This window comes from uncultured Aquimonas sp. (assembly GCF_937888285.1).
Classification (GTDB): domain Bacteria; phylum Pseudomonadota; class Gammaproteobacteria; order Xanthomonadales; family Xanthomonadaceae; genus Aquimonas.
In genome coordinates, this window is record NZ_CALART010000057.1 from 1 (window position 1) to 53,398 (window position 53,398).

Sequence of the window (53,398 nt, forward strand, 5' to 3'; positions counted from 1 at the left end):
TCCTCACAGAAGGAGAAGGCTCGCTTCGAACGGGAGTATTTCCGCATCCTGCTAGATTGAAGCTTCCTCAACCCACCCATGGAGCAAAGCGCATGAACACCGCACTGTCCCGCCTGGACCGCATCGAAAACCTCTTTCCCGACATGCTGCGCCGCTGGGCGCGGCCCCTGCAGCTGATCGACGAGGCCGAGCTGCCGGCCGACATCCGGCTCGACATCAACGAGAACGACAAGGAATACCTCGTCACCGCCGAGATCCCCGGCGCGAGGAAGGAGGACGTGCGCGTCTCCATCGACGGCAGCTACGTCTCCATCTCGGCCGAGATCAGGAAGGACGAGGAGAAGAAGCAGGGCCGCTCCATCGTCCGCGAGACCTATCGCGGCAACATGTCGCGCGGCTTCTCGCTGGCCAGCGAAGTCGACGACAAGACCGCCGTGGCGAAGCTCGAGGACGGCGTGCTGCACCTGACGCTGCCCAAGCGCGAAGGCTCGGCCCGTACCACGCTGAAGATCCAGTAGCCGTCACGCGACGGGCGCCGCCGGCAGCGGGCTCCCCGCGAGGGCCGCCCGGCTTTCGAAGAAGCAAGGAGCCCGCATGCTGAGCGCCTACATCACCCACGCAGACTGCGCGCGCCACGACATGGGCGCGGGCCATCCGGAAAGCCCCGAGCGGCTGTCCGCCATCCACGACCGTCTGCTGATCGCGGGCCTGCTCGACTACATGGCCCCGTACGACGCCCCGCTTGCCACGCAGGCCCAGCTGGCACGCGCGCACACGATGTCGCACGTGCGCGAGCTCATTGCGATGGCGCCTGCCGAGGGGCTCCGCTTCGTCGACCCAGACACCCGGATGAACCCGCACACCCTGCAGGCCGCGCTGCGCGCCGCCGGAGCCGCGGTGCTGGCCACCGACCTGGTGCTGGCCGGCGAGGCGCCCACCGCCTTCTGCAACGTGCGCCCGCCGGGCCATCACGCCACGCGCGATGCGGCCATGGGCTTCTGCTTCTTCAACAACGTGGCGGTGGGCATCCGCCACGCGCTGGACGTTCATGGTCTGAAGCGCGTGGCCCGGATCGACTTCGACGTGCACCACGGCAACGGCAGTGCGGACATCTTCCGCGACGACGGGCGCGTGCTCATGTGCTCCATCTTCGAGAAGGGCCTCTACCCCTTCGCGGGCGAGGACGACGACGGCCCGCGGATGGTGAACATCGGGCTGCCCTCGCGCTCGGGCGGCGATGCGTTCAGGGCGGCCGTCACGCACCACTGGCTGCCGGCGCTCGAAGCCTTCGCGCCGCAGCTCGTGTATGTCTCGGCCGGCTTCGACGGACACCGGGAGGACGACATGGGCAACCTCGGCCTGGTGGAGAACGACTACGCCTGGGTCACCCGGAAGCTCATGGACGTGGCGCTGCGCCATTGCGGCGGGCGCGTGATCTCGAGCCTCGAGGGCGGCTATGCGCTGAGCGCCCTCGCCCGCAGCGCCGCGGCGCATGTCAAGGTGCTGATCGGGGCCGACTGAGCGCCGCGGACGCGGGGCCGGGCGCCTTCGCGCCCCACGATGGCACGCTGGCTCAGTGCCCGATCGGGCCGTGCGCGCCGATACCGGTTTCCGAACGCACCTGCTGTGCCAGGAAGCCGCCCCGGTCGACCTGCGCACGCGCGCTGCGGTCGAGCACCGAGAACAGCCAGATGCCCACGAAGGCGATGCTCATCGAGAACAGGCACGGCGAGGTGTAGGGAAACAGCGAGGAGCCGGCCGGATGGCCGAGCGTGGCCTCCCAGACTGAGGGCGAGACCACCGTGAGCACCACCGAGGAAATCAGCCCGAGGAAGCCGCCGATCACAGCCCCGCGCGTGGTGCAGCCCTTCCAGAGCACCGACATGAAGAGCACCGGGAAGTTGGCCGAGGCCGCGATGGCGAAGGCCAGCGACACCATGAAGGCGATGTTCTGCTTCTCGAACACGATGCCCAGCAGCACCGCCAGCGCGCCGAGCGCCAGCGTGGTGATCCTGGACACGCGCAGCTCGGCCGCGCTGCCCGCGTCGCCCTTCCGGATGACGGTGGCGTACAGGTCGTGAGAGACGGCCGAAGCGCCGGAGAGCGTGAGGCCCGCCACCACGGCCAGGATGGTCGCGAAGGCCACCGCCGAGATGAAGCCGAGGAACACGTTGCCGCCCACGGCGTTCGCCAGGTGGATCGCCGCCATGTTGCCGCCGCCCTTGAGCAGGCCCTTGGCGTCGAGGAAGTCCGGATTCGTCAGCACGAAGGTGATGGCGCCGAAGCCGATGATGAAGGTCAGCAGGTAGAAGTAGCCGATCCATCCGGTCGCCCACATGACCGATTTGCGCGCCTCCTTGGCGCTGGGCACGGTGAAGAAGCGCATCAGGATGTGCGGCAGCCCGGCCGTGCCGAACATGAGCGCCATGCCGAAGGAGATGGCGGAGATCGGGTCCTTCACGAAATTGCCCGGCCCCATGATCGACTGGCCGATGCCCGCGGCCACCTCGGCCGTCTTGCCGTCCTTCAGCGCCAGGTCGGTCTTGACCTTGACCGCGCCCGCGAACATCGCCTCGGGGCTGAAGCCGAAGTGCCAGAGCACCGAGATCGCCATGAAGCTCGCGCCGCCCAGCAGCAGGCCGGCCTTGATGATCTGCACCCAGGTCGTGGCCGTCATGCCGCCGAAGAGCACGTACACCATCATGAGCGAGCCGACGATGACCACCGCGACCCAGTACTCGAGACCGAACAGCAGCTTGATCAGCTGCCCCGCGCCCACCATCTGCGCGATGAGATAGAAGGCCACCACCACCAGCGTGCCGGAGGCCGCGAAGATGCGCACCGGCGTCTGCCTGAAGCGGAAGGCCGCGACGTCGGCGAAGGTGAACTTGCCGAGGTTGCGCAGCCGCTCCGCCATCAGGAAGGTGATGACCGGCCACCCCACGAGGAAGCCGATGGAGTAGATCAGCCCGTCGTAGCCGGAGGCCATGACCGCGGCCGAGATGCCCAGGAACGACGCCGCCGACATGTAGTCGCCGGCGATGGCGAGCCCGTTCTGGAAACCCGTGATGCCGCCGCCGGCCGTGTAGAAGTCGGACGCCGAGCGGGTGCGCGCCGCGGCCCACTTGGTGATGAAGAGGGTCGCCACCACGAAGAGGCCGAACATGCCGATGGCGGTCCAGTTGGTGGCCTGCTTCTGCAGCTGGCCGAGGTCGGCACCGGCCGCGAGAGCCGCCGCGCCGAGGGCCGACAGTGCGCAGAAGACCGCCGCGGATCGCGCGCGCAGGATGGTCGAGGAACGCAGGCTCATGGCTTGTTCCCCTTCACGGCCTTGACCACCGCATCGGAGAGCGCATCGAACTCGGCGTTCGCACGGCGCACGTAGTAGGAGGTGATCGCCACGGTGAACACGATCACGCCGAAGCCCAGTGGCATGCCCAGGGTCATGACGCCGTCGCCGATGCGTCGCGCCAGGAATTCCTTGTCGAAGGCCACCAGCAGCACGAAGCCGTAGTACGCGGCGAGCATCAGCACTGCGAGGGTCCAGCCGAAGCGGTCGCGCCGGCGCTTGAGTTGCTGGTATTTCGGATGCGCGGCGATGCGCGCGGCCATGTCGTCTTCCATGGAGTCTCCTTGTTTGCGATGGGCGGATTAGGAACGCACGCAACGGCGCGAGGCTTGCGCTGGCGCAAGCCATTCCTCGTGTGCGCCGGCAAGATCTCGCAACCTTCAAAGGACACGAGACATGAACGCTCCCGATCTCCAGCCCCGCCTGCCCACCTATGCGCCACCGCAGGCGCTCGCCCGCACCGCCCACGTCGCAGGCCGCGCCGCCTACGACGCGCTGGTGGCCGAGGCGGAAGCCGACCACGAGGGCTACTGGGCCCGCCTGGCGCGCGAGTTCGTCGGCTGGAAGACGCCGTTCATCAGGACGCTGGACAGCAGCGACGCGCCGCACTACAGGTGGTTCGAGGATGGCACGCTCAACGTCTCATGGAACTGCCTGGACCGGCAGGTGGCCGCCGGCCGGGGCGACAAGGTGGCGATCGTCTTCGAGTCGGACGACGGGCAGGTCACCCGCACCACCTATGCGCAGCTGCTGGCGCAGACCTGCCGCATGGCCAATGCGCTGAAGTCGCTCGGCGTGCGCAAGGGCGACCGCGTGGTCATCTACATGCCGATGTCGGTCGAGGGCGTCGTGGCGATGCAGGCCTGCGCCCGGCTGGGCGCGGTGCATTCGGTGGTGTTCGGCGGCTTCTCGGCGCATGCGCTGCGCGACCGCGTCGCCGACACCGGCGCCACGGTGATCGTCACCGCCGCCCAGCAGGTCCGTGGGGGCAAGCGCCTGCCGCTGAAGGCGCTGGTCGACGAGGCGCTCGCGCTCGGCGGCTGCGAGGCGGTGCGCTCGGTCGTCGTCCATCGGCGCACGGGCGAGCCCATCGAGTGGACAGCGCGCGACGTGTGGATGCACGAGATCACGCAGGCCCAAGGCGACAGCTGCGAGCCCGAGTGGGTCGGCGCCGAGCACCCGCTGTTCCTGCTCTACACCTCGGGCTCGACCGGCAAGCCCAAGGGCGTGCAGCATTGCAGCGGCGGCTACCTGCTGCACGCGGCGCTCACCACCAAATGGACCTTCGACATGCACGACGACGACGTGTTCTGGTGCACGGCGGACATCGGCTGGGTCACTGGCCACACCTACATCGCCTATGGGCCGCTGGCCATCGGAGCGACGCAGGTGGTGTTCGAGGGCGTGCCCACCTATCCCGACGCGGGACGCTTCTGGCAGATGATCGAGCGGCACCGCGTCACGGTGTTCTACACGGCTCCCACCGCCATCCGGTCGCTCATCAAGGCGGCCGAGGGCAACCCGGCCGTGCACCCCGACCGCCATGACCTCGGCAGCCTGCGCGTGCTGGGCTCGGTCGGCGAGCCGATCAATCCGGCCGCCTGGGAGTGGTATCGCCAGCACGTGGGCGGCGGCCGCTGCCCGGTGCTCGACACCTGGTGGCAGACCGAGACCGGCGGCCACATGATCACGCCGCTGCCCGGTGCCACCGATCTCGTTCCGGGGTCGTGCACCCTGCCCTTTCCCGGCATCGCGGCGGCCATCGTTGACGAGACCGGCAACGACGTGCCCGACGGCGAGAGCGGCCTGCTGGTCATCAAGAAACCATGGCCGAGCATGATCCGCGCGGTGTGGGGCGACGACGCGCGCTACCGCTCGAGCTACTTTCCGCCGGAGCTGCGCGGCTGCTACCTCGCGGGCGATGGTGCCGCGCGAGACAGGCTCACGCGCTACTTCACGATCGGCGGGCGCATCGACGACGTGCTGAACGTCAGCGGCCACCGCATGGGCACGATGGAAATCGAGTCGGCGCTCGTGGCCTGCGCGGCGCTGGTGGCCGAGGCCGCGGTGGTGGGCCGCCCCGACGAGACCACGGGCGAGGCGATCAGCGCCTTCGTGGTGCTTAAGCAGCCGCGCCCCACCGGCAAGGAAGGAGACCGCCTGGCCGCCGAGCTGCGCGCATGGATCGGCAAGGAAATCGGCCCGATCGCCAAGCCCCGCGAGATCCGCTTCGCCGACAACCTGCCCAAGACGCGCAGCGGCAAGATCATGCGGCGCCTGCTGCGCTCCGTCGCCCGGGGCGAGGCGATCTCGCAGGACGTGTCGACGCTGGAGAACCCGGCGATCCTCGATCAGCTGACCGAGACGCACTGAGCCGGCTGGCTAACCGCCCGCCGGGCGCCGGTGAACGGGAAGCGCATCCACAGGGATGCGCAGGTACGCGACGCCGTTGTCGTCGGCAGGCGGAAGCCGGCCGCCGCGCACGTTCACCTGGATCGACGGAAGGATGAGCGTGGGCACGTCCAGCGTCGCGTCGCGCGCCGTGCGCATCGCCACGAATTCGTCCGCGCCGATGCCGTCGCGCACATGGATGTTGTGGGCGCGCTGTTGCGCCACGGTGGTCTGCCAACTGGCCTGCCTCGACGGCGGCGGATAGTCGTGGCAGACGTACATGGCCGTGTCGGGCGGCAGTTCGAGCAGCCTGCGCATCGAACCGTAGAGCTGGCGCGCGTCGCCGCCGGGGAAGTCGGCGCGTGCGCTGCCGAGGTCGGGCATGAAGAGCGTGTCGCCGACGAAGACCGCGCCGTCGATCAGGTAGGCCATGTCCGCGGGCGTGTGGCCCGGCACCAGCAAGGCGGTGGCTTCGACTTCACCAATGCCGAAGACTTCGCCGTCCCTGAACAGATGGTCGAACTGGCTTCCGTCGGGCAGGAAGGCGCGCTCGAAGTTGAAGAGCTTGCAGAAGGTCGACTGGACGACGCGGATGTTCTCGCCGATGGCGATCTTTCCGCCCGCCTGCTGCTGGACGTGGCGCGCGCCGGACAGGTGGTCCGCGTGCGCATGGGTCTCCAGGATCCAGTCGAGCCGCAGTTCATGTTCGCGCAGATAGTCCAGCAGCCTGTCGGCCGACACGGTGCCGGTGTGGCCCGACTTGAAGTCGTAGTCCAGCACCGGGTCGATGACCGCGGCATGCCTGCCCGCGTGTTCCCAGACGACATAGGACACCGTGCCCGTGACGGAATCGAAAAAGCCCTGGATCGTCGTGCGTGCGGTCATGGTTGCTCCGTGGATGGAAGTCCGGTCTTGCGACAAACAATATATATTTGAATATAATATCCAAATCGAAAACGTCAATCCGGCCCGATGAAGAATTCCACCCTTGCCATCGATCCCGAAGTGCTGCGCGGTGCCGCCGGCAAGGCGGTCGCGGCGCTCAAGCTGCTGGCCAACGAAGACCGCCTGCTGCTGCTGTGCCAGCTCTCGCAGGGCGAGATGTGCGTGAGCGACCTCGAGCAGGCGCTGGGCATCCATCAGCCCACGCTGTCGCAGCAACTGGGTGTACTTCGCAACGAGGGTGTGGTCAACACCCGCCGCGAGGGCAAGAGCATCTTCTACAGCGTGGCCGATCCCGCGATGCTGGAACTCCTCGGCGTTCTGTATCGCCTCTACTGTCCCCAGGAGAAATGATGTCCATCGACTGGAGCCACTTCACGCCGCTCGCCTCGCTGGCTGGCGGCGTGCTCATCGGCATCGCCGCCGCGATGTTCGTGCTGCTCAACGGGCGCATCGCGGGCATCAGCGGCGTGCTGGGAGGCCTGCTCAGGCCGTCGAGGGGCGACATCGGCTGGCGCGTCGCCTTCGTGCTCGGGCTCGTGGGCGCGCCGTCGCTCTACCTGCTCTTCACGGTGCTGCCCCGCCCGCAGATCGACGCCGGCTACGGCACGCTGGTGCTGGCCGGCCTGCTCGTCGGCCTGGGCACGCGCTACGGCTCCGGCTGCACCAGCGGCCACGGCGTCTGCGGCCTGTCCCGCCTGTCGCCGCGGTCGCTTGTGGCCACCCTCTCGTTCATGGGCGCGGGCTTCGCCACGGTGTTCGTGGCGCGCCATCTGCCCGGCATCTGAGGATGCGCGCCATGATCGCCCTCGCCTCGCTGCTCGCCGGCCTCGTCTTCGGACTCGGCCTCATCGTCTCGGGCATGGCCAACCCGGCCAAGGTGCTCGGCTTCCTGGACCTCGCCGGCCACTGGGACCCATCCCTGGCTTTCGTCATGGCGGGCGCCATCGCCGTCGGATCGGTCGCGTTCCTGGCCGCAAGGCGGCGCAGCAAGTCCCTGCTGGGCGCGGCGATGCGCCTGCCATCGGCGCGCGGGATCGACCGGCGCCTGGTCGTCGGCAGCGTCGTTTTCGGAGTTGGCTGGGGCATCGCGGGCTTCTGTCCCGGCCCGGGCCTCGTCGCCCTGGGCATGGGCGAAGCCAAGGCCCTCGTCTTCGTGCTCGCGATGCTCGCGGGCATGGGAATCTTCGAACTCATCGAGCACCGCGGGCGACAGCCCTGACGCTACCCGACGGCCGCCTGCTCGTCCGCCGTCGCATGCACCAGCAGCACGGGAACGCATGAGCCGCGCACGATCCGCTCCGTGCTGCTGCCGAGCAGCAGCTGTCCGAGGCCGCGCCGGCCTCGCGTGCCGGCAATGATCAGGTCGGCATGCCATTCCCGCGCCTCGTCTTCGACGAGGTTGGCCACGGTGCCGTCCGCTTCGCTGTAGAGCACGGTGTCGACCTCCACGCCCGCGGAACGCACGTGCTCGGCACTTCGGGCGAGCATGCGCGCGGCCTCCGCCCGAAGTTGCGACGACCCGTCACGCGCGTAGCCGGCGCGCGAAACCGAGAGATCGTCGATCGCGTGAAGCAGCCGCACCCGGCTTCTCATCGGTTTGGCGAGGCGAATCGCCTCCTCGATGCCCTGGGCCGATGCCGGGCTGCCGTCTACGGGAACGAGTATTCGTCGATACACGGATTGCTCCTTGCCGGGCCAGGCTGCATCCATGACCGCGATGCCAGCCCGCTCTTTGCGCATCGATTCTGCACATCCTCGCGGGCCTTTGGATTGACATGCATCAAGCATCAAGCGCGGATCATGCCCTCCACCACCCGGATGATGCGGTCGCGGCGTCCGACCGGTTCGGAGCTGCAAGGCGGAGAGAACCCCGGTACAGCGCTCGCGGTTCGTCCTTCTGAACACAGCGCCGGCGCCACTGTGACCAACCGCGCGCCGGTCTCGAACTCGGGAAGACATGGCGGCTTCCGTTCGCGAGGCGGCAGGACCGGGGCGATGTTGATGTGGCGCAAGCCCTCCCGCGGCAGGCAACGGAAGAATCTGCCTGCCCGTCGCGCCGGGGCCGGCGGCAGGTGCCTCTTGCAGGCGGCCCCGAGGAGAAGCCCATGTCCGTCTACAAGCACGTGCTCGTCCCGCTGGACGGCAGCCCCACGGCCGACTGTGGTCTGCAGGAAGCCATCCGTCTCGCTGGCGAACTCGGAAGCAGGCTGCGTCTGCTCAACGTGGTCGACGACTTTCCGATGCTGGTGGAGATATCGAGCACCTCCAGTTTCGAGGCCGGCCTGCAGAAGGCGCGCGAGCATGGCGAATCGGTCCTCTCGCACGCCCTGGCCCGGGCGACGGCCGCGGGAGTCGAGGCCGAGACCGTGCTGCGCGAAGTCACGCAGGAGCGCGTCGCCGAAGTCGTGACCGATGAGGCCGCGAAAGCAGCCTGCGACCTAATCGTGATGGGCACCCATGGCCGCCGCGGCCTCAGCCGGCTGGCGCTCGGCAGCGACGCCGACCGTGTGGCGCGAAGCAGCCCCGTGCCGGTGCTGCTGGTGCGTGCGGCAGCGACACCCGCTTGAATGCACATCCCCCCACGCCCTTTCAACCCAATGGAAAAGAACATGACATCCAACACACTTCGCAAGCTGATGGCATCCGCAGTCATCGCCGCCAGTGCCGGTGCATTTGCCGCCGACTACACCGCGCCCGGACAGCTCAGTCCGCCGGAGAGCGCAGCACAGAAAGCGGGTAACGCGACGCGCGTTGCGGCCGGCCGGGCCGCGCGCGATGCGGAAAAGGCCGCGCGGCGGGCCATGGACGCCACCAAGGCTGCTGCCGACAAGGGCAAGGCCACCACCGGCCAGGTCTCGAAGGCCCTGGCCGAAGGCATCCGCCAGGCCGCGCGAAAAGCGGCCCAGGCGGCCACCCGCCTGGAGGAAAAGGCTGCCATATCGACTGCCAAGGCGGTCGACGACGGCAAGGTCACCGCACAGGCCGCCCAGGAGGAAAGCCGGAAGGCGGCCCACGCCTCGAGGGAAGCCCTGGCCCGGGCGGAGGAATCGGTGGGCCGGTCCGCGCAGGCCGGCAAGGAGGAAGCCGAGAAGGCGGCGCAAGCCACGCGCGAAGCACTCGACAGGGCGGAAGAAGCCATGCGCTCGGCCGCCAGCGCAACCGCCGACGCCTCGGCACGCACGCTCGAAGCGGTGAAGCGCAAGACCCGTGCTGCGGCTTCCGACGGAAAGTGACGCCCGTGCCCGATCGCCGGAGGGAACGACCATGAACCCCGACATTCAACTCAGGCACGACGTCTTCGCGCAACTCAACTGGGACCCCGCCGTCAACGGCTGCGACATCGACGTGTGCGTCAAGGACGGCGTCGTGACACTGCGCGGCCAGGTGGCCGACGAGGAGCGGCGCGCCGCGGTGGAGCGCGCCGCACGCCGCACCGAGGGGCTGACGACGCTGCTGAACAGGCTCGTCGTCCGGCCTCCGGAATGAACTCGGCGAAGACCGGAGCGACCGGTTCGCTTCCGGATCCTTTCTCCGAGATCCCGTGGCCGATGCCGACAGCGGCACCCCGAGGCGAGCGCCCGCGGCGAACTCTTTGCAGGAGGCAATGACATGTACCAGCGCATCCTCGTTCCCTTCGACGGCAGCGCGACATCCCTGCGGGGGCTGCAGGAAGCGACGGCGGTGGCAAAGCTGTCGCACGGCTCGCTTCGCCTGCTGCACGTGATCGACGAGCTCTCGGTGGTGTATGCCGGCTGGGCACCAAACTGCATGCCGGCGTTGCGCAGCGAGGCGCTCCAGTTGCTGGAGACGGCCTGGCAGCGCGTCGAAGCCGAAGGTGTGAATGCCGACACCGTGCTGTACGACAACTTCGATGGCACCGTTCATGAATTGGTCGTCGCAGAGGCCGTGAAGTGGCCTGCCGAACTGATCGTGATCGGCACCCATGGCCGGCGCGGGTTTGATCGGCTGACCCTGGGCAGCAGCGCGGAAAACGTGCTGCGCCGCGCCACCGTCCCGGTGCTGCTGGTTCGCGGCTGCGAGCCTGCCTGACCTGCGGCCCCGAGCCTGCGGCTGCCCCACATGCAGGCTTGCGCTGCATCAAGCGTGGCCGCCGCAGCGGCCCATAACCTAAGTCCGTCGTCTTCGCAAGGATTCCCATGAACGCCTCCACTCCCCTCATCGCGCAAGATCCCGTCGTCGGCCTCGCAGCGGTCGGCGGCCCCTTCGGCATGGCCCTTGTGGCAGCCATGGAGGGCGCGTTCGTCTTTGGTGGATTGTCGACCCCGGCCGGTGCCGCGCGCTTCTGAGCCGCGGCCGCACGGAACGAGGACCCCAGCGCCATGAACACCCCAGACGCCACCCGGGGGCACGAGGCCATCTCCGCCTTCGGACTGACCAAGTACTTCGGCGAGAACGAGACCCGGGTCACGGCGGTCGACCATGTGGATTTCGTGGCGAACTTCGGCGAGATGGTGTTCCTCGTCGGCCCCTCGGGCAGCGGCAAGACCACCTTCCTCAGCATGGTCTCCGGCATCCTCCGCCCCGACGAGGGCACCGTGAACGTGAAGGGCGCCGACATCTGGTCGATGGACAAGGATGCGCTGGCCGACTTCCGGCTGAACACGATCGGCTTCGTGTTCCAGGACTACCACCTGTTTCCACGCCTGACCACGGCCGAGAACGTCGCGATTCCGCTGATCCTCAAACACCTCGACTGGGACGCATCGATCGCGCAGGCGAGGAAATACCTGGAGGTGGTGGGCCTCAGGGAGCGCGGCGACATCGTGCCCGTGAAACTCTCGGGCGGCGAGCAGCAGCGGGTGGCGATCGCGCGCGCCATCGTCGGCTCGCCGGAGATCCTGATCCTCGACGAGCCCACCGCCTCGCTGGACGGGGACACCGGCCGGATGATCCTCGCCTTCGTCAAGGACAGGATTCTCGATGCGGGACGCTGCATTCTCATCGTCACCCACGACGCGCGCATCAACGAGTACGCCGATCGCATCGTCCACATGGAGGACGGTCGCATCACCGGGCTGGACAAGGGCACGGAATGAGCAAGAAGCTGATCTTCGCGCTGGCGTTGACCGGCCTGCTGGCCGGACTGGTCGCTGCCTACGTCTTCGGCATCGAGCGCAAGGCACAACAGCCCGCGTACGCACCGGTCAGCAATCCCTACAGGACGGCGATCTACGCCAACGGCATCGTCGAGAGCGACCAGAGTTCGGGTGCCAACGTCAACATCTACCCCGAGGTCCCGGCCCTGATTGCGCAGGTGCTCGTGCACGACGGGCAGGCCGTCAAGGCCGGCACGCCGCTGGTGATGCTCGACGATTCGGTGCAGAAGGCCACGACCGAGCAATTGCGGCTGCAGGCCGAGGCGGCGCTCGCGCTGCTGAACGAACTCCAGGCCCAGCCGCGCAAGGAGGTACTGGCCATCGCCAAGGCACAGGTCGACCTCGCGCAGTCCAGTCTCAAGGTGGCGGACGATCAATTCGCAAAGCGGCGCGCCAGCTACAACATCGATCCGCACTCGATCAGCAAGGACGCCCTCGACACGGCCGACGATGCGGTGCGGCAAGCCGCGGCGGCGCTGGAAGTGGCCCGCCGGCAGTACGTGCTCGCGCATGCGGGGGCCTGGAGCTACGACATAGAGAACCAACGCAGGCAGTACGAGGCGCTTCAGCAGTCCTACAGGGCTTCCCAGGCATTGCTGCAGAAGTACGTCGTGACGGCCCGCATGGACGGCGTGGTGCTGGCCGTCAACGCCTCGGTCGGCAGCTACGTGTCCTCGCTCGGCGTGCTGGACAGCTACACGCAGACGCAGGCGCCCCTGGTCGTCATGAGCACGCCGCAGGACCATCTGGCTGTGCGTTGCTACGTCGACGAGATCCTGGCCTCTCGGCTGCCGCCGCCGGACCGGATCCAGGCCCAGATGTCGCTGCGTGGCACCGATGTGAAGGTTCCCCTGGAGTTCGTGCGGGTGCAGCCCTACGTGTCGCCGAAGATCGAACTCGCGAACCAGCGGCAGGAGAAAGTGGACCTGCGCGTGCTGCCCGTGATCTTCCGCTTCCGGATGCAAAGCCCCGCCATGGTGTATCCCGGCCAGCTGGTCGATGTGTTCATTGGACAGAAATGACAGGCACACCTGCTCCGGGCTGGAGGTGGCTGGCCGCGGTGCTTGCCCTGGCCGGCACGGGCCTGTCGGCGGGCTGCATGGTCGGCCCCGACTTCGTGCGCCCGGCGCCTGCGCAGGTGGACAGCTACACGCGCGGTGCCCTGCCTGCGACGACCGAAGCCGGCGACGGGCGATCGCAGCGCTTCGGCCCGGCAGCGGAGCTTCCCGCGGACTGGTGGCGTCTCTTCGGATCGCCCGCGCTGGACGAGGCCGTGCGGCAGGCGCTGCAGCACAACCCGACGCTTCAATCGGCCGAGGCCAGCCTTCGCCAGAGCCAGGACGAACTTCGCGCGGGCCACGGCATCTTCTACCCGCAGCTCGACGCCTCCTTCGGCGCCACCCGCGCCCGTACGGCACCGGTCCTGCAGGGCTCCTCCGCCGCCGGCACGATCTACCAGGTGGTCACGCTCAGCGGTGCCATCAGCTATCCGCTCGATGTCTTCGGCGGCGAACGCCGCACCGTCGAGGGCCTGGCCGCGCAGGCGGAGAACCAGCGTTTCGTGGCGATGGCAGCCTACCTGGCGCTGGAGGCGAATCTGGTCCAGACGTGCGTTGCACGCGCCGCCTACGTCGCGCAAAGGCGCACGACGGAAGAACTGATCGCCCTGGAGCGCGACCAGTTGCACAGCATCGAGGCCCAGGTGCATGCCGGCACCGTGCCCTATGCCAACCAGTTGAGCCAGCTGAGCCTGATCGCCTCCAACCGGGCGCAGCTCGCCGCGCTGGCGCAGAAGATCAGCCAGGCCGACCATCTGCTGGCCGCCCTGCAGGGCGACACGCCGGCCGAGGCTGCGCTCCCCGACGTCGACATCGGGGAGCTGACGCTGCCGAGGGACCTGCCGCTCAGCCTCCCGTCGGAACTGGTGCGGCAGCGCCCGGACATTCTCGCGGCCGAAGCGCAGCTGCATGCGGCCAGCGCGGCCATCGGCGTGGCAACCGCGGCCATGTTTCCGAGCTTCAGCCTGAGCGCCGGGTACGGTGCCGCCAGCCCGCAACTCGCCAGTCTGCTGGCCGGCGGCTCCCGCTACTGGAGCCTCGCGCCTGCCGTCGCGCTGCCACTCCTGCACGGCGGCACGCTGCGAGCCAGGCGCCAGGCCGCGATCGACGCCCACGCCGCCCGGGAAGCCGACTACCGTCAGACGGTGCTCTCCGCATTCGAGCAGGTTGCCGATGCGCTGCGGGCGCTCGAGCACGACGCGCAGGCACTTCAGGCGCAGGCCGAGGCGAGATCATCGGCCGCCGATGCGCTGGCCCTGCAGCAGGCCGGCTATCGCGCGGGACTCGTGGCCTATGTCGACCTGCAGAATGCGGACATCCAGTTCCACGCCGCAAGTCTTTCCTACCTTTCGGCATTGGCGCAGCGCCATCAGGACACCGTCGCCCTGTTCGCGGCGCTCGGCGGAGGCTGGTGGAATGCCCCGTCATCCGGTGCCGGCGCGCGCGCCGGGCAGCCATGAAATACGGCGGCATCCTGCGCATCGGCTTCAAGCTGCTGGTCAACGACCGGGCCAAGTTCTCGGCGCTGCTGATCGGCATCACGTTCGCCGTCTTCCTGATGATGCAGATGACGGCCATGTTCGCGGGCATTCTCAACCGCGCGTACTCCACGGTGACGAACGTCGGCGCCGCGATGTGGATCATGGACCCCGGCGTGAACACGCCGACCAGCGCCATCGCGCTGCCCGATTACCTGCTGGACAGCGTGCGGAGCATGGACGGCGTGAGCTACGCGGTGCCCATGTTCGTCGGCGGCGCCCTGGTCAGGCTCGACAGCGGCACCTACCAGTCCGTGACGGTGGTCGGACTGGACGATACGAGCCTGCTCGGGCGTCCCGAGATCGAACAGGGCCGGCTCGAAGACATCTACGCCGACAACTCGTTCTTCGTCGTCGACGATGCCGAGTTCCCCAAGCTCGAGAACCCGCACATCGGGAGCACCTTCGAGCTCAACGACAACCGCGGAGTGATCGTCGGCATCGCCAAGGTCGCCTCGAACGGTCTCAACGGAGTGCCGACGCTCTACACGACGTACAGCCGCGCGATCCAGTACCTGCCGACCACGCGCTTCACCATCTCGTACGTGCTGGTGCAACCCCGCGACGCCATGGCGGTCGCACGCATCAAGCGAGAAGTCGCCAGGCTCGGCTACGTGGCGCTGACCCGAAAGGAGTTCAACCAGGCCACCGCCGACTACTACACCTACAAGACGGGCATCGGGACCAACATCCTGATCATGACGGTGATCAGCTTCCTGGTGGGGCTCTCGATCTCGGGCCAGACCTTCTACAGCTTCATCCTGGAGAACCTCGAGAAGTTCGGCGCACTCAAGGCGATTGGCGCGAAAGGGACCGAGCTCATCTTCATGATCTTCTTCATGGCGACCTTCACGGCGCTGACCGGATTCGGGCTGGGCGTGGGCCTCGTGACGCTGATGATCACCGTCGCACGAACACAGCTTCCCAGCTATGCGGCCATCGTGACCTTCTGGAACCTGGGGCTGGCTTTCGCCATGGTTCTGGTGATCGCGGGCATCTCAAGCTACTTCGGCATCCGCCGGGTCCTGCGCATCGAGCCCTTCGACATCTTCAGGGGCTAGGGCCGGCAGGAACCGGGCGAATGCGGATGCACTCGCTCCGGCATTCATTCAGTCCCGCGCCCGAAGGCCCCCCGAGGCAGATGCTCCCGCCTCGCGGGTTGCCGTGTCGCATCGCGATCGGCGACACGCCGAAGGCGTGCCCTGCAAACAATGACAAACAGACAGGAGAAGAACGCACCGAGCGCGACGCCGAAGCCGATGTCCGCCGGGAAATGCAGGCCGACATAGATGCGCGCCCAGGCCGTGGCGACGGCAAGCAGACCGAGCAGCCAGCCGATGCGTCGAAGCGAGTCGCGGGCCATGAGGGAGAAGGCGATGAAGAACATGACGCTGGCGTGTGCGGACGGCATCGAACCATCGGCGCTGTGCAGGATGTAGCCCGGCGCCAGCCCCTGCACGAAAGGCCGTTGCACACCGATGCCCGCTGCGACGAGGTGCGAGATCACTGAAACCCCTACCGCAGTCGCCGCCACTGCGAGGATGTAGACCCGGTCCGACGACTTCGCGAATGCAGCCCAGCACAGCACGGCCGCGCACATGGTTCCCCCCCACTGGGCAATCAGGCAGCCCGCCAGAAGCATCCATGATCCCGGATCGTCGCCAGCGGCCATCCAGCGAAGGAGTTGAACGTTGATCTCATGCATGCGTCAGGTCCACAACGAAGATGCAGGGATGCAGCACTCCACGGCGAGCCATGACGAGCCTCCGGGACGGGCCGGAGCCCTTGAGAAGAAAGGCTACATTTCGCGGCTGCGGATCACCTGACTTCGGCATCAGGAATCCGGGAAATTTGTGAATGGGGTGTAAAGCCCGAAGAGACGGGCGGCCAAAGGGATCCCGGTGCCGGCCCGGCCTGAACGGCAATGCCGGCACGGGTGGCCAGGACGGCGAGCGACTTGATGCGGATCAAGCGCCGCGCGAAGCCGTATCGCAAGAATCGGCTCACGAACCACAACAAGCATCCGGCCCCGGACATGACCCCACTCCACCCGGCAACGCTGACGCGCGGCGCTCCGCAATGGCTTGCGAAATTCGAGGGCACGCACCCACGGAACATCGATCGGATTCCGAACGCCCCATGGCCTGCCTTCCTGGCCGGCCAGGCGGACAAGCCGGTCCGCGTGCTGCTGATCGACGAGGACGAAGGGTCCAGGCGCGCGGTCGTTCATGAACTGGTCTCGGACCCGCGTGTATGCGTCGTCGGCGAAGCCGGCAGCCTGCAGGAAGCCAGGCGCATGTTGTCGCAGCAGGAATTCGATGTGCTGATCCTCGACGTCCGGCTCGGCGGCGGCAAGGGGTTCGACCTGATCGGGACGGCCAAGGCCCATTGCAGCCGGGCCGAGGTCATCGTGCACTCCACGCTGGCCGACGAGGCCCATGTGCGCCGGGCCTTCGCGGCGGGCGCGTCGGGCGCGTCGGGCTATCTCGTCAAGAACTCCTGGTTTCAGGATTTCAGTCAATCCGTGCTGCAGGTCGTCAACGGCGGGGCGGCGGTCTCGCCCGACGTGGTACGGCACCTGCTCGTCCGGTGGGGCGCTTTCGCGCCCGCGCGGTCTTGCGACGATGCCGCTGCCCGCAAGATGCTCTCGGCCAGGGAGCGCGAGGTGCTGCGACTCGTGGCCGAGGGCAAGGTCACGCAGGAGATCGCTTGTCTCCTGTCGATCAGCGGACGCACGGTCTGCGCGCACATGAAGAGCATCCTGCACAAGCTGCAGGTGCGTACACGCGCGCATGCCGTGATCGCGGCCGTCGACCAGCGGCTGCTGTAGCTGGCGTCAATGCGCCATCAGCAACGGAACAGCCGCCTGCGCCAGCACTTCGCGGGTCACGCCGCCCAGCAGTTGCTCCCGTGCCCGGGCATGGCCATAGCCGCCCATCACGAGCAGGTCGCTGCCGAGCGCATCGGCGCGATCCATCAGCGCATCGGAGATGCGCAGCGACGTCGCGAGGCGCTCGACGCTGGCCTGAATGCCGTGCCGCAGCAGCCAGCCGCTCAGATCCTCGGGATCCGGTGCACGCCACGAGTTCGCAGCCGCCTCCCTGTGCAGGGCCAGCAGCGTGACATGCGTGGCACTGCGCAGCAGCGACATCGCGCCGAGCAGCGACATCGACGCTTCCCGGCTTCCATCCCACGCCACGAGAACCCTGTCCAGGCCCCAGGGAATGCGGTGACCCGTGGACGGGACGACGAGAACCGGCCGTCCCGCGTTCAGCAGGATCTCCTCGGGAAGCCGGCGTACCGCTTCGCACACGGCCGCGGCGCTGTCGGCCTGCCCCACCACGATCAGGTCGCTGGCCCGACCGAGATGGACGACTGCATGCAACGGGTCGCCGTCCATCAGCCGCGCCTCGCAGGAAAGCGCGGTCGGCTTCATCCGGCTGTGGAACACGTGCGCGACGGTTTCGGCCCGCCGGCGCAAGCAGAGGGACACTTCGGCGATCGCATGGTCGACGCGGTCCTCGCTGCCGGCAACGCGGGGCACGGGCCCGATGCCCGTCGAGGCCGGAACGCCCGTGGGCACGATGCCCATGAGGTGGCTCCCGTGCAGCATCGCGAGCCGCGCCGCCAGGCGAGTGCGGACCTCGCAGCACTCGGTGTGGTCGAGGTGCACCGAGATGGTCGAAAGCGTCATGCCCGCTGCCTCGCGGTGACCACCTTGCGGCCGGCATGCGTCCGGCCCCCGGAAGGCGCGGACGCCAGGGCGCCATGCAGCGTGCGCAGGGCCTCGTTCACCACGGCCTTTCGCGAAGGCTGCACCTGCGCGGCCGCCTGGGGCATCGCGGCAGGCCCAGGCGCGGGTCCGTCCTGTTCCTGCTGCCGCAATGCCTGCATCGGCGCCATGGCCAGCGCGTGCCAGTCCCCGGCGCGCATGACCGCGTCCATCTCGGCACGGGTCAGCGCGATGCAGTCCTGCAGCGTGCGCGATCCGATCGTCTCGAACATCGAGAGCGCGTGCAGCCAGATGCCGTATTGCGCCTTGCACAGCGCCAGCGGAAAGGTGAAGTCGGTGTTCGTCATGGCGTGTCCTCCAGCCCGAAGGGCTTCATCACGATGCTGAGGCAACACCGTCCTGCTCGGTTTGCGCGGGATCAAGGCAACACAAACCCGTGCCCCCTGTATCGGTTGTTACGGGTTTGAGCGGCATCAACCCGATGCGCGCCGGCGTGCCCATACTGGAGCGTCGATCCATTCCCCGGGAACTTCGACATGCCCTCCTCTTCCCCCGAATCAACAGTTCCGGACGACTTCACGCTGCTCGACGCCTGGTGGCGCGCCGCCAACTACCTGTCGGTGGGCCAGATCTACCTGATGGACAACCCGCTGCTGCGCGAGAAACTCGCGCTGCCGCACATCAAGCCGCGCCTGCTTGGACACTGGGGCACGACGCCAGGCCTCAACTTCATCTACGCACACATGAACCGCGCCATCAATGCGCGGGAACTCGATGCGATCTTCATCGCGGGCCCTGGCCACGGCGGCCCGGGCGTGGTCGCCAACACATGGCTCGAAGGCAGCTACAGCGAGGTCTATCCGGAAGTAGGACGGGACGCCGCGGGCCTGCGGCGTCTGTTCACCCGGTTCTCCTTTCCGGGCGGCATTCCGAGCCACGCGGCGCCCGAGACGCCGGGCTCCATCCACGAGGGCGGCGAGCTGGGGTATTCGCTGCTGCACGCGTACGGCGCCGTGTTCGACAACCCGTCGCTGATCGCCTGCTGCGTGGTGGGCGACGGCGAAGCCGAGACCGGCGCGCTGGCAGCGAGCTGGCACTCCAACAAGTTCCTGAACCCCGGGCGCGACGGTGCGGTACTGCCGGTGCTGCATCTCAACGGCTACAAGATCGCCGGCCCGACCGTGCTCGCGCGCATCGGCGAGGAGGAGCTGACGCAACTGCTGCGCGGCTACGGCCACGAACCGTACTTCGTGGTGGGCGACAAGCCCGCCGACATGCACAGGCAGATGGCGGCGGCGCTCGACACGGCGCTGGACGGCATCCGCGCCATCCAGGCCAACGCCCGCACCCACGGTTTCCGCGTGCGCCCCCGATGGCCGATGATCGTGCTGCGCTCCCCCAAGGGCTGGACCGGACCGCATTACGTGGACGGCGTGCAGATCGAAGGCACGTTCCGTTCGCACCAGGTGCCTCTCGCCGACTTCTCCGCCAGGCCGCAGCACATCGAGCTGCTGGAGCGGTGGCTGCGCAGCTATCGCCCGGAAGAGCTCTTCGACGCGGACGGCGCGCTTCGCCCCGAGATCGCCGCGATCGCGCCCAAAGGTGACCGCCGCATGAGCGCCAATCCGCACGCCAACGGCGGGCTCCTGCTCAGGGACCTGGCGCTGCCGCCCTTTCGCGCGCACGCGGTGCCCGTGGCGACTCCGGGAGCGACCGACGCCGAGGCCACGCGCGTGGCCGGCGGCTTCCTGCGCGAGGTCATGCGCGCGAACCTGCCGCATGCCAACTTCCGAGTGATGGGGCCGGACGAGACCGCGTCGAACCGGCTCTCGGCCCTGTTCGAGGTGACCGGGCGAACCACTACCGCCCAGGTATGGCCGGGCGACGAGAACCTCTCGCCCGAAGGCCGCGTCATGGAGGTGCTGAGCGAGCACCTTTGCCAAGGCTGGCTCGAGGGCTACCTGCTCACGGGGCGGCACGGCTTCTTCTCGTGCTACGAGGCCTTCATCCACATCGTCGACTCGATGTTCAACCAGCACGCCAAGTGGCTCAAGGTGACGCGCGGCATCGGCTGGCGCCGGCCGATCGCGTCGCTGAACTACCTGCTCACCAGCCACGTCTGGCGCCAGGACCACAACGGCTTCAGCCACCAGGACCCGGGCTTCCTCGACCATGTGGTCAGCAAGAAGGCCGAGGTGGTGCGCGTGTACCTGCCGCCGGACGCCAATACCCTGCTGTCGGTGGTCGACCACTGCCTGCGCAGCCGCGACTACGTGAACGTCATCGTGGCAGGCAAGCAGCCCGCGCCCCAGTGGCTGGACATGGAGTCGGCCGCCCGCCACTGCACCACCGGCCTGGGCATCTGGGAATGGGCCAGCAACGACGAAGGCAGTGCGCCCGACGTGGTGATGGCCTGTGCCGGCGACGTGCCGACGCTGGAGACGATGGCGGCCGTCGACCTGCTGCGCGAGAAGCTGCCGTCACTGAAGGTGCGCGTGGTGAACGTGGTCGACCTGATGGCGCTGCAGTCTCCGGACGCGCACCCGCACGGGCTGCCCGATGCGGACTTCGACGCCATCTTCACCACCGACAGGCCCGTGATCTTCGCGTTCCACGGATACCCGGCGCTGATTCACCGGCTGATCTACAAGCGGCGCAACCATCCCGGCTTCCACGTGCACGGCTACTGCGAGGAAGGCACCACCACCACGCCCTTCGACATGACGGTGCTCAACCGGCTGGACCGCTTCCACCTCGCCGCCGACGCGATCGCCCGCGTGCCGGGCCTGTGCGACAGCGCCGGCCACGTGCAGCAGCACCTGCGCGACAGGCTGCTGGAGCACAGGGCCTACATCACCCGTCACGGCAAGGACATGCCGGAGATCGAGGACTGGCGCTGGACGCGATAACCAACGCCGCCGATGTGGAGGTATTTCTGGTCGGGTGTGCGTGCTACGCTCAGGTCAGGCCAGTCATTTAAGCAATTCGTGCTCTATCTCCCCGCCAGCGCATGAAAACCACGCCCCACATCGTTGTTCTCGACGACGAGATCGATATTACGCAGCTGCTGGCCAACTATCTTCACGGCCACGGCTTCCGCGTCACCCAGGTGCACGACGGACGCGCGCTCATGGCGCTGATGGAAACCGACCCCGCCGATCTCGTGCTGCTCGACCTCGGCCTCCCTGGCGAAGACGGCTTCTCGATCGCGCGCCGCATGCGCGAACGCTGGCATTGCGGGCTCGTGATCGTCACGGGCCGGGGCGATGCAGTGGACAAGGTCGTGGGGCTGGAGGTAGGTGCGGACGACTACGTCACCAAGCCCTTCGATCTGCGCGAGCTGGTGGCTCGCGTGAAGGCCGTGTTGCGGCGGCTGGCTCCCGCCACGCCTGTGCCCCCGGCGTCGGCCGGGGCCTTCGCCGACAGGCTGCGCTTTGCCGGGTGGCAGCTCGATACCGCCGCGCGCAGCCTCCTGAACCCATCGGGCGAGCCGGTGACATTGACCGGCGGCGAATTCGACCTGCTGCAAGCCTTTGCGCGCCATCCCGGCCGCGTGCTTTCGCGCGACTTCCTGCTGGAGCAGACACGGGGGCGCGAGGCGGCCCCCTTCGACCGCACGATCGATGTGCAGGTGGGCCGGCTGCGCAAGAAGATCGAGGCGGACGCCGAAGATCCGCAGCTCATCAAGTCGGTGCGAGGCGCGGGCTACATCCTCGTTCCGCCTGTCTCCAATGGCTGACGCTGCCGGCGATCCGCTCCAGCTGCCCGGCGCGCCCGGCCAGGTACTGCCATCCGGCATCGACGAAGGCAGCGTCTTCCGCTCGCTCTTCGCCGCCTATCCCGATTCGCTGCTGGTGGTGGACCAGACCGGCCGCATCGTCCTGGCCAACCCCTCGGCGGCCACGCTGCTGGGCTATGCGCAGAACGAACTGGTCGGCCTGAACGTCGAGGCGCTGGTGCCGGACAGCATCCGTCCACGGCACGCCTCCTACCGCGAGGCCTATGGCCGTGCCCCGCGCCCTCGCCCCATGGGCACGCACATGGAGCTGGTCGCCAAGCGCAAGGACGGCAGCGAGGTCATGGTGGAGATCGCGCTGAGCCCGTTGCAGAACCACGGCCTGCCGTTCGTTGTCGCGGCCATCCGCGACATCGGGGCCTACCCTCGCGTAAAGCAGGCACTGCAACGCGCCCGATACAGCGAACATCTGGCCCAGTTGGGCCGCCTCGCGGTCGACACGCGCGACCTGCAGGCGGTGCTCGAACACGTGCCGGAGATCATCACCAAGGCCCTGGAAGTCGAAGTCGCGATGGTGTGGCTCCTCGACGCCAGCCGTGCCGAATTCCGCGTGGCCAGCGGCGTCGGCCTGGTCGCCGGCGAGGAGATCGGCGCGCGCATGGTCAACCGTCCGGACACGCCGCCGGGCTTCGTCCTCTCCCAGGGCCGGCCTGTCGTGGTGCAGGACTACGGCAAGGAGCTGCGGTTTTCAGTGCCGAAGGCTTATCTCGAGGCCGGGCTAGTGAGCGCCCTCGCGGTGCCGCTGTCCGACCGGGGCCGCGTAATCGGCATGCTCTCCGTTCGCTCCACGGAATCCAAGCGCTTCGGCGACGAGGAAGTGCGCTTTCTCGAGTCGCTGTCGAGCCTGCTCGCGACCAGCCTGCAGCGAACGCAGACGGAAGAAGCGCTCAACCATGCCCAGCGGCTCGAGAGCGTCGGCCAGCTCACCGGCGGCATTGCGCACGACTTCAACAACCTGCTCACGGTGATCCAGGGCAACCTCCAGGTCCTCGAAGAACTGCCGGCCCTCGCGCAGGACGGTTATGCCCAGCAACTGCTGGGGGCCGCCACACGCGCGTCGCGTCGCGGCGCGGAGCTCACGGGAAAGCTGCTGGCGTTCTCGCGCCGGCAGGTGCTGCAGCCGGTCGCCGTCGACACGCACGCGCTGCTGTACTCGCTGGCCGACATGCTGCGCCGGACCCTGGACCAGCGCATCGGCATCGAGATCGACACGGCCCCCGGTCGTCCGCTGGTGGTGGCGGACCCGGGACAGCTGGAATCCGCCTTGCTCAACATCGCGATCAATGCGCGCGATGCCATGCCCGAGGGCGGCACGCTCCACTTCCGCACGGCCATCTGCGGCGCGCTGCCAGCGATTCTGCGCAACCAGCGCAACGACCCGCAGGGCAGCGCCGCCGCGCACTTCGTCGCGATATCCATAGCCGACAGCGGCAGCGGCATGACCGATGACGTCAAGGAACGGGCGTTCGAGCCCTTCTTCACCACCAAGGAGGCCGGCCGTGGCACGGGGCTGGGACTCAGCACGGTATACGGCTTCGTCAATCAGTCCCGGGGCGCCGTCGCGATCGACAGCGAGATCGGGCAGGGAACCACGGTGACGCTCTACCTCCCGCAACAGGAGGAGGCCCGCGCGCCCGCCGCCGCGGAAGAACACGCGGGCGAAGCGCTTCCAGCCGGGCTGCGGGTGATGCTGGTCGAGGATGACGCGGAAGTCCGCAAGGTTGTCGAGAACTTCCTGTGCACGCTGGGCTGCGAAATCGTCATCGCGGCCTCTACCGCCGAGCAGGCCCTGGCCACCCTGGATACGGGCACCGAACCCTTCGACCTTCTGCTGAGCGACATCGCCCTGGGCGCCGGCATGCGCGGCACGCGGTTGGCCGCCGAGATCCGGCAGCGCTTTCCCCGCGTCGCGGTACTGCTGATGTCGGGCTTCTCGTCGGAACTCCTCGATGCCGACCGAGAGGTACCGCAAGGTTGGGAGCTGCTTCGCAAGCCTTACACGCGCTCCGAACTGGCCCGGGCCATGGCGAGGGTGCTGACCGGCAACGCCTGAGCGCCAGCGTCGACTGCGCTGCTACTGCAGCATCGCGGGTGCAGGCGCCAGGCAGCGCTGCACGAAGGCGGACAGGGCACCCACGTCCGGAATCTGCACATCGCGGCGTCCCTTGGTCGCGAACCCGATGACGTTGTCCCGCGCCAGCCGCGAGAGCGCGCGGCTCACGCTCTCGAGGGTCATGCCCAGGTAGTTGCCGATCTCGGCACGCGTCATGCGCAGCGTGATCTCGTCGGCACGCATCCCGCGCTCCGCCAGCGACTCGGCCCAGTAGCGCAGGAAATCCGCCACGCGGGCGTCAGCGGGCAAGGTGCAGACGGACATCAGCGAATCCCGGTCGTGCGCGATCTCGCGGCTCATGGCGGCATGCAGCACCTGCAGCAGATCGGGACGGGTGACGCAGGTCGCCAGCAAGGCCTCGTAGGACACCACCCAGATCTCGCCGGTATCCATGGCCACCGCGTCGCACGAATAGCGCCCGCTGGCGATGCCGTCGAAGCCGAGCCAGTCGCCTCGGAACTTGAGACCCACCACCTGCTCGCGTCCGTCCGCCGACAGATTCACGATCTTGAAGAAGCCCGAGTTCAGGATGTAGAGGTTTCCGAAACGCTCGCCCGCCTGGTAGATCGTGTCGCCCATGTGGACCACGCGGCGCTGCGGCCTGAGCTGCTCGCCGAGCAGCCTGAGCGTTTCGGCGGTGTTGCGATTCGCGCAATCCTGGCCAGGGACGGGCATGCCCAGGCCGGACGGGGAAGGAGCAGTCTTCGAGGGGGCGGCGGTGTCGGGCATATTGGTTCCTTGGTGGCCTTCGCGTATCGGTGAAGGAATGCTAGGAAGCCCTCGACAACGCAATGACAACGGCCGGAATCGGTGAGTAACGCTCGGTGAATGCAATGTGTCCGGCGTGTATCAACGACCTGCAATGTGCAGCAAGTCACGCTCGGGAGCCGCCACACCTTGACCTGTATCAAACACGAAGCCGACACCCCCCCTACCCTCGGAAGGTCACACACTGACCGTCGCCATGCCTCCTTCCAACATCGCCCGCAGTCCAGAGGCGGAACCGCAGCTCTCCCCGCTGAACGTGGCGAGCCTGCTGGCCCGCGCACGCATCCTGCAGCGCGCGGCGCTCGACGGAACCACCCGCCAATTGCTGCGAGGCAAGAACCTGGGGTTGCTCTACGAAGCGCCGCATGGCGAAGCACAGGCGCTGTTCCGCCGCGCTGCCGAGGAACTCGGTGCTCACGTGGCCGCCATGCGCTCGAGCCTGTCGCCGGCCAGTGCGCCTCAGGAAGTGCAGCACACGGCCCGCATGCTCGGCCGTCTCTATGAGGCCGTCGAATGCCAGGGGCTGGAGCCGGCTCTTGTGCAATGCATCGGGCAACACGCCGGCATCCCGGTCTTCGACGGCGCCGCAATGAGGGCGCATCCGGCCGACCGGCTCGCGGAACTCCTCGGGGACACGACATCGCTTTCCGACAATCGGCGGTTCGTGCTTCAGGCGATGCTGCTGGAGGCCATCGGCTGAGCCGCCGCGCGCGTCGCACGCGCCCTTGATCCAGCGCAACACGCTTTCGCCTCTGCCTTCCTACAGTGGATTCCACGGCCGCCACGGCTGCGCCAGGACGACCGGCTCCCATCCATCCACAGCAAGGAATCCTCCCATGAAGACCGATACCCAATTGCGCGACGACATCCAGGCCGAGCTGAACTGGGCCCCCGACGTCAAGTCCTCCGACATCGGCGTCACCGTCAAGGACGGCGTGGTCACTCTCAGCGGCCATCTCCCCAGCCATGCGGAGAAATACGCGGTCGAGCGCGCCGTCCAGCGCGTGTACGGCGTGAAGGCGCTGGCGATCGAGCTGACGGTGAAGCTGCCTTTCGACAACCAGCGCACCGACGCCGACATCGCCCTGGCGGCCGAGCGCGCGCTCCAATGGAACGTTCTGGTGCCCGACGGCAAGATCCGGCCCATGGTCGAGAAGGGCTGGCTCAGCCTGAACGGCGAAGTCGAATGGGACTACCAGCGCAGCGCCGCCGAAGTCGCCGTGCGCAACCTGATGGGCGTGACCGGCGTGTCGAACCTCGTGAAGGTCAAGCCCAGGGTGAGCCCCGCCGACGTCGAGAAGAAGATCCACGAGGCGCTCTCGCGCCAGGCCGATCTTGAAGCCCGCAAGCTCTCCATCTCGGTGGACGGCTCGCAGGTCACGCTGCGCGGCACCGTTCACTCCTGGACCGAGCGCGACGCGGTACAAGGCGCCGCCTGGGCCACGCCGGGGGTCTCGGTGGTGGTGAACGACCTGCTCGTGGACGCCTGAGATGCGCGTCGCGCTCGTCACCGGCGGGACCTCCGGGATCGGAGCCGCGACGGCCGAGGCGCTGCAGGCCGCGGGCTATCGCGTGGCCGTGACCTTCGCCAACCACGCGGAGCCCGCGCAGGCCTTCGCCGCACGCACCGGCATTCCGGCCTTCGGCTGGAATGTGGCGGATGCCGCCGCCTGCCAGGCCGGCGTCGCGCACGTGGAAACGGAGTTGGGCCCCGTCGACGTGCTGGTCAACAACGCGGGCATCACGCGGGACACGATGCTGCACAAGATGAGCGCGCAACAGTGGCGCGAGGTGCTCGACGTGAACCTGGGCGGCTGCTTCAACATGTGCCGCGCCGTCATCGGCGGCATGCGCGAACGTCGCTTCGGCCGCATCGTGAACATGGGCTCGGTCAACGGCCTGTCCGGACAGGCGGGACAGGCGAACTACGCGGCCACGAAAGCCGGACTCGCGGGCTTCACCAAGTCGCTCGCGCTCGAAGGCGCCTCGCGCAACATCACCGCCAACGTGGTTGCGCCCGGCTACACCGACACCCCCATGGTGGAGGCTGTCGCTCCCGAGGTGATGGCGCGGATCCTGTCGGACATTCCGGCGGGCCGCTTGGCCACGCCCGCCGAGATCGCGCGCGGCGTGGTCTTCCTCGTCGCCGATGAATCCGGCTTCATCAACGGCATCACGCTGTCGATCAATGGCGGCAAGTACATGGCCTGAGGCGGCGACGCCCTTGCCTTATTTTTTCCTGGCGAGTCCGCTATGAACACCACATCCCAGACAACCTCCTTCGATTCTGCCGTACGGCTTGAGCCGACCATGCGGGCAATGGTGCTGAACGCAGCGCTATTGCCGTTGGAGTTCGAGCGGCGAAACATTCCGCAGCCCGGCCCGGGAAAGCTGCTCCTGCGCGTGCTGGCATGCGCGGTCTGCCACACCGATCTTCACATCGTCGACGGAGAGTTGCCGCTACCGGTACTGCCCATCGTGCCAGGACACGAAATCGTGGGCATTGTCGAGGCGCTGGGAGCGGGCGTCGAGAATCATCGCGTCGGCGACCGCGTGGGCGTGCCTTGGCTAGCACACAGCTGCGGCTGCTGCACTTTCTGCGCTTCAGGTCACGAAAACCTCTGCGACGTACCGCGCTTCACGGGCTATCACCGCGACGGCGGATTCGCTAGTCACGCGATCGCCGAGGCGGCCTTCTGCCTGCCGCTTTCCATGCCCGAACCCGACGCCGCACGCATCGCACCCTTGCTCTGCGCGGGCTTGATAGGCTGGCGCAGCCTGAAGGCAGCTGGCGAGGAGGTGCGGCGGCTGGGTATATTCGGCTCCGGCGCCGCGGCGCACTTGATGACACAGGTGGCCACTTCCCAAGGGCGAGAAGTCCTCGCATTCACCCGACCTGGAGATACTGAGACGCAGCGCTTCGCGCGCAGCCTCGGAGCGAGATGGGCGGGCAGTTCCGGTGATAGACCGCCTGACCCGCTGGACGCGGCCATCATCTTTGCGCCAGCCGGCGAGTTGGTGCCGGCGGCGCTGCGCGTCGTGCGCAAAGGCGGCCGGGTGGTGTGCGGCGGCATCCACATGAGCGACATTCCCGCCTTTGCGTACCGGCTGCTGTGGGAGGAGCGCAGCGTGGTGTCGGTGGCGAACCTCACGCGCGCGGATGCCCGGGAGTTCCTCGATTTCGCGCAGACGCACCCGCTGCAGGTCCACGTCAGGACCTATCCGCTCGCGCAGGCCAACGAAGCGCTCGCCGACCTTCGCGCGGGCCGCATCGAGGGCGCGGCGGTGCTCGTGCCCTGACGGAACACCGCAGGCCGGACTTCAGAGCTCGCGCGACTCGCGGTACTCAGGCACGGTGCACGGCCAGTCGTGGCGTTCCTCGATGGCCAGGCGCAGCGCGTCGGCGGCCACCGGTTCCCCGTGGGTCACAAACACCCGGCGCGGCGCTTTCTGCCAGTCGAGCCAGGCAAGCAGTTCGTCGCGGTCGGCATGGGCCGAAAGGCTCTCCAGGTTCGCGATCTCCGCGCGCACGGGCACGTACGCGCCGTGAATTTTGACTGCATCGGCGCCCGCCATCATGGCCGCGCCGCGCGTGCCGGCCGCCTGGAAACCCGCGAACAGGATGGTGTTCCTCGCATCGGGCGCGTAGGCCTTCAGGTGGTGCAGCACCCGCCCACCGGTGGCCATGCCGCTGGCGGACACGATGATCGACGGGAAATCCAGGGCGTTCAATCGCCGGGATTCCTCGATCGTGTTGACGATGATGGTCTGCCCCTGCATCTCGGTGCATTGCCGGGCGCTCAAGCGGTGTTCGTCGGGATACCTTCGGTAGATGCGCGTGGCGTCCGCGGCCATGGGGCTGTTCAGGTACACGGGCATGTCGGGAATGCGGCGCGCCTGCCTGAGCAGCTGGATGCAATGCAACAGCGTCTGCGCCCGCCCGATGGCGAAGGCCGGGATCAGCACGATGCCGCCGCGCGCCGCCGTGCGGTTGATCACGCCCGCCAGTTCGGCGAGCGTGTCGGTCGCCGGATGCCCGCGGTCACCGTAGGTCGACTCCACCACCACGTAGTCCGCCGGATCGACGACCTCGGGCGGCCGCATCAGCAGGTCGCCGCTGCGTCCCAGGTCGCCCGAAAACAGGATGCTCGCCCCTTCCCAGCCCACGCGCAGGCTGCCGGCGCCCAGTATGTGGCCCGCCCTGCGCAGTTGCCAGGACCAGCCCGGCCATGGCGCGCACTCCTGGCCGAACGGAACCGGTTCGAAGCGTTCGAGCGCAGCGCGCGCCTCCTCCTCGGTGTACAGCGGCAGGGCCGGCTCGTGTTTCGAGTGGCCGTGCCGGTTGGCATAGGCGGCGTCCTCCTCCTGCAGGCGGCCCGAGTCGGGCAGGAGCAGTTCACAGAGTTCGCGGGTGGCGGCGCTGCAATGAACCTTGCCCCTGAAGCCGAGCCGGACCAAGCGGGGTATGAAGCCGCTGTGGTCCATGTGCGCGTGCGTCAGAAACACCGCGTCGATCGAGGACGGTTCGACCGGCAGCGCATCCCAGTTGCGCAGGCGCAGTTGCTTGAGCCCCTGGAAGAGCCCGCAATCGACCATCAGCCGCCGGCCCTCGTGCGTCAGCAGGTATTTGGAGCCGGTGACGGTGCCCGTGCCTCCGAGGAAGTCGATGCGCATGGAAGCCTCAATGCGACATCAGCACCGGCAAGGTCATCCACTGGAGCATGGACAGCGTGGCGCCGCCCATCACCCACTCGCGCGCCCTGCTGTGGCCGTAGCAGCCCATCACCAGCAGGTCGGAACTCAGGTCGGAGGCGAGCGACAGCAGCTTGTTGCCGACGTCGTCGTCCTTGTCCCCGCCGGGATGCAGGCGGATGTTGCCGACACCCTGCGCCCGCAGGTAGGCCTGCAGGCTCTGCAGCGATGCAGCCGCACCCTCGCCGTACGCGACGACGTCCACGCGGTCCGCCTTGCACAGCCACGGCAGGGCGGAACTCACGGCGCGCGCGGATTCGCGCGTTTCCTTCCAGGCCACCAGCACGTTGCGGCCGATGGGACCGATCGGCCCCGCGTAAGGCAGCACCAGCGCCGGCCGGCCGCTCTGCACCAGCACGCTTGGCAGGAAGTCGCCGGGCAGTTCTGCGTCCATCGGGTCGTTCCGGTCACGCTGGCCGAGGATCAGCAGGTCGGCATATAGGGCACGCCGGCCGAACCCCCAGGGCCCGTCGCTTTCGGCCTCGACCCAATGCAGGCGCGGCGAATCCGCGCTGTGCTGCATGAAGGTGGCGTGCATCCTGTCGCGCGCGTCCTTGTCGATCTCCTGCATGATCGCGACCGCTTCCGCGGCGGCCTCGATGGCGTAGGGGTAGCGCATCAGCGCCGACAGGGTGCACGGCTGGGCCGTCACCTCGGCATCGAAGGTCTCGGCGAGCTGGCGGGCCAGCTCGATGCGCTCCGCCGCGCGGGCCGTGCCGTCGAGGTGAAGCAGGATGGATTTCGGGGTCGGCATGGAGGCTCTCCTTGGGTTGGGTGGGCGACGGGATTCACCTTAGGCCCGCAGGCCCCGCACGGGCTTGCGCTGCGTCAACCAGCGGAAGGAAAGCGGCGACCCGCATCGAGGCTTGATCCATCTCAACACCCGCACCCGGTGCGGCGCGCAAGATGTTCTTCACCATTTCAATGGAGAAGTCGCATGCCTTTCCTGACGAAGAATGTCGGAGTCCTCGACCGCGCGCTGCGCATCGGCGCAGGCCTGCTGCTCATCGCCCTGGCGGTCAGGGGAACCATCGGGTTCTGGGGCTACATCGACGTGGTGCCGCTGCTGACGGGCGTGGTGGGCAACTGCCCGGGCTACACCCTGTTCGGCGTCAGCACCTGCCCGCGCGACGGACGCTGAGATCCGGATGCGTGTCCACCGAACCACGGAGGACCGGATGTCGATCCATCTTCTGCTGCTCATCGTGCTGTGCGCTGCACTGGGCGGCACCGTCCTGTGGCTCGTGTTCCAGCTGGTCATCAAGTGGCTCACGCTGGACTGAACTTTCTGGAAGCCATCCGATGTGCATGAACCTGCTGCGCAGGCTCGCCGGCGCGCGGCTGCCTTGCGTCGAAGCCGATCCCGCGATGATCGACAGGCTGCGCGTGCTCGAGGCCGCCGGCCAGATCGAGGTCCGGATTCCCCCTGCCTCTGCGGGCACCGACGACGGCCCGCGTCAGGACGTGGCCACCGTGACCAGCATCACGCCCCGGGGATGGAAGACACTTGCCGCCGATGCGCCTCCCGGCGAAGCGCTGAGCTTCACCGGCACCAGGCGTCGATCTGGCGAATGAGGTCCGACCACACCGCATGTGCGGCCGCCGCCGCCAGCAGCACGCCGGCCAGCCGCGCGCCCCAGGCCTGGCGGACACCGTCGCCGGCCAGGCGCAACCAGATCCATGGGCCGATCAGCAGCGAGGCACTGCTTCCGACTGCAAACAGCGCCATCAGCAGCCCGCCCTGCATGGGGCCGTTGCCGAGACTGGCGAGCATCAGCGCCGAATAGAGCATCCCGCACGGCAGCCCCACCCAGAGCAGCCCCGTGGCGAGCACGCCCAGCCAGGTGCCGCCGGCATGCGGACGCAGGCGTGATTCGAGCGCGCGGCCGATGCGCCGCGCCCACAGCGGCTGGCGCCCCGTGACGGCCAGCATCGCGCCCCAGGCGAACACGAAGACGTGCAGCAGCACCCACAGCGGCCGCAATGCGGAAACCTGCGTGCTGGCCAGCGCGAGGCTGTCGGCGCTGGCGGCCGCGACGGCACCCGCTGCCGCGTAGCTCGCGATGCGGCCGAGATGAAAGGCGCCGGGCGCGCCGAACCCCGCCACCGCGCCCCGCCCTGCGACCGGAAGCGGCACGATCCGTATCACCGCCGAAGAGGCGGCGCCGCACATCGCCGCGCAGTGCGGCCCGCCGGCCAGGCCCATGAGCAACGCGGCACCGGCGAGCGCGAGTTGCATGTTCAGACCACGCGGGAGAAGCGCGTGCGGTTGGAGCGGCAGTACCGGTCGAACACCATCGCGACCGCGCGCACGAGAAACCAGCCTTCCTCGGTCACCTCGAGGGCATGGTCGCTCAGGCGCACCAGGCCGTCGGCGACCAGCGTTCCGAGCGCCGCGAACTCGGTGGCGAAGTAGCGGCGGAAGTCGACCGCGAAGGCTTCGCCCGTGGCATCGAAGTCGACCCGGCCCCGGCACATCAGCGCCGTGATCACTTCCCGCCGCAGCAGGTCGTCGCGCGACAGCGCAAGGCCCCGCACCACCGGCAGGCGCCCCTGGTCGAGCAGGTCGCGGTATTCGTCCAGGCTCTTGGCGTTCTGGCTGTAGGTGGCGCCCACGCGTCCGATGCCCGATACGCCGAGCGCGATCAGGTCGCCCTCAGGCCGGGTGCCGTAGCCCTGGAAGTCGCGGTGCAGCCGCCCTTCCTTCTTCGCGACGGCGAGCGGATCGTCGGGCAGCGCGAAGTGGTCCATGCCGATGTAGACATAGCCTGCATCGGTGAGCTTCGCGATGGCGTCCGCGAGCATGCGCACGCGCGTCGAGGCGTCCGGCAGCTCGTCGGGGCAGATGCGCCGCTGCGGCTTGAAGCGCTCCGGCAGGTGGGCATAGGCGTAGAGCGCGATGCGGTCGGGCCGCAGCGCGCAGACCTGCGCGAGCGTGCGCCCGAAGGAGGCATCGTTCTGTCGCGGCAGGCCGTAGATCAGGTCCAAGTTGATCGACCCGAAGCCCAGCGAGCGCGCGTCGTCCATCAGCGCGAAGACCTGCGACGCGGGCTGGATGCGGTGCACGGCCTGCTGCACGGCCGGATCGAAGTCCTGCACGCCGAAGCTCAGGCGGTTGAAGCCCAGCGCCGCGAGGTTGGCAAGCCTGTGCCTGTCGACCGTGCGCGGATCGACTTCGATGGAACGCTCGCCGCCGGGCACGAAGGCGAAGGACCGTCGCAGCAACGCCATGAACTCGCCGAGCTCCGCGTCGTCGAGGAAAGTCGGAGAACCGCCGCCCAGGTGCAGCTGGGCCCCGGTGGCGCTGCGGCCGAGCTGCGCGACCTGCAGCTCCACTTCGCGCGCCAGGTAGGCCAGGTACTGCCGGCCCCATTCATGATGCCGGGTGACGATCTTGTTGCAGGCGCAGTAGTAGCACAGCGACTCGCAGAACGGGATGTGGACGTACAAGGACAGCTGCGACGCCGCGGGACCGGCCATGCGGCGATGCCGCAGGGCCTGCACGTAGTCGTCGGCGCCGAAGGCCTCGACGAAGCGATCGGCGGTGGGATACGAGGTGTAGCGCGGCCCGGGCACGTCGAACTGCCGCAACAGGTCGATGGGCAGCGGCGCCTGCACGGGCCCGGAAGCGAGAGCGATGGAAGTCATTGAGAGGGTGTACCCACGGGGGCGTCGGGTTGTCCGGACACGGCCGGCCCGGCCAGCAGCAGCGTGCATGCGCTCGACGCCGCCGCCATCAGCCAGAAGACGAAGAAGGCTCCGGTATAGATGCCCTGGCGCGACATGCGCAGCGCGTCGGCGCCGCAGAAGGTGTTGATGGGGTCGACGAGCGCGAACACCAGCACCTCCATGCCGCAGGCCACCAGGAAGGACGGCCAGAGAATGCCCGCGAACAGGCGACCCCCCTTCACGGCGCCGCCTGCCGGACCACCGGCGACATGTCCTCCGCCGGCGTCATCGCGTGGTCGCGGCCGGTCAGCGCGGGAAGGTGCTTCTTCACGGCCAGGGTCTTGTTGATCTCGAGGCCCTCGCGGTAGTAGTCCTCCGACACCAGCGCGTCGGGGCTGTGCCAGGCCAGCCAGAAGGTCACGAAGCTGGCGATCATCACGGCCGCGGGGCCGCCGATCACCATCCAGAGCAGCGGATGGCGCCACCAGGGTTTGTCCGCCTCGGCTGCGGGTGCGTTCATCGTCGAATCGGTTGCTGCGTTCATTCCAGACCTTTCAGCGCGGCACCAGGAAGGCCGCCTTTTCGGAAACCTGCGCCCCGCTGCCCTCCTCGCGGATGCTGAAGTGCACCGTGTGCGAGCCGGGCGGCGCGGAGCCATACGGCACCTGAAGCCGCACGGCGACCCAGCGCGACTGCGCGGCCTCGACGCCCACCGGCTGGTCGGGCGACACGCTCAGGCCATCCAGCCCGCTGGCCGCGATGAGGTACTGCTGCGGCTGCTCGGTGGCGTTCATGATCTGGAGCCGGTAGACGTTCTCCAGCCTTCCGCCTTCCGCGATGCGCGCCAGCGAGGCGCGATCGCGCACCACGTCGACCTTCAGCGGCGTGCGCATCACAAGGCTCGCCAGCAGGGCCGCCACCAGCAGCGCCAGGATCGCCGTGTAGACCAGCACCCGCGGGCGCAGCACGCGCCGCAGCAACTGCCTGCGCGACCAGCCCGCCTCCATGCCGTTCTGCGTGTCGTAGCGGATCAGCCCCGGCGCGTAGGCCATCTTTTGCATAACCGTGTCGCACGCATCCGCGCAAACGCCGCAGCCGATGCACTCGTACTGCAGACCCTTGCGGATGTCGATGCCGGTGGGACACACCTGCACGCACAGGCCGCAGTCGATGCAGTCGCCCAGCGCCATCGTGCGCGGATCGGGCCCCTTGCGGCGCGGTGCGCGCGGCTCGCCGCGTCCGGGGTCGTAGGTGACGATCAGCGTGTCGCCGTCGAACATCGCGCTCTGGAAGCGTGCGTAGGGGCACATGTATTTGCAGACCTGCTCGCGCATGAAGCCGGCGTTGCCGTAGGTGGCGAAGCCGTAGAAGAACACCCAGAAGACTTCCCACGAGCCCATCTGCGTCTGCAGGAAGGCCATGCCGAGCTCGCGGATGGACGTGAAGTAGCCCACGAAGGTGAAGCCGGTCCACATCGCGATGCCGATCCACACGATGTGCTTGAACCACTTCTTCACCAGCTTCTCGAGCGACATCGGTTCGGTGTCCAGCCGCATGCGCGCGACCCGGTTGCCTTCGATCCTCTGCTCCACCCACATGAAGATCTCGGTGTAGACCGTCTGCGGGCAGGCATAGCCGCACCACAGCCGCCCCGCCACGGTGGTGAAGAGAAAGAGCGAGAGCGCGCTGATCACCAGCAGGCCCGAAAGATAGATCAGGTCCTGCGGATACAGCACCAGCCCGAAGATGTAGAAGCGCCGGGCAGCCAGGTCGAACAGCACCATCTGCCGCCCGCCCCACTCCACCCACGGCATGCCGTAGAAGACCAGCTGCGTGAGCAAGACCATGGCCCAGCGCCAGCGCGCGAACATGCCGCAAACGCTGCGGGGGTAGATCTTCTTCGTGGCCTCGTAGAGGCCGACCTCCTCGCCGCCGCCCGCGCCCGGATTCGAGCTCGCTATGGGAATGATCTTGCGGGTCATGGCGGGCCGCGGACGTCAGGGCTTGGCCGCCGCCGTGCTGTTGGACAGCCCCCAGACATAGGACGCGACCATCCGGATCTGCGCCTCGGTGAGGCGACGTTCCTGCGCGGGCATCTCGTTGCGCTTGCCCGAATTGATCATCTGGATGATCGCCGCCTCGCCGTAGCCGTGCAGCCAGATCTTGTCGCTGAGGTTGGGCGCGCCCAGGGTCTGGTTGCCGACGCCACCAACGCCGTGGCAGGCGACGCAGACCGTGAACTTCGACTTTCCGAGGCCGGCGCGCACCGAGTCGTGAGGTTCGCCCGACAGGCTCAGCACATAGTTGGCGACGTTCTTCACGTCGTCGGAGGTCCCCACGGCGGCGGCCATAGGAGGCATCACCCCCACGCGTCCCTTGGTGATGCTTTCGGTGATCCTCTCGGGCGTGCCGCCGTACAGCCAGTCCTTGTCGGTCAGGTCCGGAAAGCCCTTGCTGCCGCGCGCGTCGGAGCCGTGGCACTGAGCGCAGTTGCCCATGAAGAGCCGCTCGCCGATCGCATGGGCCTGCGGGTCCCGCGCGATCTCCTCGACCGGCATCGCGGTGTACTTCGCATAGACGGGAGCGAGCTCCTGGGTGGCTTTGGCGACTTCCGCCTCGTACTCGCCGCGCGAAGTCCAGTCGGACTGCCCGCGAAAGCTCCCGAGCCCCGGAAAGACCGCCAGATAGCCCAGCCCGAAGACGATGGTCAGCACGAACAGTCCGACCCACCACATGGGCAGAGGATTGTTGGCCTCGCGCAGGTCCCCGTCCCAGACATGGCCGGTTGTGTTGTCGGCGCTGGGCGCGACGCGCTTGCGCGCGGTGAGCCACAGCAGGATCACGCAGCCGAGGATGCTCAGCAGGGAGATCACCGCCACGTAGTTCGACCAGAAACGGCTGATGAAATCGCTCATCGTGCTCCTCCCTTCAGTCCTGCTCGAAAGGCAGGCGTGCTGCTTCCTGGAAGCCTGGCGCGTTGCGCCGCGAGTAGGCCCAGATCACGATGCCGATGAAGAGCGCGAAGCAGACGACGGTGGCTGCGATGCGCAGGGTGGTTAGGTCGATCATGGTTTGTGTCCTTTGCCGCTTCGCCTACTTGAGCGCCAGGCCCAGCGATTGCAGATAGGCCACCGTGGCCTCCATCTCGGTCTTGCCCCGGACCTCTTCGGTGGCCCCGGCGATCTCGGCATCCGAGTAGGGCACGCCGACGCGGCGCAGCGCGCGCATGTGCGCCGGCAGCGCCTCGGCGTCGACCAGCGTCTTCTCCAGCCAGGTGTAGGCCGGCATGTTGGATTCGGGCACCACGTCGCGCGGGTTGTTCAGGTGGATGCGGTGCCATTCGTCGCTGTACTTGCCTCCCACGCGGTGCAGGTCGGGCCCGGTGCGCTTGCTGCCCCACTGGAAGGGGTGGTCGTAGACGAACTCGCCCGCCACCGAGTAGTGCCCGTAGCGCAGCGTCTCCGAACGGAAGGGGCGGATCATCTGCGAGTGGCAGTTGTAGCAACCCTCGCGCAGGTAGACGTCGCGGCCGGCCAGCTGCAGCGGCGTGAGCGGCTTGACGCCCTGCACCGCCTCGGTGGTCGATTTCTGGAAGAAGAGCGGCACGATCTCGACGAGACCGCCGACGGCCACCACGACCAGGATCAGCACGATCATCAGCAGGTTGTTGGTCTCGATCTTCTCGTGCGTGAAACCGCCGGAGCCGGGAGTGTTCGGGTTCATCATGCGTCCTCAGGCGTGGGCCATGGCAGGGGGCGGGATCTCGGCACGGGCGGCGCGGCCGGAGATGACGGTCATCCAGAAGTTCCAGGCCATCAGCAGCATCCCGCTGAGATAGAGAACGCCGCCGATCACGCGCACCAGATAGAACGGGAAGGTGGCCTTCACGCTCTCCACGAAGGTGTAGGTGAGCGTGCCGTCGGGATTGATGGAGCGCCACATCAGGCCCTGCATCACGCCGGCGATCCACATGGCCGCGATGTAGAGCACGATGCCGATGGTGGCGATCCAGAAGTGCACCTCGATGGCCCTCGTGCTGTACATGGCGGTGCGGCCGTACATGCGCGGGATCAGGTAGTAGAGCGAGCCCATGCTGATGAAGCCCACCCAGCCGAGCGCGCCGGAATGCACGTGGCCGATGGTCCAGTCGGTGTAGTGGCTCAGGGCATTGACGGTCTTGATGGACATCATCGGCCCCTCGAAGGTCGACATGCCGTAGAACGACAGCGCGACGATCAGGAAGCGCAGGATCGGGTCGGTGCGCAGCTTGTGCCAGGCGCCCGAGAGCGTCATCACGCCGTTGATCATGCCGCCCCAGCTCGGCGCCAGCAGGATCAGCGAGAACACCATGCCCAGCGATTGCGTCCAGTCCGGCAGTGCCGTGTAGTGCAGGTGATGCGGGCCCGCCCACATGTAGGTGAAGATCAGCGCCCAGAAGTGCACGATGGACAGCCGGTACGAATAGACCGGCCGCCCCGCCTGCTTGGGGATGTAGTAGTACATCATCCCGAGGAAGCCGGCCGTGAGGAAGAAGCCGACGGCGTTGTGGCCGTACCACCACTGCACCATCGCGTCCTGCACGCCGGCGTAGGCCGAGTAGCTCTTCATCCAGCCTGCCGGCACCACCGCGCCGTTGACGATGTGCAGCAGCGCAACCGCGATGATGAAGGCACCGTAGAACCAGTTGGCCACGTAGATGTGGCGCACCTTGCGCCGGCCGATGGTGCCGAAGAACACGACGGCGTAGGCCACCCAGACCACCGCGATCAACACGCCGATCGGCCACTCGAGTTCGGCGTACTCCTTGCCGCGGGTGTAGCCCATCGGCAGGCTGATGGCGGCAGCGACGATCACGGCCTGCCAGCCCCAGAACACGAAGGACGCGAGCTTCGGCGCGAAAAGGCGCACCTGGCAGGTGCGCTGGACCACATGGAAGCTGGTGGCCATCAGCGCACAGCCGCCGAACGCGAAGATGACCGCGTTGGTATGAAGTGGCCGCAGGCGCCCGTAGCTGAGCCATGGAATGCCGAGGTTGAGTTCGGGCCATGTCAGCTGGGACGCGATGACCACGCCCACCAGCATGCCGACCACCCCCCACACCACGGACATGAGCGCGAACTGCCGCACGACCGTGTCGTCGTATTCCGCGGCGGGTGGTTTCGGTTCCTGCATCATCGTGCCCTTGAATGAGTTGCGGGCAGTTTCCGTGGGTACCCTGCCCCCCGGGTTGATGCAGATCAATCGCCGTGCAGGATGCGCTCGCCTTCCGTGTCGACGTCGTCGAACTGGCCGCGCTCCACGGCCCACCACAGCCCGCCGAGGATCGCGAGGACCAGCATCACGGACAGCGGAACGAGGAGGAAGAGGATGTCCATCAGCGCGCGCCTTCTCCACCACGCGACAGCCGCGCCGCGTTGAGGATCACCACGAGCGAACTCGCGGCCATGCCGAGGCCGGCGAGCCATGCCGGCAGCCAGCCCGCGATGGCCAGCGGCACGCACAGCGCGTTGTAGCCCGCGGCCCAGAAGAGGTTCTGGCGCACCACGCGCAGCGTCCTGCGGGCCTGCGCGATCGCCTGCGGGATGCTGGCGAGCCTGTCGCCGAGCACGACGAAATCGGCATGCGCGCGCGACAGCGGCACCGAACGCCCGAAGGCGAACGAGGCATCGGCACGCGCGAGCGACGGGCCGTCGTTGAGGCCGTCGCCGACCATCGCGATCTGCCGGCCCTCGGCCTGCAGCCGCCACAGCACGTCGAGCTTGTCCTCCGGCGTGCAGCCACCCTGTGCGAAGTCGATGCCGCAGCGCGCGGCGATCTCCCTCGCGGCCGCAACCCTGTCGCCCGAGAGCAGGCGCACCGTGAGCCCTTCCGCGCGCAGCGCGGCCACGGCGGCGGCGGCATCGGCGCGAGGCTCCTCTGTAAGGACGAAGCTCGCGAGCCAGCCCTGCTCGTCGGCCAGGTGGACCTGCGCAGCGTCGACCTCGAGCGCGGCCACATCGCAGAAGCCCGCCGAGCCCAGGCGCACGTGCCGGCCTGTGTCCACAGGCGCACGCACGCGGCGCATGCGCCCCTCGATACCCTGGCCCGCTGTCTCGGCGACCTGCTCGGCCGTCCAGCCGGGCGCCGAGCGGAACTGCGCATTCCATGCATTCACCAGCGCCTGCGCCACGGGATGCAGGGACTGCGCGGCGAGCGCGGCGGCCACTTCGAGCGCATCGCCGGGACGCAGACCCTGCCGGCAGTAGATGCGCTCCATGCGGGGAACGTCGCCCGTCAGCGTGCCCGTCTTGTCGAACACCACGGTATCGACCGATGCCAGCGCCTCCAGCGCCTGCAGGTTCGACGTCATCACTCCGCCGCGCGCCAGCGTGCCGGCACTTGCGAGCATGGCGGCCGGCGTCGCGAGCGAGAGCGCGCACGGGCAGGTCACGATGAGCACGGCCACCGCCACCATCAGCGCCCTGCCCGGGTCCGTCGGCCACCAGAGCGTTGCCGCCACGGCCGCCGACGCCACCACCACGACGAGGAAGGGTCGCGCCACCCGGTCCGCCAGCAGCGCCAGGCGCGGCTTGCGCGAGGCGGCGCTCTCCATCAGCCGGACGATCTGAGCGAAGCGCGTGCCCTCGCCCACCGATTCGATGCGCACCCGCACCGGCGCCGACAGGTTGTGGCTGCCGGCGAGCACGCGGTCGCCGCACGGACGGGGCACAGGACGGGATTCGCCGGTCAGCAGGGCCTCGTCGGCACTGGTGTCGCCTTCGATCACCACGCCGTCGGCCGGAAAGGCTTCACCCGGACGTACCCGTACCAGGTCTCCCACGGCGAGCCGGCGCACGGCGACGCGCGTCCAGCCGCCGTCGGCGGCAAGGCGGTCGATGCTGTCGGGCAGCCGGTTCATCAGCGCATCGAGGGCGCCCGCGGTACGCTCCCGCAACCGCGCCTCCAGCCAGCGGCCAGTGAGCAGGAAGAAGACGAACATCGTCAGCGAGTCGAAGTAGACCTCGTGACCCAGCGGGCCGCCGGCATCGAAGGTGGCGGCACTGCTGACCGCGAAGGTCACGAGCACGCCGAAGGCCACCGGCAGGTCCATGCCGATCCGGCCCAGGCGCAGGTCGCGCCAGGCACTGCGGAAGAAAGGCCCGCAGGAAAAGAGCACAACGGGCAATGTCAGCACCCAGGAAGCCCAGCGCAACAGCAGCGCCGAATCGGCGCCCATGTCGCCGGGCCGCGCGACATACCCCGGGTAGGCGTACATCATGACCTGCATCATGCAGAAGCCCGACACGAGCCAGCGCCACAGGGCCAGGCGCGATTCGCGCCGGCGCAGTTCCCTGACGAAGCGATCGCTGCCCGGCAGCAGCCGGTAGCCGGCCTTCGCGCTGGCCTCGAACCACCGCGAGGGCAGCGTTTGCGCGGGCGACCAGACGACACGGGCGCGCCGGCTGGCCGCGTTGACCTGCGCTTCGCTCACGCCGGGCACCTGCCGCAGCGCGGCCTCGACGGTGAAGGCGCAGGCCGCGCAGTGCATGCCCTCGACCACGACCTGCGATTCCCAATGCCCGCCGTCGGCCGCATCCAGTTCACGGCCGAAGGCGGGCCATTCGGCCGGGTCGTCCAGCACCTGCCACGCCTCTTCGCTGGCTGCAGCTGCTGCGGTGGGAAGTGCGGGGATCGCGACGCGATCGGGGGCGAACGTGGCATTCATCGGCCGAGCCTAAGAGGCGGGCCCGTCGAGGTGCTTGATCTGAATCAAGCCGCGCGGCACGGGACATGCCTAAGCTCGACCGCCACACCCTGTGGAGAGCCTCATGTTCAAACGCATCCTCGTCGCCACCGATGGCACCGCCCTTTCGAAGAAGGCCGTCGACAGCGCCTTCTCGCTGGCAGTACAGAACGACTCGGACCTGGTCGCCCTGACCGTCGTTCCCCGCTACCCGAAAAGCTATTTCGAAGGCTCGATGACCTTCTCCGCCGAAGACGTCGGTCGCATCGAGAAGCAGTGGGCGGAGAAGGCGCAGGCCATGCTCGACAAGGTGCGCGACCGCGCGCGGGAGCGCGGCGTGCGGATCAAGACAACGCAGGTCAGTTCGGACCTGGTCGCCGAGTCGATCATCGCCGCGGCGAAGAAGCACAGGAGCGACCTGATCGTGATGGCCTCGCACGGACGCAAGGGCCTCAAGCGCCTCCTGCTGGGAAGCGAGACGCAGCAGGTGCTAGTGCGCTCGTCGCTGCCGGTTCTGGTGCTGCGGTAACGATTGATCTAGCGTCTTGTACAGCTCTTGTAGCGCGCTTGCGCACAGCAGCATCAGGAAGAGCGGCTAGGCATTCGAACAGTTGCTCAGCATATGAAAATCCAATATGCAGCACGGCTTTCTTGTTGAAGTAGAGCAGCCATGCAGACAGAAGAGCTAACGAGACCAGCAGCGTCAGCGTCGCGGCCAATCCAGGATCGGCGAGATTGATCGGGGCAAATTGGGGCGGTGAAAGTTGCAGAACTTTGGCGATGATCAGTCCGTAGGCTATACCCATCAAGCTGGTCACGATACCCACAGGCTTCATCGCCAACATGTTTCGGTGAAAACCGAAAGCAATGCTCTCTTTAAACAGCAAGCCCTTGTTGTTTCGCGTCAATTCACGAAGGCGTTTCGCAACACCGTTGTAAACGTCGTCCGCCTTTGCCGGATCCGCTCGCTCCTCCTGTGCAGTCGGCATGGCAATCTGCAGCTTCGTGCCGACCAGCGCGTGATACCGCTGCTTGCTGACACCATCCAGCGCGGCGGTTTCACGGTGTCGTAGGGCAATGGTGGTCGGCAGGCCGCCCCATTTGGCAAGCAAGCTCTCTTGGAGTTGCTTGCCGCGACCACGCGTTACGCTCGCCAACGTGTAGAGCGCGCCGCACCCGCCGAGTACGGCGACGACCGCCGTCAGGACTGGGTGGCGAGGCCCGTAGACGCACACCAATGGCACAAGCAGTGGCAGCGCCACCATCAACCCCGGGAAAAGACGCGCTTTGCGCTCGTAAGGGTCCTTTAAGAGGTCAATCATCGGCTCCCCGCTTTTGCATACATCGGTCAAATTCCTCGAAGAACGCCGACCCGTTCATGAGCCCACCGCGGCCTTCATGGCCCGCAGGTCACCCTTGTCGCCGGCAATCAGCGACACTGCAGGTAGCCCGTCCTGTGCCATCCCCAGTGCCAGGTACACCAGCTGATAGAAGTCATCAGCACTTGGATCGGCGCCATGGCCTTTTGGATCACTGTGGCATTCCCCCACGTAGCCGACGATCCCGGCGGTTCGCCTGGAGGCTTCCCGCCCCGCGCTCGCGACGCCCTCCACCCCCCGCTCGAAATGACCAGGCGATGAGCGACTATCGGAAGGCGCCTCGAGTGCATCCACGACAACGATGGCATTGATGTTCAAGTCGTGATAGCCAAGCAGAATTCCGCCTGTCTCGTTGGGAAGATGGTGTTCACGCATCGCACACATCTTTGCGGTGACACCTGCATCGATGAACAAGTCCATGTCGTCGAATGCGATCCGGTGCTCCTGATGCACGGAGAGTTCATGAATCACGACTGTGCCAGTGTCAGTCTCGCGCGACCAGACGCGGACGCAAGCCCCGTCGGACGTGACCAACTTCTGAACTTGCTCTGCCAGTAGCGCGGCGTGGACTTGCACCGAGGAATACGGCATCACCACCGAAATATCCCGGCAACTTGCGCCGCTCCAGAACGTACCAGCGCTCCCTTGAAGGTGGTGCTCACCCCAATCTTGCGCAATGACGGCACGGTAGTACTGAGCCTCCAGCGATCTAAGACGCGTCGTCCGCGCCGCATCCTCTAGCAACAGGGCGCACCCGGACCCGGAGGGCGTCAGGAACACGGAGACGTGACGACCGGCATCATCATGTGCACTTGCAAGTCTCGGGTACTCCAACGTCGTGGAGGCATCCACGACCAGTCTCCCGCTGCTCAGGGCTGGCAGGAGACCTCCATCAACCAGATCACATGCATCCGCATGCACCGGCGTAACGACCGCCGCGCCATCGCGTATCTCTTTGGCGCGAGCGGCAACAACCTGTTCCTTATAGTGGCCCAGATGCCGAAGATCCGCAGGGTGACGCACCAGGTTGTGCGGCTTGATATGGTCCTTGTCGACGGCTGTCCACTCTCCCCAACCCGAACGCACCCACAGATCGAGCATCGTCGCGCCGAGCGCTCCAGCGCCAACCAGTGTTGCCATGGGCCCGGAGCCGACGGTGCCTGCCTGGCGCCGCGCGGCCGCTTGATCGACGCATTGCAGTACCTCGATCGCCTCGATCTCAACCATTGTCCACGCCTCCGACTTGGCCACCGGCTCCAGCAGCTTCACTCGCCAGTACTTATCGCCGACCCGATGGAGCTCGCCCATCATCTCGCCCAGCTTAAGCTCGCCGTGGTTGACCAGATAAGCGCGTCTTGCACAACGCTCCGCCGGGACGTCCAGCGCGCGCGTGATCGGCATGTCAAGCAGAATGACGGTTCCGGTGCTGTCCGTTGCGGCGGCGGCACCGTTGCTTCCCACGGAGGTACTGATTGCCAGTTCGAGCGCGGCAACCAGATCGACGCCGCGTGCGCTCAGCATCTCAGCCAGCAGGCCGAGCGTTGGAGGGTCTTCTTCGATGCGCCCATGCACGACGGGGGGCAACCGAAGACTCACCAAGGAAAGGCTCGGACTGCGCTTGACACCCTCCAGGCGCAGTTGCAGCAGGAAGGTAGCGCTGTGCTCCGTGCGCTTGACTCCCTCGAAAAGGTCAATTTTTGTTGCGGATTCTCTGTCAGAAGGGCGTCAACGTTCCACGGCAGGACCAGTTCGTTGGAGGTGGTGAAAAAGAGCTGCTCGACGGGTTGATCCGCGGGATGCAGCTCCCCACGGGCCGTTTTTTCCAACCAGAAGTTGATACGCCCGAGAAAACTTTCGGGCGTCCAGGTTCGCGTCACGGACCGCGGCGGCTCGAAATAGAGGCAAAGGCTTGGCGGGCATCCAGGCGTGGCGTTTTTTTGACCAGATCCAGCTCCATCGTGAGCTGGCCGACCTTGCGCTCAAGCGCAGCGATCTTGGCTTCGTACTCCGCGATGACCGATGCTTCGGCCTCTTCGGTGCTGAGCTCGCCCCGGTCGTACTGCGTCAGCCACAGCTGAATCAGATTGGTCGACAGCGTGTACCTCTTGGTCGCATCACGGCGCCCGATGGCGCCGCTACGGATGTTCTGGCACAGCTGGATCTTGAACTCCGGCGCGTAGCGCCGGTACGGACCTCTCGATGACATGACCTTCTCTTGGTTGAAGGCTCGGCCAGCGTATCAGTTCTGATTTGCCCGGTAGTCCAGCCGTAGAGGTTCACTCCAAGCCGACTGACATGGGTAGAAGTCATCGGGGCGACATACGATTGCGACATGCCCCCTGAAAAGCACATTCAACTCGCAGCCGTAGAGCAACGCGGCAACGCCTTCGAGGTGCTCTTAGCATTCCTGAAACTCGGACTCACCTCCTTCGGCGGGCCAGTTGCGCACCTGGGCTACTTTCGTGCCGAGATCGTCGAGCGCCGTCGCTGGCTCGACGAGCGCAGCTACTCGGACCTGGTGGCGCTGTGCCAGTTTCTTCCCGGCCCAGCCAGCAGTCAGGTTGGGCTGGCCATCGGGCTGACGCGTGCCGGCTGGCTGGGAGCGTTGGCTGCCTGGTGCGGCTTCACGCTGCCATCTGCCTTTGCGCTCATCCTGTTCGCCTACGGCATCGAGCATTGGGGCACGCTTGCGGGAAGCGGTGCGGTGCACGGCCTGAAGGTTGCTGCCGTGGCCGTGGTGGCGCAAGCCGTGTGGGGCATGGCCAAGAACCTGTGCCCAGATCGCATGCGCGCCGCCATGGCCCTCGTCGCGGCGCTTCTTGTACTCGTCCTGCCGACGGCGCTCTCGCAAGTCATTGCCATCACGGTTGCCGGTGTGGTCGGCTGGCGGCTGCTGGAGCTGCCTCCGCAGCAGGCGGTAGTGCATCGCAGCTATGGAGTCTCGAGACGAGCGGGCGCCATTGCCCTGGTCCTGTTCTTCGGTCTTCTTGCAGGCCTGCCGATCATCGCGGCTGTGACTCAGTCGCTGCTATGGACGGTCATCGAAGGCTTCTATCGTGCCGGCGCCCTCGTGTTCGGGGGAGGTCATGTGGTGCTGCCGCTGCTGCAGGCGACGGTGGTTCCGGCCGGTGTGGTCACGAACGAGCAATTCCTCGCGGGATATGGCGCTGCGCAGGCCGTGCCCGGGCCCTTGTTTACCTTCGCGGCCTACCTGGGCGCGGTTATGCATGGACCATTTGCTGGCTGGACGGGCGGCATCGCGCTGCTGGTCGTCATCTTCGTGCCAGCCTTCCTGCTCGTCGTGGGGGCAGTGCCTTTCTGGGATGCATTGCGCCAACGTAAGGGCGTGCAGTCTGCCATGGCGGGCGTGAACGCGGCCGTCGTCGGCATTCTGTTGGCTGCCTTGTACGATCCCGTCTGGACGAGTGCGATCCACACGCGCACCGACTTCGCCACGGCCCTCGCGGCGTTTGCGCTGCTGGTCTACGCCCGCGTGTCACCCGTGATCGTAGTGTTTCTCGCGGCTGCGGTTGGATGGGCTTTCCTGGGCTGAGTTTGAATGTGCTGCCGCCAATGAAACAACTTTGAAAAAAGAGGAAGGACTCGCTCAGGAATCTTGACTAGCTGGCCCCGCCTCCGATCAGAGTTGGTGCGCAAATGATTGGTCGCGAAGAGCCAGTTTGACCTGCCCAGGGCGATGGGCCGGATCTGGTTCTCCACCCGGTTTTTGTCCGCCGGGAGGTCGCCATCGTCGATGTAGCGCGTGAGCGCCCGCCAACGCTTGAGGCTGTAGTCGATGGCTCTGGCCGTGGCTGACCCCTCGGGCACCTTCTGCCGCTGCGCAATAAGCCATTGGTGCAGCGCATCGGCCACCTTGCGGGCGCGCTCTTGGCGGATCCGCTTGCGCTCCTCGCCCGCAAGAGCGGCTACGTCGCGCTCGATGTCGTAGAGCTCGCCGAAGAACTTCAAGGCTTGCTTACCCACCAGGCTGCCATGGTTGACCCCATAGCTCGTGGAACCTGCACCTCGCGTGCACCAGGCAGCCGACCTCGGTGATGCCGAACTCGAAGCAGTCCTTGTAACCTGAGAAGTCATCGCACACCAGTGTCCTGCGCCAGCTGTGCTCGCCGCCAAGGCCGAGGAACGCGCGGGCATGCCCCCCTCCGCGGCCCTCGGAGAATTCGAACACCACCGCGCGCAGCGTAAGCGACCAGTAATACCATCTTGACCAAGCAATGCTTACCTGGCCCGCGAGCTAGATTTCGGCTGTCAGCCATAAAAGGTCATTGAACGCCTTGGCTCAATTCTCGCGTCGCTACCGCTGAATCGAGGCCCCCTTCCCCCGAATTGCCGCTAGTCACCAAACCAAAAAATCACCCATAGGCCGACGGAGCCATATGCAAAAAGCATGGTCAATGTTTCGCGTTGAAGAGCAAGGCATGCGCCCTGCAAACGAATGCGAATCATCATTTCAACCCTCTCTCATCACAGACGCTCCCCTCGGCTGAGATTGCGCGAGGTCCGTCCGTTCGTCAAGCCGAAGTTAGTTCACACAGGGACAGCGCATCGCGTGTCCAAGTAGAGGCACTCGGGGGCTAAGATGGGATTGTTAGATCGGCTGCAGTGGGCCCCGAGTTACTTCCGATCTGTGCTGCCAGTTGTGCGGCAGCAGTTCATCGATGCGGCTGTTCAGATGTGTGGGCAGTCTGGTCAGCACGTCATTAAGGTACGCGTGCGGGTCGTGACCGTTGATCTTTGCCGACTGCACGAGGCTCATGACGATGGCGGCGCGCTGGCCGGCCAGCTCACTGCCTGCAAATAGCCATGCTTTTCTTCCGAGCGCCCATGGACGGATCAGATTCTCGCAATGGTTGTTATCCACGTTTACTTCGCCATCGCGCAGATTGCGCGTCAGCGCCTCCCAAGCGTTCAAGCTGTAATTCGGGGTCTTGGCCGTGGCACTGCCGACGTGCCCGCGGGCACGTTCCAACTGCAGCCATGTGTGTAGCTCTTCCCAAAGCGGCTGCGTGACGGCGATCGGCACGCACGGTCGGGGCGGAGTCGGCCGCTGGGTCATGGGCAGCAGCGCGGAGCACATCCTGCGCATGTCGCCGGTGCCGATGCTGCTGGTCCGTGCGCCCGAGAGCGCCAAGGCCGAGTCCGAGCACTTCACGCTGCCGAGCGGGATGCTGGCCAGCCAGTGGTTCCTCGTCGGTGGAGCGCGGCGCGATGTCCGTGCCGTGAATGCACGGTTGGCATTGACGACGCTCGAGCCAGTACTTCCGCGCGCGGGACTTGCTCCATTTCGACGCAAACCTGACGTGCACAGTCAGCCAGAAACAGCAAGTGGCAGATAAAATTTTTACGTGAACAACGCCCGCCTTCGTCGTCTCGCCGCAACGCATTGCCTGTGGTGGTGCTTCGCCGGCGTGGTGCTTTCGATGTTGCAGCCTTTCCTGTTCACGCACTTCCGCCAGGACGGCTGGGAAGACGAGCCCGGCTTTCGCGTGCGCAATGTGGAGGCCATGGCATTGTTCTCTCCCGACGACCGGGCGGACCACAAGAAAGAGCTCGAGACGACGCTGTACGCCCCGGCGGGCGCGCATGTCGACACGCCGGATGCATTCCAGCAAGGCATCGAAGCGCTGATGGCGCTCGTGCTCCTGGTGCTGCCCCTGGTGGTGGTGTTGATGCGGCTCCTCCTGCCTGCAGCGCGCGCCATGTGCGAGTGCGTGCCGCACACCGGAGGGGCTCCCCCTGCGACTGCGCTGTGGCGAACTCAACCTCCCTCCGCTGCTCCTCCCCTGACGGCCTGACAAGCGACGTCGCCTGACGTCATCTCCGGTTGCGCGCTCGCGCGGCCGGCCCTCTTGTTTCTGGCCGAAAGGTTCACATGACTTCGATTCCATGGTGCTCGACGAGCACCCCCTATGCGCTCGCCCGTTCAATCCGCGAGTCGCCTGAACGCGCAGGCAGGGCAACGATGCGGGGTGCATCATGAACGCGCTCAATATCGCGCTGCTGCATTGGATCGCAGCGGGCGAAGATCCAGGTTCGTGGGCGCTTCTTGCAGGTCGCACGATGGCACTCTGGGGCGGCCCCGCCAGCGCGGCGATCCTGCTGTGGACGGGATGGAAGAAGCCGTCCGAGCGCGCCTATCTCCTCGTCGTGATCGCGGGCGCGGCCGCGGCGTCGCTGCTGTCGCACACGCTGGCCTCGGCCTTGAACTTTCAGAGGCCTTTCGTCCAGGGGCTGGTGCCGGGCTACATCACCCACGACGCGAGCGGCTCGCTGCCGAGCACCCATGCAACCGTGATGTTCTTCGTCGCGGCGGCCTTCCTGATGCGCGATGAACTGCGTCGCGCCGGATGGGCACTCGTTGTCCTGGCGAGCCTCACCGGGTGGTCGCGTGTCTACGTCGGCGTGCACTTTCCGCTGGACATTGCCGCGGGGCTCGTGTTCGGCTTGTGCCTGGCCGGCGCGCTTTCGGCTGTCCGTTGGATGCGTCCGAACCGCCGCGGCGCACACGCCGAGCGGCCTGCCCGCCGCATCGACCGCGAAGCGGCGGGTCTCACGCCTGCACGCCGAACAGGGTTCCCACGCCGGCCGTGATTCCCATGGCCAGTGTGCCCCAGAAGGCCACGCGCCACACGCTGCGCGCGACAGGCGCGCTGCCGATCCTGGCGGCGGCAGCGCCCAACAGCGCGAGGAAGGCGGTCGCGGTGCATATGGTCCACGGCAGGAGTGCGTCGGAAGGCGCACACGCGACCACGGCGAGCGGCAGCGCAGCACCCACGGCAAAACTCGCTGCCGACGCCAGCGCGGCCTGCAAGGGCCTTGCGCTGAGTGTTTCCGAGATCCCGAGTTCGTCACGCGCGTGCGCCCCGAGCGCGTCGTGGGCCATGAGCTGCGCGGCGACCTGCTGCGCGAGCTTGTACTCGAGACCGCGGCGCACGTAGATCGCCGTGAGCTCCCGGTGCTCCGCGTCCGGCTCCGTGGCGAGTTCGATGCGCTCGCGCTCGAGGTCGGCCTTCTCGGTGTCGGCCTGCGAATGCACCGACACGAACTCGCCGGCGGCCATCGACATCGCGCCCGCGACCAGACCCGCGATGGCAGTCGTCACGATGGCCTCGTGGCTGGCGTGGGCGGCGGTGACGCCCACGACAAGGCTGGCGGTGGAGATGATGCCGTCGTTGGCGCCCAGGACGGCGGCGCGCAGCCAGCCGATGTGTTCGGTGCGATGGCGCTCGGCATGCGCGCGGTAGTGGAGTGATTTCATGGGAAGTTGGCAGTCAGCGTGAAGAGCGCCCGGGCAACATGCGAAGGAGCGTGTTGTCGTGCGTGAGGTAGTGATGGACCAGCGCCGCGGCGGCATGCAGCCCGATGAGGAAATAGCCGGCCGTAGCCAGGGTCTCGTGCACATCCTTGAGCTGCTTCGACAGGGCTTCGTCTGCCCCCAACAGCGAAGGCACGGACAGGCCGAACAGCACGATGGGCTTGCCCTCGGCGCTGAGTGTGAGCCAGCCCAGCAAGGGCGTGGCGATCATGAAGGCGTACAGCGCCAAGTGCATGAGCTGAGACAGCCTGTGCTGCCACGCGGGCGGTGCCGGCACGATCTCCGGCGCAGCGCCCGCGCTCCAGCGCACGGCAAGCCGCACGGCCACCAGCGCCAGCACGCTCAGACCGAGCAGGAAATGCAGCGGCTTCAACGCGCTGCGCAGATCGCTGCCCCTGGGCGCGAGCCCGCGCAGTTCCATACAGGCATAGACGGCGGCAAGCAGCAGCAACATCAGCCAATGAAAGGCAATGACGGCTGTGCCGTAGTGGGAGGTCGAATTTTTCCAGGACATGTCGCGTGCCCTCAAAAATGCGTACCGACGATGAACTTGAGCAGCCAGCGGTCGGCTTCGCCGGTCAGGCCCTTTCCGATGCCGACGTTCACATCGAAGCGATCGAACTCGTGGTCCAGCGCCACGAACAGCGTCTTGCTGTTCTTGCGCAGCGGATCGGGATGCGACAGCGGACCGAGTTCGTTGTAGGTCTCCACACCGATCTGGGTCTTGTCGTTCAGGGCATAGGCGATCTTGGCGTCCACGTCGAGCGTGACGGGCCCGCCGTGCGGCGACAGGCTCCAGTCGATGTTGGGATTCACCGCCAGCGTCCAGGGGCCGGTGCGGTATCCAAGAATGCCCTTGAGCTCGGCGTTCCATGCGGTGGGAGACACGCGCAGGCTGGTCTTGCCGATTTCCAGGTTCGCGCCCCAGAACATCCCCTGTGTCTTGTCGTGCGGTGCGATGTACTTGATGCGGACCTTGGCGCCATCCACCTTGGGGTCGGCATTGGGAGCGCGGCTGGAGAGCACGTAGAGCCCGAGCTCCAGCGTGTCGCTCACGCCGTAGTAGAACTCGGGCGTGAGGCGGTAGACATGCCGCGGCGGCTGCTCGCCCGCGTAGCCCGGGCTGGACGCGCCGGAGACCACATAGTTGTTGTGGACATCGACACCGAACTGCCCCGGGGCACTCATGTCGTCGAGATAGACCTGGATTTCTTCAGGAGCGGCCATGGCCCGCGGCGCAACGGACATTGCGCCGGCAAGAAGCAGGATGCCGATGGCGCCATGGACGCGCGCGCGGCTGGAAGATGAATTCACGATAGAACCTTTCGACACTGAACAAGATCGCTGCGCGAGCGCGCGCAGCAGGGTCGACGTCGCATGGCGAAGTCGCTGCTCAGGTCAATGCAGGGGGCGCAGTCTTGGGCGGAAGGTGGCGCCATGCGGCGGTGGGCGGAGGTGCCCGGCAACGTGCATGCGGACGCTCGAGCGGGCCGCGCGAGGAAGGCGTCCGAGGCACCGGCAGGAGCACGATCAAAGGCAGCAAGGCCAGGACCAGGGCCATCAGGCCGGCCAGCGCGTCGTGGAATGCATCGGGCTGGTCGATGCTGGCGCCCGAGGGCACGAACACCGTGGTCTCGGGGCTGGCCACGTGGCCGGGCCGCTCGTCGGGCTCGAACTGCACGGTGGCGCTGACCGCGCGTATGCGAAAGCCGGGTTCGTCCTCCCAGCCGTCATCGCGAAAATGGATGGCGATGAAGGGCTGCAGGGCAACCAGCAACATGGCGAGCAGCAGCCACCACGCCACGGATTCCGGGCGTCGGAGCAGATGCCGATACGGCTGCAGTTTCATGCGGTCTCGAACCCTGGTCGGAAGGCGGCCGCGCGCGAAAAGGACAGTTCGACCGCGCAAGCCCGAAAGCGCCAAGGGTAAGCAGGTCGAGCGCAAGAGCAAAGAGGCGCATCGCAATGTGCCCGGGATGCCAAAGAGAATCAGTCTTCTTATTACCTTCCGCAGCGGCACGCGCTCGCTTTGAGATCGCAAAAGGTAAGCCGTTTGTTGATTTCCATGGAAATCAACAAGCTTGCTGCAGGTGTTCATCGAAGCGCTGCAGCACGGCGTCGTTGGGGGGTCGTTGGACCAGCGGCAGCGGCAACGCCTTAATCGGCGAGGACGGTCAGCAAGTGGCCCAGCGCCGCCCGAACTTGATGAGGGCACGTCTGCACGCGCCGTGCACAGTCACACTGAGACAAGTGGTCTTGGGTGAAATCCCTGGTGAGACCTCGCAGATCGCTAAGGTCGACCGATCGTCGGCAACACCAGTGCGAGAAGTGCGCAACGCAGCCGAGGTCGGCCCGCGTGGTACTCGGCGCGTACTGCCGAGCGGTCAGATGATCGGCGTACGCGAGGACGAACGGTGCGAAGAGGCCGTTGCGCAGCCATGCCGTTGACGTCGGCTCATTGGGCTGTTGCCGGTCTCATAGACACCGACCTAAGCTTTTTGAGCTTTCTCGAACTCTATGGAAGGTCTGATCAAGAGCACGTTTCTTGCATGAATGATTGAACCCTGCAAAGGAGCAAGAGCGATGAGCCAGATCAGTTTTGCGGATGCGGAGCAAGCGGGCAAGAGGAAAAAGACCAGGCGCGAAGTCTTCCTTGGCGAGATGGAACTGGTGGTGCCGTGGAAGGTGCTGCTCAAGGTCATCGAACCCCACTATCCAGTGGCAGGGCGAGGTCGTCGGCCTTACTCGCTGCAAGCCATGCTGCGCGTGCACCTGATGCAGAATTGGTTCGCCCTGAGCGACCCGGCGATGGAAGAAGCCTTGTATGAGATCGCCTCGCTGCGCACGTTCGCCGGACTCGGTCTGGAGGCGATCCCCGACGAGACGACCATCCTGAACTTTCGCCACCTGCTGGAGGCCAACGATCTGGCCGAAGACATCTTCAATCAGGTCAACGCCCACCTGGCTAGGAAGGGACTGCTGCTCAAGCGCGGCTCCATCGTGGACGCAACCATCATCGCTGCCCCGAGCTCCACCAAGAACAGCACGGGCGAGCGAGATCCGGAGATGCACCAGACGAAGAAAGGCAACCAGTGGCACTTCGGTATGAAGGCGCACATCGGCGTGGACGCAGACTCGGGGCTGGTGCACACGGTGACGACCACAGCGGCCAACGAGGCGGACGTGGAACAGGTGAGCGATCTGCTGCACGGCAAAGAGGACGCGGTGTGGGCGGACTCGGGTTATCGCGGAGCACAGAGCCGGGTAAAGCGCAACGTGCAATGGCACATTGCTGGTCGGCCCAGCGACATAGCGAAGGTGACGCAGAGCCGAGCCAAGGCTAGGGCGCGCAAGCAGGAATACCAGAAGGCCAGCATCCGAGCAAAGGTCGAGCATCCGTTCCGGGTGATCAAGCGGCAGTTCGGCCTGGCGAAGGTGAGGTTCAAGGGGCTGGCCAAGAACACGGCACACGTGATCACGCTGTTTGCGCTGTCGAACCTGTGGATGGCCAGAAGAAAGCTGATTGCAATGGCGGGACAAGTGCGCCCGCAGGTAGCGTGAAGGGGCCGCAGAGGCTCTCAACCGCGTGGAATGCTCGGTACGACGAGCCTGCCAGCGCCGCGGGACCATACGCACACTGGTCATCGAGCCAATTTATGACTTGATCAGACGTTCCCTAGTCTTACTGTGTCACAAGAGTAGCTTTACGTCTGCCCTTCCGCAGCAGGGGC

At 67.0% G+C, this 53,398-nt stretch carries 59 protein-coding genes and 2 pseudogenes; 31 read left to right on the top strand and 30 right to left on the bottom strand.

What is annotated here, in order from left to right; all coding sequences use genetic code 11:
* The first annotated feature begins 92 nt into the window (after positions 1 to 92).
* Positions 93 to 518 carry an Hsp20/alpha crystallin family protein gene (locus Q0654_RS11890; RefSeq protein ID WP_237676930.1) on the top strand — a complete coding sequence of 142 codons (426 nt, stop codon included), beginning with the start codon at positions 93 to 95 and terminating at the stop codon, positions 516 to 518.
* Between the two features lie 121 nt (positions 519 to 639).
* A complete protein-coding gene (locus tag Q0654_RS11895; protein WP_298854087.1) occupies positions 640 to 1,521 on the top strand; it encodes a histone deacetylase family protein in 882 nt (293 codons plus the stop codon).
* 52 nt (positions 1,522 to 1,573) lie between these two features.
* Here Q0654_RS11895 and Q0654_RS11900 read toward each other — a convergent pair whose 3' ends face one another.
* Together Q0654_RS11900 and Q0654_RS11905 are read right to left on the bottom strand one after the other, a co-directional pair.
* On the bottom strand, positions 1,574 to 3,310 hold the full coding sequence (locus Q0654_RS11900; protein WP_237676932.1) for a cation acetate symporter: 1,737 nt from the start codon (positions 3,308 to 3,310) through the stop codon (positions 1,574 to 1,576).
* Positions 3,307 to 3,624 (bottom strand): DUF485 domain-containing protein, encoded by a 318-nt coding sequence (locus tag Q0654_RS11905; RefSeq protein ID WP_237676933.1) that lies wholly within the window; start codon positions 3,622 to 3,624, stop codon positions 3,307 to 3,309. Before Q0654_RS11905 ends, Q0654_RS11900 begins: the two co-directional genes overlap by 4 nt.
* A 121-nt stretch (positions 3,625 to 3,745) precedes the next feature.
* On the opposite strand from Q0654_RS11905, the gene acs reads away from it, so the two are divergent.
* Positions 3,746 to 5,722, top strand: coding sequence for an acetate--CoA ligase (gene acs, locus Q0654_RS11910; protein WP_237676934.1), 1,977 nt, complete (start codon positions 3,746 to 3,748; stop codon positions 5,720 to 5,722).
* Between the two features lie 9 nt (positions 5,723 to 5,731).
* On the opposite strand, the gene Q0654_RS11915 is transcribed toward acs, so the two are convergent.
* Positions 5,732 to 6,625 carry an MBL fold metallo-hydrolase gene (locus Q0654_RS11915; protein ID WP_237676935.1) on the bottom strand — a complete coding sequence of 298 codons (894 nt, stop codon included), beginning with the start codon at positions 6,623 to 6,625 and terminating at the stop codon, positions 5,732 to 5,734.
* An 87-nt stretch (positions 6,626 to 6,712) separates the two neighbouring features.
* Between Q0654_RS11915 and Q0654_RS11920 the strand changes: the two genes are divergently transcribed.
* From Q0654_RS11920 to Q0654_RS11930, 3 genes are read left to right on the top strand one after another with little or no spacing between them, the layout of a single operon-like run.
* Positions 6,713 to 7,036: a metalloregulator ArsR/SmtB family transcription factor gene (locus Q0654_RS11920; RefSeq protein WP_237676936.1), complete on the top strand. Its 324-nt coding sequence runs from the start codon at positions 6,713 to 6,715 to the stop codon at positions 7,034 to 7,036.
* The gene (locus tag Q0654_RS11925) at positions 7,036 to 7,470 is read left to right on the top strand and encodes a YeeE/YedE family protein (protein ID WP_237676937.1); all 435 of its coding nucleotides are present in this window, start codon (positions 7,036 to 7,038) and stop codon (positions 7,468 to 7,470) included. Before Q0654_RS11920 ends, Q0654_RS11925 begins: the two co-directional genes overlap by 1 nt.
* Positions 7,471 to 7,481: 11 nt before the next feature.
* Positions 7,482 to 7,904 carry a DUF6691 family protein gene (locus Q0654_RS11930; protein ID WP_237676938.1) on the top strand — a complete coding sequence of 141 codons (423 nt, stop codon included), beginning with the start codon at positions 7,482 to 7,484 and terminating at the stop codon, positions 7,902 to 7,904.
* A gap of 2 nt (positions 7,905 to 7,906) precedes the next feature.
* On the opposite strand, the gene Q0654_RS11935 is transcribed toward Q0654_RS11930, so the two are convergent.
* Entirely contained in the window at positions 7,907 to 8,425 is a 519-nt protein-coding gene (locus tag Q0654_RS11935) for a universal stress protein (RefSeq protein WP_237676939.1), read from the bottom strand.
* 365 nt (positions 8,426 to 8,790) lie between these two features.
* Between Q0654_RS11935 and Q0654_RS11940 the strand changes: the two genes are divergently transcribed.
* The 9 genes from Q0654_RS11940 (at position 8,791) to Q0654_RS11980 (ending at position 15,459) form a co-directional block, all read left to right on the top strand.
* On the top strand, positions 8,791 to 9,252 hold the full coding sequence (locus Q0654_RS11940; RefSeq protein WP_237676940.1) for a universal stress protein: 462 nt from the start codon (positions 8,791 to 8,793) through the stop codon (positions 9,250 to 9,252).
* 42 nt (positions 9,253 to 9,294) lie between these two features.
* Positions 9,295 to 9,918, top strand: a complete 624-nt coding sequence (locus tag Q0654_RS11945; protein ID WP_237676941.1) for a hypothetical protein — start codon at positions 9,295 to 9,297, stop codon at positions 9,916 to 9,918.
* A gap of 31 nt (positions 9,919 to 9,949) precedes the next feature.
* On the top strand, positions 9,950 to 10,171 hold the full coding sequence (locus Q0654_RS11950; protein ID WP_237676942.1) for a BON domain-containing protein: 222 nt from the start codon (positions 9,950 to 9,952) through the stop codon (positions 10,169 to 10,171).
* A gap of 123 nt (positions 10,172 to 10,294) precedes the next feature.
* Complete coding sequence (locus Q0654_RS11955) at positions 10,295 to 10,735, top strand: universal stress protein (RefSeq protein WP_237676943.1); 441 nt, start codon at positions 10,295 to 10,297, stop codon at positions 10,733 to 10,735.
* Between the two features lie 107 nt (positions 10,736 to 10,842).
* Entirely contained in the window at positions 10,843 to 10,992 is a 150-nt protein-coding gene (locus tag Q0654_RS11960) for a hypothetical protein (protein WP_237676944.1), read from the top strand.
* Between the two features lie 33 nt (positions 10,993 to 11,025).
* Entirely contained in the window at positions 11,026 to 11,742 is a 717-nt protein-coding gene (locus tag Q0654_RS11965) for an ABC transporter ATP-binding protein (RefSeq protein WP_237676945.1), read from the top strand.
* Complete coding sequence (locus Q0654_RS11970) at positions 11,739 to 12,824, top strand: biotin/lipoyl-binding protein (RefSeq protein WP_237676946.1); 1,086 nt, start codon at positions 11,739 to 11,741, stop codon at positions 12,822 to 12,824. The genes Q0654_RS11965 and Q0654_RS11970 overlap by 4 nt, the downstream gene beginning before the upstream one ends.
* Positions 12,821 to 14,320 (top strand): efflux transporter outer membrane subunit, encoded by a 1,500-nt coding sequence (locus Q0654_RS11975; RefSeq protein ID WP_237676947.1) that lies wholly within the window; start codon positions 12,821 to 12,823, stop codon positions 14,318 to 14,320. Before Q0654_RS11970 ends, Q0654_RS11975 begins: the two co-directional genes overlap by 4 nt.
* Positions 14,272 to 15,459, top strand: a complete 1,188-nt coding sequence (locus Q0654_RS11980) for an ABC transporter permease (RefSeq protein ID WP_298854096.1) — start codon at positions 14,272 to 14,274, stop codon at positions 15,457 to 15,459. Before Q0654_RS11975 ends, Q0654_RS11980 begins: the two co-directional genes overlap by 49 nt.
* Before the next feature lie 44 nt (positions 15,460 to 15,503).
* On the opposite strand, the gene Q0654_RS11985 is transcribed toward Q0654_RS11980, so the two are convergent.
* Positions 15,504 to 16,103, bottom strand: a complete 600-nt coding sequence (locus Q0654_RS11985; protein ID WP_237676949.1) for a phosphatase PAP2 family protein — start codon at positions 16,101 to 16,103, stop codon at positions 15,504 to 15,506.
* Between the two features lie 255 nt (positions 16,104 to 16,358).
* Here Q0654_RS11985 and Q0654_RS11990 point away from each other — a divergent pair, with 255 nt between their 5' ends.
* Positions 16,359 to 17,228 (top strand): response regulator transcription factor, encoded by an 870-nt coding sequence (locus tag Q0654_RS11990; protein ID WP_237680705.1) that lies wholly within the window; start codon positions 16,359 to 16,361, stop codon positions 17,226 to 17,228.
* A 6-nt stretch (positions 17,229 to 17,234) separates the two neighbouring features.
* Here Q0654_RS11990 and Q0654_RS11995 read toward each other — a convergent pair whose 3' ends face one another.
* Both Q0654_RS11995 and Q0654_RS12000 read right to left on the bottom strand, forming a co-directional pair.
* Positions 17,235 to 18,092, bottom strand: coding sequence for a universal stress protein (locus Q0654_RS11995; RefSeq protein ID WP_237676950.1), 858 nt, complete (start codon positions 18,090 to 18,092; stop codon positions 17,235 to 17,237).
* Entirely contained in the window at positions 18,089 to 18,478 is a 390-nt protein-coding gene (locus tag Q0654_RS12000; protein ID WP_237676951.1) for a hypothetical protein, read from the bottom strand. Before Q0654_RS12000 ends, Q0654_RS11995 begins: the two co-directional genes overlap by 4 nt.
* A gap of 189 nt (positions 18,479 to 18,667) precedes the next feature.
* Between Q0654_RS12000 and Q0654_RS12005 the strand changes: the two genes are divergently transcribed.
* The 3 genes from Q0654_RS12005 to Q0654_RS12015 all read left to right on the top strand — a co-directional run bounded on the left by Q0654_RS12005 (position 18,668) and on the right by Q0654_RS12015 (position 23,980).
* Positions 18,668 to 21,040 carry a phosphoketolase family protein gene (locus tag Q0654_RS12005; RefSeq protein ID WP_237676952.1) on the top strand — a complete coding sequence of 791 codons (2,373 nt, stop codon included), beginning with the start codon at positions 18,668 to 18,670 and terminating at the stop codon, positions 21,038 to 21,040.
* Between the two features lie 101 nt (positions 21,041 to 21,141).
* Positions 21,142 to 21,870: a response regulator transcription factor gene (locus Q0654_RS12010; RefSeq protein WP_237676953.1), complete on the top strand. Its 729-nt coding sequence runs from the start codon at positions 21,142 to 21,144 to the stop codon at positions 21,868 to 21,870.
* Complete coding sequence (locus Q0654_RS12015; protein WP_237676954.1) at positions 21,863 to 23,980, top strand: PAS domain S-box protein; 2,118 nt, start codon at positions 21,863 to 21,865, stop codon at positions 23,978 to 23,980. Before Q0654_RS12010 ends, Q0654_RS12015 begins: the two co-directional genes overlap by 8 nt.
* Before the next feature lie 21 nt (positions 23,981 to 24,001).
* Here the strand turns inward: Q0654_RS12015 and Q0654_RS12020 are convergent, their stop codons facing one another.
* Positions 24,002 to 24,769, bottom strand: a complete 768-nt coding sequence (locus tag Q0654_RS12020; RefSeq protein ID WP_237676955.1) for a Crp/Fnr family transcriptional regulator — start codon at positions 24,767 to 24,769, stop codon at positions 24,002 to 24,004.
* Positions 24,770 to 25,004: 235 nt separating this feature from the next.
* On the opposite strand from Q0654_RS12020, the gene Q0654_RS12025 reads away from it, so the two are divergent.
* The 4 genes from Q0654_RS12025 to Q0654_RS12040 all read left to right on the top strand — a co-directional run bounded on the left by Q0654_RS12025 (position 25,005) and on the right by Q0654_RS12040 (position 28,108).
* On the top strand, positions 25,005 to 25,508 hold the full coding sequence (locus tag Q0654_RS12025; RefSeq protein WP_237676956.1) for an ornithine carbamoyltransferase: 504 nt from the start codon (positions 25,005 to 25,007) through the stop codon (positions 25,506 to 25,508).
* 136 nt (positions 25,509 to 25,644) lie between these two features.
* A complete protein-coding gene (locus tag Q0654_RS12030; protein ID WP_237676957.1) occupies positions 25,645 to 26,298 on the top strand; it encodes a BON domain-containing protein in 654 nt (217 codons plus the stop codon).
* 1 nt (position 26,299) lies between these two features.
* Positions 26,300 to 27,019, top strand: a complete 720-nt coding sequence (phbB, locus tag Q0654_RS12035; protein ID WP_237676958.1) for an acetoacetyl-CoA reductase — start codon at positions 26,300 to 26,302, stop codon at positions 27,017 to 27,019.
* A gap of 42 nt (positions 27,020 to 27,061) precedes the next feature.
* Positions 27,062 to 28,108 (top strand): zinc-dependent alcohol dehydrogenase family protein, encoded by a 1,047-nt coding sequence (locus tag Q0654_RS12040; protein ID WP_298854104.1) that lies wholly within the window; start codon positions 27,062 to 27,064, stop codon positions 28,106 to 28,108.
* Between the two features lie 21 nt (positions 28,109 to 28,129).
* On the opposite strand, the gene Q0654_RS12045 is transcribed toward Q0654_RS12040, so the two are convergent.
* Together Q0654_RS12045 and Q0654_RS12050 are read right to left on the bottom strand one after the other, a co-directional pair.
* Positions 28,130 to 29,482 carry an MBL fold metallo-hydrolase gene (locus Q0654_RS12045; protein WP_237676959.1) on the bottom strand — a complete coding sequence of 451 codons (1,353 nt, stop codon included), beginning with the start codon at positions 29,480 to 29,482 and terminating at the stop codon, positions 28,130 to 28,132.
* 7 nt (positions 29,483 to 29,489) lie between these two features.
* Complete coding sequence (locus Q0654_RS12050) at positions 29,490 to 30,314, bottom strand: universal stress protein (protein ID WP_237676960.1); 825 nt, start codon at positions 30,312 to 30,314, stop codon at positions 29,490 to 29,492.
* 183 nt (positions 30,315 to 30,497) lie between these two features.
* Between Q0654_RS12050 and Q0654_RS12055 the strand changes: the two genes are divergently transcribed.
* Together Q0654_RS12055 and Q0654_RS12060 are read left to right on the top strand one after the other, a co-directional pair.
* Positions 30,498 to 30,701, top strand: coding sequence for a DUF2892 domain-containing protein (locus Q0654_RS12055; RefSeq protein WP_298854107.1), 204 nt, complete (start codon positions 30,498 to 30,500; stop codon positions 30,699 to 30,701).
* 167 nt (positions 30,702 to 30,868) lie between these two features.
* Positions 30,869 to 31,135 (top strand): hypothetical protein, encoded by a 267-nt coding sequence (locus Q0654_RS12060; protein WP_298854109.1) that lies wholly within the window; start codon positions 30,869 to 30,871, stop codon positions 31,133 to 31,135.
* Here the strand turns inward: Q0654_RS12060 and Q0654_RS12065 are convergent.
* The 11 genes from Q0654_RS12065 to Q0654_RS12115 all read right to left on the bottom strand — a co-directional run bounded on the left by Q0654_RS12065 (position 31,104) and on the right by Q0654_RS12115 (position 40,934).
* On the bottom strand, positions 31,104 to 31,799 hold the full coding sequence (locus Q0654_RS12065) for a sulfite exporter TauE/SafE family protein (protein WP_237676962.1): 696 nt from the start codon (positions 31,797 to 31,799) through the stop codon (positions 31,104 to 31,106). The genes Q0654_RS12060 and Q0654_RS12065 overlap by 32 nt on opposite strands.
* Before the next feature lie 2 nt (positions 31,800 to 31,801).
* Entirely contained in the window at positions 31,802 to 33,208 is a 1,407-nt protein-coding gene (gene hemN / locus Q0654_RS12070; protein WP_237676963.1) for an oxygen-independent coproporphyrinogen III oxidase, read from the bottom strand.
* A complete protein-coding gene (locus Q0654_RS12075; protein WP_237676964.1) occupies positions 33,205 to 33,471 on the bottom strand; it encodes a hypothetical protein in 267 nt (88 codons plus the stop codon). Before Q0654_RS12075 ends, hemN begins: the two co-directional genes overlap by 4 nt.
* The gene (locus Q0654_RS12080) at positions 33,468 to 33,749 is read right to left on the bottom strand and encodes a FixH family protein (protein WP_298854112.1); all 282 of its coding nucleotides are present in this window, start codon (positions 33,747 to 33,749) and stop codon (positions 33,468 to 33,470) included. The genes Q0654_RS12075 and Q0654_RS12080 overlap by 4 nt, the downstream gene beginning before the upstream one ends.
* Positions 33,750 to 33,783: 34 nt before the next feature.
* On the bottom strand, positions 33,784 to 35,211 hold the full coding sequence (gene ccoG / locus Q0654_RS12085) for a cytochrome c oxidase accessory protein CcoG (protein WP_237676966.1): 1,428 nt from the start codon (positions 35,209 to 35,211) through the stop codon (positions 33,784 to 33,786).
* Positions 35,212 to 35,226: 15 nt separating this feature from the next.
* Positions 35,227 to 36,144 (bottom strand): cytochrome-c oxidase, cbb3-type subunit III, encoded by a 918-nt coding sequence (ccoP, locus tag Q0654_RS12090; protein ID WP_237676967.1) that lies wholly within the window; start codon positions 36,142 to 36,144, stop codon positions 35,227 to 35,229.
* 13 nt (positions 36,145 to 36,157) lie between these two features.
* Positions 36,158 to 36,298, bottom strand: coding sequence for a CcoQ/FixQ family Cbb3-type cytochrome c oxidase assembly chaperone (locus tag Q0654_RS12095; RefSeq protein WP_132752802.1), 141 nt, complete (start codon positions 36,296 to 36,298; stop codon positions 36,158 to 36,160).
* 24 nt (positions 36,299 to 36,322) lie between these two features.
* A complete protein-coding gene (gene ccoO / locus Q0654_RS12100; protein ID WP_237676968.1) occupies positions 36,323 to 36,952 on the bottom strand; it encodes a cytochrome-c oxidase, cbb3-type subunit II in 630 nt (209 codons plus the stop codon).
* Positions 36,953 to 36,961: 9 nt separating this feature from the next.
* Positions 36,962 to 38,401, bottom strand: coding sequence for a cytochrome-c oxidase, cbb3-type subunit I (ccoN, locus tag Q0654_RS12105; RefSeq protein WP_237680708.1), 1,440 nt, complete (start codon positions 38,399 to 38,401; stop codon positions 36,962 to 36,964).
* Positions 38,402 to 38,466: 65 nt separating this feature from the next.
* The gene (gene ccoS / locus Q0654_RS12110; RefSeq protein ID WP_237676969.1) at positions 38,467 to 38,604 is read right to left on the bottom strand and encodes a cbb3-type cytochrome oxidase assembly protein CcoS; all 138 of its coding nucleotides are present in this window, start codon (positions 38,602 to 38,604) and stop codon (positions 38,467 to 38,469) included.
* Complete coding sequence (locus Q0654_RS12115) at positions 38,604 to 40,934, bottom strand: cation-translocating P-type ATPase (RefSeq protein WP_237676970.1); 2,331 nt, start codon at positions 40,932 to 40,934, stop codon at positions 38,604 to 38,606. Before Q0654_RS12115 ends, ccoS begins: the two co-directional genes overlap by 1 nt.
* Before the next feature lie 103 nt (positions 40,935 to 41,037).
* Here Q0654_RS12115 and Q0654_RS12120 point away from each other — a divergent pair, with 103 nt between their 5' ends.
* Entirely contained in the window at positions 41,038 to 41,481 is a 444-nt protein-coding gene (locus Q0654_RS12120) for a universal stress protein (RefSeq protein ID WP_237676971.1), read from the top strand.
* Here Q0654_RS12120 and Q0654_RS12125 read toward each other — a convergent pair.
* The 3 genes from Q0654_RS12125 to Q0654_RS12135 form a co-directional block, all read right to left on the bottom strand.
* A complete protein-coding gene (locus Q0654_RS12125; RefSeq protein ID WP_237676972.1) occupies positions 41,405 to 42,274 on the bottom strand; it encodes a hypothetical protein in 870 nt (289 codons plus the stop codon). The two genes, Q0654_RS12120 and Q0654_RS12125, sit on opposite strands and share 77 nt — an antisense overlap.
* A 54-nt stretch (positions 42,275 to 42,328) precedes the next feature.
* On the bottom strand, positions 42,329 to 43,903 hold the full coding sequence (locus Q0654_RS12130) for a ThiF family adenylyltransferase (RefSeq protein ID WP_298854119.1): 1,575 nt from the start codon (positions 43,901 to 43,903) through the stop codon (positions 42,329 to 42,331).
* A gap of 301 nt (positions 43,904 to 44,204) precedes the next feature.
* On the bottom strand, positions 44,205 to 44,537 hold the full coding sequence (locus Q0654_RS12135) for a transposase (protein WP_237676974.1): 333 nt from the start codon (positions 44,535 to 44,537) through the stop codon (positions 44,205 to 44,207).
* 126 nt (positions 44,538 to 44,663) lie between these two features.
* Between Q0654_RS12135 and chrA the strand changes: the two genes are divergently transcribed.
* Entirely contained in the window at positions 44,664 to 45,884 is a 1,221-nt protein-coding gene (gene chrA, locus Q0654_RS12140) for a chromate efflux transporter (RefSeq protein ID WP_237676975.1), read from the top strand.
* A gap of 113 nt (positions 45,885 to 45,997) precedes the next feature.
* Here chrA and Q0654_RS12145 read toward each other — a convergent pair.
* Positions 45,998 to 46,532: pseudogene (locus Q0654_RS12145) on the bottom strand (IS66 family transposase); the annotation flags it as partial.
* A gap of 408 nt (positions 46,533 to 46,940) precedes the next feature.
* A pseudogene (locus Q0654_RS12150) lies at positions 46,941 to 47,357 on the bottom strand (transposase); the annotation flags it as partial.
* A 49-nt stretch (positions 47,358 to 47,406) separates the two neighbouring features.
* Between Q0654_RS12150 and Q0654_RS12155 the strand changes: the two are divergent.
* From Q0654_RS12155 to Q0654_RS12165, 3 genes are all read left to right on the top strand, one after another.
* The gene (locus Q0654_RS12155) at positions 47,407 to 47,688 is read left to right on the top strand and encodes a hypothetical protein (RefSeq protein ID WP_298854122.1); all 282 of its coding nucleotides are present in this window, start codon (positions 47,407 to 47,409) and stop codon (positions 47,686 to 47,688) included.
* 9 nt (positions 47,689 to 47,697) lie between these two features.
* On the top strand, positions 47,698 to 48,147 hold the full coding sequence (locus tag Q0654_RS12160; RefSeq protein ID WP_237676976.1) for a hypothetical protein: 450 nt from the start codon (positions 47,698 to 47,700) through the stop codon (positions 48,145 to 48,147).
* A gap of 181 nt (positions 48,148 to 48,328) precedes the next feature.
* Complete coding sequence (locus tag Q0654_RS12165; RefSeq protein WP_237676977.1) at positions 48,329 to 48,943, top strand: phosphatase PAP2 family protein; 615 nt, start codon at positions 48,329 to 48,331, stop codon at positions 48,941 to 48,943.
* Here the strand turns inward: Q0654_RS12165 and Q0654_RS12170 are convergent.
* The 4 genes from Q0654_RS12170 to Q0654_RS12185 all read right to left on the bottom strand — a co-directional run bounded on the left by Q0654_RS12170 (position 48,903) and on the right by Q0654_RS12185 (position 51,765).
* Positions 48,903 to 49,610, bottom strand: a complete 708-nt coding sequence (locus Q0654_RS12170) for a VIT family protein (protein ID WP_237676978.1) — start codon at positions 49,608 to 49,610, stop codon at positions 48,903 to 48,905. The two genes, Q0654_RS12165 and Q0654_RS12170, sit on opposite strands and share 41 nt — an antisense overlap.
* A 13-nt stretch (positions 49,611 to 49,623) precedes the next feature.
* A complete protein-coding gene (locus tag Q0654_RS12175; protein WP_237676979.1) occupies positions 49,624 to 50,181 on the bottom strand; it encodes a cytochrome b in 558 nt (185 codons plus the stop codon).
* Between the two features lie 11 nt (positions 50,182 to 50,192).
* Complete coding sequence (locus Q0654_RS12180) at positions 50,193 to 50,981, bottom strand: hypothetical protein (RefSeq protein WP_237676980.1); 789 nt, start codon at positions 50,979 to 50,981, stop codon at positions 50,193 to 50,195.
* Positions 50,982 to 51,060: 79 nt separating this feature from the next.
* A complete protein-coding gene (locus Q0654_RS12185; RefSeq protein WP_298854125.1) occupies positions 51,061 to 51,765 on the bottom strand; it encodes a hypothetical protein in 705 nt (234 codons plus the stop codon).
* Between the two features lie 485 nt (positions 51,766 to 52,250).
* Here Q0654_RS12185 and Q0654_RS12190 point away from each other — a divergent pair, with 485 nt between their 5' ends.
* Positions 52,251 to 53,228, top strand: coding sequence for an IS5 family transposase (locus tag Q0654_RS12190; protein WP_237676982.1), 978 nt, complete (start codon positions 52,251 to 52,253; stop codon positions 53,226 to 53,228).
* Positions 53,229 to 53,398: the final 170 nt, after the last annotated feature.

Excerpts from the sequence above, each read along its gene's own strand:
- Q0654_RS12060 (WP_298854109.1), top strand. The coding sequence starts at position 30,869 with ATGAACCTGCTGCGCAGGCTCGCCGGCGCGCGGCTGCCTTGCGTCGAA.
- Q0654_RS12000 (WP_237676951.1), bottom strand. The coding sequence starts at position 18,478 with ATGACGAACACCGACTTCACCTTTCCGCTGGCGCTGTGCAAGGCGCAA.
- Q0654_RS12120 (WP_237676971.1), top strand. The coding sequence starts at position 41,038 with ATGTTCAAACGCATCCTCGTCGCCACCGATGGCACCGCCCTTTCGAAG.
- Q0654_RS12125 (WP_237676972.1), bottom strand. The coding sequence starts at position 42,274 with ATGATTGACCTCTTAAAGGACCCTTACGAGCGCAAAGCGCGTCTTTTC.
- Q0654_RS11995 (WP_237676950.1), bottom strand. The coding sequence starts at position 18,092 with ATGACGCTTTCGACCATCTCGGTGCACCTCGACCACACCGAGTGCTGC.
- ccoS (WP_237676969.1), bottom strand. The coding sequence starts at position 38,604 with ATGGACATCCTCTTCCTCCTCGTTCCGCTGTCCGTGATGCTGGTCCTC.
- Q0654_RS12080 (WP_298854112.1), bottom strand. The coding sequence starts at position 33,749 with ATGAACGCACCCGCAGCCGAGGCGGACAAACCCTGGTGGCGCCATCCG.
- Q0654_RS11930 (WP_237676938.1), top strand. The coding sequence starts at position 7,482 with ATGATCGCCCTCGCCTCGCTGCTCGCCGGCCTCGTCTTCGGACTCGGC.
- Q0654_RS12020 (WP_237676955.1), bottom strand. The coding sequence starts at position 24,769 with ATGCCCGACACCGCCGCCCCCTCGAAGACTGCTCCTTCCCCGTCCGGC.
- Q0654_RS11970 (WP_237676946.1), top strand. The coding sequence starts at position 11,739 with ATGAGCAAGAAGCTGATCTTCGCGCTGGCGTTGACCGGCCTGCTGGCC.
- Q0654_RS12050 (WP_237676960.1), bottom strand. The coding sequence starts at position 30,314 with ATGCCGACCCCGAAATCCATCCTGCTTCACCTCGACGGCACGGCCCGC.
- Q0654_RS12135 (WP_237676974.1), bottom strand. The coding sequence starts at position 44,537 with ATGTCATCGAGAGGTCCGTACCGGCGCTACGCGCCGGAGTTCAAGATC.
- Q0654_RS11960 (WP_237676944.1), top strand. The coding sequence starts at position 10,843 with ATGAACGCCTCCACTCCCCTCATCGCGCAAGATCCCGTCGTCGGCCTC.
- Q0654_RS12185 (WP_298854125.1), bottom strand. The coding sequence starts at position 51,765 with ATGAACACCTGCAGCAAGCTTGTTGATTTCCATGGAAATCAACAAACG.
- Q0654_RS11935 (WP_237676939.1), bottom strand. The coding sequence starts at position 8,425 with ATGCGCAAAGAGCGGGCTGGCATCGCGGTCATGGATGCAGCCTGGCCC.
- Q0654_RS11945 (WP_237676941.1), top strand. The coding sequence starts at position 9,295 with ATGACATCCAACACACTTCGCAAGCTGATGGCATCCGCAGTCATCGCC.
- Q0654_RS12040 (WP_298854104.1), top strand. The coding sequence starts at position 27,062 with ATGAACACCACATCCCAGACAACCTCCTTCGATTCTGCCGTACGGCTT.
- Q0654_RS12095 (WP_132752802.1), bottom strand. The coding sequence starts at position 36,298 with ATGATCGACCTAACCACCCTGCGCATCGCAGCCACCGTCGTCTGCTTC.
- Q0654_RS12165 (WP_237676977.1), top strand. The coding sequence starts at position 48,329 with ATGAACGCGCTCAATATCGCGCTGCTGCATTGGATCGCAGCGGGCGAA.
- Q0654_RS11895 (WP_298854087.1), top strand. The coding sequence starts at position 640 with ATGGGCGCGGGCCATCCGGAAAGCCCCGAGCGGCTGTCCGCCATCCAC.
- Q0654_RS11890 (WP_237676930.1), top strand. The coding sequence starts at position 93 with ATGAACACCGCACTGTCCCGCCTGGACCGCATCGAAAACCTCTTTCCC.
- ccoN (WP_237680708.1), bottom strand. The coding sequence starts at position 38,401 with ATGCAGGAACCGAAACCACCCGCCGCGGAATACGACGACACGGTCGTG.
- phbB (WP_237676958.1), top strand. The coding sequence starts at position 26,300 with ATGCGCGTCGCGCTCGTCACCGGCGGGACCTCCGGGATCGGAGCCGCG.
- Q0654_RS12175 (WP_237676979.1), bottom strand. The coding sequence starts at position 50,181 with ATGTCCTGGAAAAATTCGACCTCCCACTACGGCACAGCCGTCATTGCC.
- Q0654_RS12025 (WP_237676956.1), top strand. The coding sequence starts at position 25,005 with ATGCCTCCTTCCAACATCGCCCGCAGTCCAGAGGCGGAACCGCAGCTC.
- Q0654_RS12115 (WP_237676970.1), bottom strand. The coding sequence starts at position 40,934 with ATGAATGCCACGTTCGCCCCCGATCGCGTCGCGATCCCCGCACTTCCC.
- Q0654_RS12190 (WP_237676982.1), top strand. The coding sequence starts at position 52,251 with ATGAGCCAGATCAGTTTTGCGGATGCGGAGCAAGCGGGCAAGAGGAAA.
- Q0654_RS11925 (WP_237676937.1), top strand. The coding sequence starts at position 7,036 with ATGTCCATCGACTGGAGCCACTTCACGCCGCTCGCCTCGCTGGCTGGC.
- ccoO (WP_237676968.1), bottom strand. The coding sequence starts at position 36,952 with ATGAACCCGAACACTCCCGGCTCCGGCGGTTTCACGCACGAGAAGATC.
- Q0654_RS11975 (WP_237676947.1), top strand. The coding sequence starts at position 12,821 with ATGACAGGCACACCTGCTCCGGGCTGGAGGTGGCTGGCCGCGGTGCTT.
- Q0654_RS11985 (WP_237676949.1), bottom strand. The coding sequence starts at position 16,103 with ATGCATGAGATCAACGTTCAACTCCTTCGCTGGATGGCCGCTGGCGAC.
- Q0654_RS12015 (WP_237676954.1), top strand. The coding sequence starts at position 21,863 with ATGGCTGACGCTGCCGGCGATCCGCTCCAGCTGCCCGGCGCGCCCGGC.
- Q0654_RS11955 (WP_237676943.1), top strand. The coding sequence starts at position 10,295 with ATGTACCAGCGCATCCTCGTTCCCTTCGACGGCAGCGCGACATCCCTG.
- Q0654_RS11950 (WP_237676942.1), top strand. The coding sequence starts at position 9,950 with ATGAACCCCGACATTCAACTCAGGCACGACGTCTTCGCGCAACTCAAC.
- hemN (WP_237676963.1), bottom strand. The coding sequence starts at position 33,208 with ATGACTTCCATCGCTCTCGCTTCCGGGCCCGTGCAGGCGCCGCTGCCC.
- Q0654_RS12065 (WP_237676962.1), bottom strand. The coding sequence starts at position 31,799 with ATGCAACTCGCGCTCGCCGGTGCCGCGTTGCTCATGGGCCTGGCCGGC.
- Q0654_RS12170 (WP_237676978.1), bottom strand. The coding sequence starts at position 49,610 with ATGAAATCACTCCACTACCGCGCGCATGCCGAGCGCCATCGCACCGAA.
- Q0654_RS11900 (WP_237676932.1), bottom strand. The coding sequence starts at position 3,310 with ATGAGCCTGCGTTCCTCGACCATCCTGCGCGCGCGATCCGCGGCGGTC.
- chrA (WP_237676975.1), top strand. The coding sequence starts at position 44,664 with ATGCCCCCTGAAAAGCACATTCAACTCGCAGCCGTAGAGCAACGCGGC.
- Q0654_RS11940 (WP_237676940.1), top strand. The coding sequence starts at position 8,791 with ATGTCCGTCTACAAGCACGTGCTCGTCCCGCTGGACGGCAGCCCCACG.
- Q0654_RS12155 (WP_298854122.1), top strand. The coding sequence starts at position 47,407 with ATGGGCAGCAGCGCGGAGCACATCCTGCGCATGTCGCCGGTGCCGATG.
- Q0654_RS11915 (WP_237676935.1), bottom strand. The coding sequence starts at position 6,625 with ATGACCGCACGCACGACGATCCAGGGCTTTTTCGATTCCGTCACGGGC.
- ccoP (WP_237676967.1), bottom strand. The coding sequence starts at position 36,144 with ATGAGCGATTTCATCAGCCGTTTCTGGTCGAACTACGTGGCGGTGATC.
- ccoG (WP_237676966.1), bottom strand. The coding sequence starts at position 35,211 with ATGACCCGCAAGATCATTCCCATAGCGAGCTCGAATCCGGGCGCGGGC.
- Q0654_RS11965 (WP_237676945.1), top strand. The coding sequence starts at position 11,026 with ATGAACACCCCAGACGCCACCCGGGGGCACGAGGCCATCTCCGCCTTC.
- Q0654_RS11920 (WP_237676936.1), top strand. The coding sequence starts at position 6,713 with ATGAAGAATTCCACCCTTGCCATCGATCCCGAAGTGCTGCGCGGTGCC.
- Q0654_RS11990 (WP_237680705.1), top strand. The coding sequence starts at position 16,359 with ATGCGGATCAAGCGCCGCGCGAAGCCGTATCGCAAGAATCGGCTCACG.
- Q0654_RS11905 (WP_237676933.1), bottom strand. The coding sequence starts at position 3,624 with ATGGAAGACGACATGGCCGCGCGCATCGCCGCGCATCCGAAATACCAG.
- Q0654_RS12045 (WP_237676959.1), bottom strand. The coding sequence starts at position 29,482 with ATGCGCATCGACTTCCTCGGAGGCACGGGCACCGTCACCGGCTCCAAA.
- Q0654_RS12030 (WP_237676957.1), top strand. The coding sequence starts at position 25,645 with ATGAAGACCGATACCCAATTGCGCGACGACATCCAGGCCGAGCTGAAC.
- Q0654_RS12005 (WP_237676952.1), top strand. The coding sequence starts at position 18,668 with ATGCCCTCCTCTTCCCCCGAATCAACAGTTCCGGACGACTTCACGCTG.
- acs (WP_237676934.1), top strand. The coding sequence starts at position 3,746 with ATGAACGCTCCCGATCTCCAGCCCCGCCTGCCCACCTATGCGCCACCG.
- Q0654_RS12055 (WP_298854107.1), top strand. The coding sequence starts at position 30,498 with ATGCCTTTCCTGACGAAGAATGTCGGAGTCCTCGACCGCGCGCTGCGC.
- Q0654_RS12010 (WP_237676953.1), top strand. The coding sequence starts at position 21,142 with ATGAAAACCACGCCCCACATCGTTGTTCTCGACGACGAGATCGATATT.